This is a genomic window from Microcoleus sp. PH2017_35_SFW_U_B (genome assembly GCF_020737865.1).
Taxonomy (GTDB): domain Bacteria; phylum Cyanobacteriota; class Cyanobacteriia; order Cyanobacteriales; family Microcoleaceae; genus Microcoleus.
The window spans coordinates 1-57,671 of record NZ_JAEQDE010000033.1; the positions used below are offsets into that span (position 1 = coordinate 1).

The window sequence follows — 57,671 nt, forward strand, 5'->3', positions numbered from 1 at the left end:
TGTAATTTGTTATCAGCAATTTATAATTATGAGTTAGCTCTAGGGGGATTAAATTGAAAATCTTTTATTATAGCATAGATTTTTTTTGCAAGAGGTCTAGTGAATGAATGCAATTGCTCGTCTCACCTCTGATTGTACAAATTTTCTGTAATTTACGATCGTTTTTCCTCTTGCACTGATTCCCAGACTATCTAGAAATTCATCTGCGTTAATCTGCGTCAATCTGCTTTAAATCTGCGGTTTTCGTATTACTCAAAAATTTATACAATAAGTCTAAACTACAATTAGTTAGTGCGATCGATCGCTTCTTCTGAAAAATTCGCCCTAAAAAAGAACTATTACCTATTGACTTTGCTCGACTTCCGGGGTATATTTTAGATAATGGAAGTGGTGACTTAAAATTTAATTCTGCCAATATTTCCATTATTTAATTATACTTGATTGAATGCTCGCAGTCAAGGTGTGAACCCTAAAAAAAAAAGGCAATTTTTTTTAATACAATCAATTAAAATTAATCTGACCCACAACTAATTCTCCCTTAGCATGAATAAATTATCAATAAGTCCGATCGCCCGAATATTCTAAAATTCAAACCTACGATCGAATGAGAAGAAAGACCAATGCCTTACACCACCAGCCTTGAGCGCATCGGAATTGCACCCTACAACCACAATGAACAAGTCTCCGATCAGAATTCTGCTAGTAGAAGATGATACATTACTGAGTGCGACACTGGCAAAGGTGTTGGAAGCAAATGACTACACGATCGATCGCGCCAGCGACGGACAAGCGGGCTTAGACTTGGCAACATTGATTGAGTATGACCTGATTTTGCTCGACGTGCAGGTTCCAAAACTAGATGGGATTAGTCTGTGCCGGCAACTGCGATCGCAAAACTACCGCAAACCGATCCTGTTACTGACAGCAAACGATTCAGATGCCGATGTGGTAGCAGGGTTCGACGCCGGAGCCGATGATTACATCAACAAGCCTTGCGGTACGGAAGTATTGCTAGCAAGAATCCGCACATTATTGCGGCGCTCTAAAGCAGTTTCTCCTGGGAGTTTTGCTAAAGACTCATCCACTACATTGACTTGGGGAAATCTTTGTTTAGACATGGATTCAGGGCGAGTAACCTTTGGCGAACAACTTATTTCACTGACAGCCAAAGAATACAACCTGCTGGAATTGTTTATGCGAAATCCCGATCGCATCTTCAGCCGCAGCGCCATTCTCGATCGCCTGTGGGGATTTGACGATGTACCAACCGATCGCGCCATAAACACTCATATTAAGGATATCCGAAAAAAACTCAAAGCAGGCGGCTTGACTGAAGAAATGATCGAAACAGTTTATGGCATGGGCTATCGACTCAAGCGAAGTCCCCAATCCGCACCGCTGCTTTCAAACAATTCTAGCACCAACAGCACCAACAAACAGAAATCTCGCGCTGGAGATCCGTCTGCGATTGACAAAGTGCTAGAGCGGTTTCGAGGAGTATTTCAGCAACAAATTGCCGTCTTGTCGGAAGCAAAAACCGCTATGATTGCCGGAAATTTGGAACTCGAATTATATCGAGCGGCCAAGCATGAAGCGCATAAATTAGCAGGCTCTATGGCATCCTTTGGGTATCCAGAAGGATCGAAATTAGCGCGATCGGCAGAGCATTTACTAATCTCCGTTAGCCCAGTCAACGCCTGTGGTGTTCTTCGCCCTTTCACTGCTGAAGAAATCACACGATTTTCGGAAGTAGTGACAGGATTAGAGCAGGAATTAGCCAAACCAACAGTTACGTCAACCAATTCACCAGTGCCTACCGCGGTATGTCATCGAGTGCTAGTAGTTGACGATGATACTGCTTTGACGGAATCCTTAAAAGCAGAATCCGAAACTTGGAAAATTCGGATGAAAATTGCTCCGAATGTCGCTGCTGCCCGATCGCGCTTGGCTATGTCAATGCCCGATCTGATTTTAATAGATTTAAGCTTTCCCGACACAGAAGAAGATGGATTGACGCTGCTGCGAGAACTCAACGAGCGATCGCCCAACCTGCCCGTAATTGTATTTACAGGGCGCGACAGTTTGGGCGATCGGCTAGCAGTATCTCGCCTAGGTGCCAAACAATTTTTACACAAACCTGCCACCACCGACCAAATTTTTCAAGCCATATCCCGTATCTTAACCAAAACTAAAGCCCCGCAAGCCAAAGTATTAATTGTTGACGACGATCCTGCTATTTTAGCTCACTTATCTGCACTGCTAATACCTTGGGGTTTGCACGTGATAAAATTAACCGATCCTCAAGGATTTTGGGAGGTGCTGGTTACAACTTCGCCCAACTTAGTCATACTCGATTTGGAGATGCCACAAATTAGCGGGCTAGAGTTGTGCCAGGTGGTGCGGCAGGATACGCAGTGGGGAGATTTGCCAATCTTAGTTGTAACTGCTCACACCGATGCAGATTCCCTCAGCCAAGCCTTTGTAGCCGGAGCCGATGACTTCATTACCAAACCAGTTCTAGGGCCAGAACTCGTGACACGGGTACTCAGCCGCATCAAACGCACCGCTCCGAACCTGAAGCCACGAAATACTTAAACTTACTAAAACCATTCATTCTAACATTTTTCGACTTTCTCAGTAATACCAAAATGAAAAAATCATGCAACATTATTAGTAGGGTAAACGAGTGTTGACAATTCACCAGAAATAATTGCTTGAAAGCCTCTGGGTTTGGCGTATAAATTAAAAGAAGAGCATTCATTACTCCAATCCTCGGACTGACCGGAAGAGGTTGCTGTCAACAGTCAACTGTCAACTGAATGAACTAGACTTACCTAGATGCTACAAACAAGGGGCGAATGGTTATATTTTGAAACAAATGGGGATCTCTACTTTGACCGAGACGATACACACTTTATTTCGATATTGGTTTGAATTTTCAATTTTACCAAAATTATCATAATCTGATTTTATTTATCACCACTTTCAAAAACATTAAATAGTATGGAAGACATCGACAAAACTAAAGACAAACTGATTGCTGAATTAGAGTTGTTGCGCTCAGAAGTGGCGGCTCTCCAGCAGGCCCGACGATCGCAATCCGCAACTGGGCTACCACCGACAGCATCGGCAGTGCCAACCTTAACCCTCCCGGACTCTCTGGGTTTGGCCACCCGCCCTGAAGCAACTGGCCAATACACGATTCTGTTCGTAGACGACTCAGAAGTCGATCGCGCTACCTACCGCCGATTTTTGTTGCAAGATAGCGATCGCACCTACAATATTGTCGAATTTGATAACGGTGAAGATGCGCTGCAATGGTGCCAGCACCAGATCCCAGATATTTTGCTACTAGATTACTATTTACCCGATATAGATGGGTTAGAGTTGTTGGAGGAACTGCTGCAACAGACTGGGCGAAATACGCTTCCTGCGATCGTGCTTACAGGGCAGGGAAATCTACAAATGGCCGTTGATTTACTCAAAAGCGGCGCTCAGGATTATTTACAAAAAAGCCAGATTACCCCAGAAGTTTTGCAGCGTTCCATTAGCTATGTTCTGCGACACAGCCAACTGATGAGAGAACGGGAATGGCAGCGACAGCAACAGCAAATCCTGGCTAAAACAGCACTTGCTATCCGCGATTCCCTGAAATTAGAAGATATTCTCAACACCACGGTAACAGAAATTAGAAATATTCTGCTCTGCGATCGCGTAATTATCTTTCAATTAGCCCCAGACTTGAGCGGCAGGGTTGTGGTAGAGTCAGTTGGTTCAGAAGCGAGACCAATCCTATCCACTCAGATACACGATCCTTGCCTTAGTGAAAGCTATTTTGAACGCTTCAGACAAGGCTTAGTCACCGCTAAATCAGATATTTATAGGGCACAAATTGCTCCCTGTCACCTAGAATTTCTGACAAATCTCCAAGTCAGGGCAAATTTAGTCGTGCCGATTCTCCAAGGTGAAAATCTTTGGGGTTTGCTAATTGCTCATCACTGCGTTGCGCCGCGAGAATGGCAAGCTTCAGAAATAGAATTGCTGCGACAGTTGTCTGCACAAGCTAGTATTGCCATCCAACAAGCTGATTTATTGGAACAGCTACAAACCGAACTTAGAGAGCGCAAACAAGCAGAACTAACATTAGAGGAGACTCAGGAAAAACTGCAATTGTTCATCAAATATGCTCCCGCCAGTATTGTGATGTTCGATCGCTCTATGTGTTACCTAGCCGCCAGCCAGCGATGGGTTGATGAATTTGAGATCGATGACCTAGAATCGATAATTGGGCGATCGCACTACGAGCTTTTTCCCGATCTGCCTCTTCATTTGAAACAAAGCCACCAGCGCGGTTTTGCAGGGCTTGTTCAGAAATGCGAAGAAGATAAATTAATCTATCCAGATGGATCGCAGCAATGGTTCCGGTGGGAAGTTCACCCCTGGTATCGCAGCAATGGAGATGTTGGTGGCATCATTGTCTTTTCTGACAATATTACCGATCGCAAACAAGCAGAACTAACATTAGAGGAGACTCAGGAAAAACTGCAATTGTTCATCAAATATGCTCCCGCCAGTATTGTGATGTTCGATCGCTCCATGTGTTACCTAGCCGCCAGCCAGCGATGGGTTGATGAATATCTGCTCAATGACCTAGGATCGATAATTGGGCGATCGCACTACGAGCTTTTTCCGAATATTCCAGAGGAGTGGAAGCAATTCCACCAGCGCGGTTTCGCAGGTTTCATTGAAAAATGCGATGAAGATCGGTTTGTACACTCAGATGGCTCCCTGCAATGGTTGCGGTGGGAAATTCACCCCTGGTATCGCAGCAATGGCGATGTTGGTGGCATCATTCTCTTCACTGAAGATATTACCGATCGCAAACAAGCACAAATTGCCCTCCAACAAATCAATACCGAACTCGAAAAACGGGTAACAGAAAGAACAGCCCAACTCACCGAAGTCAACGATCGTCTGTTAGTTACCTTACTCGAAAAAGACCACGCCTATCAACTCCTCACAGAACAAGCACAACTGCTCGATCTCGCCCACGATAGTATTATCACCTGGGATTTAAACTCAGTCATCACCTTTTGGAATCAGGGAGCCGAGTTGATGTATGGCTGGACAAAAGCCGAGGCCTTCGGACAAGAATCGCACAGTTTGTTCAAAACGCAATTTCCGCAGCCATTGGCAGAAATTCAAGCAGAACTGTTTGAAACAGGTTACTGGGAAGGAGAACTAATTCATTACACTAGGGACGATCGCCAAATTACTGTATCTAGCCGTTGGGTTGTGCAAAAAGATGATGCAGGTAGACCAATTAAAATCCTAGAAATTAACAGTGATGTTACCCAGCGAAAAGCAGCAGAATTAGTCTTGCAGCAATATATCCATGAAGTAGAAGACCTCTACAATAATGCTCCCTGTGGCTATCACTCCCTGGATGCCGAGGGGACAATGGTTCGGATTAATGATACAGAACTAAAGTGGTTAGGCTATACCCGGGATGAACTGCTGTATAAAATTAAGTTTTTGGATCTGCTATCACCAGATGGCAAACAAGTTTTTTATGAAAACTTTCCCAAGTTAAAACAACAAGGCTGGGTCGAAAACCTGGAGTTCGAGATGTCCACTAAAGACGGCTCAAGCCGTTGGTTTAACCTGAATGCTACCGCGATAGAAGATGCAGCAGGCAACTTTATGATGACCCGCTCAACATTGTTTGATATCAGCGATCGCAAACAGAGCCAAAGAGAGCGAGAACAAGCTGAATTAGCCTTGCGAGAGAGCGAAGAACAGCGCCGATTAGCTCTAGAACAGAAATCCCGACAAGAAAGTTTGCTCTGGACTATTACTCAAGCGATTCGCCAATCTTTAGACCTCAAGGACATTCTGAATACTACCGTCACAGAAGTCAAGCAAACATTACAAGTCGATCGCGCTGCGATTTATCGTTTCACTCCCGATTGGAGTGGAGATTTTGTGGTTGAGTCAGTCGATCCGCAGTGGGTAAAACTGGTGGAATGCAATATTCAAAAAGCTTGTGAAGATGTCTACCTGCAAGAAACTAAAGGAGGTCGCTTCCGCAATCACGAAACCTTTGCGATCGCCGATATTGACGAAGCTGGACTTCATCCCTGTCACATCCAACTCTTGCAACAATTTCAAGCCAAAGCATATTTGGCAGTTCCCATATTTTCGGGAGAATTCCTCTGGGGATTGTTAATCATCTACCAAAATACTGCACCTCGCAATTGGCAATCTTGGGAAATTGAATTACTCGAACAGATTAGCAGCCAATTGGCGATCGCCATTCAGCAATCCCAACTCTACACCCAACTTGAACTCGAATTGCAAGAACGCCAGCAAGCCACCGCCGTCATCCGAGAAGCCGAACGTCGTTGGCGATCGCTTTTGGAGAATGTGCAGTTGATTGTTGTCGGACTCGATGCGTCGGGAAATATCAACTATGTCAATCCATTTTTTGTCGGTCTCACAGGGTATACTCACGAAGAAGTTTTAGGCAAAAATTGGTTTGAAAACTTTTTGCCTAGTTCTAGTATAAAATCAACTGAAGCCGACTTCTTGCAACTCTTGACTCACAATGCTCATCCCTATTATCGAAATGTCATCTTGACCAAATCCGGCGAAGAACGATTCATTGCTTGGAACAATACAACGCTGCAAGATTCAGATGGAACCGCGATCGGCAGTATCAGCATTGGCGAAGATATCACCGAACGCAACAAAATCGAACAAATTAAGGATGAATTCATCGGCATTGTCAGCCACGAACTGCGTACTCCTCTGACAGCAATTCAAATGTCCTTAGGACTATTAAAAACTGGAATTTACGATAAAAAACCCGAAAAGTCCCGGCGCATGATCGAAATTGCCCTACTTGATACCAATCGTTTGGTAAACCTGGTGAATGATATTTTAGATTTGGAACGGCTGGAGTCCGGGCGAGCATTTCTCGATAAAACCCTTTGCAAAGCCGCAGATTTGATGCAGCAAGTAGTAGATGCCCTCCAGGCGATCGCCAATCAACACCAGATTTCATTAATTATTATCCCCACCGATGCAGAAGTCTGGGCCGCAGCAGATGCCATCCTCCAAACCTTGACAAATTTACTTAGTAATGCTCTTAAATTTTCGCCTGTCGGTGCCACCATTTACCTGAGTGCGGAAAACCAAACAGACTGCGTGCTGTTCCAAGTTCGCGATCGCGGGCGGGGCATTCCAGCCGATAAATTAGAACTCGTTTTTGGGCGATTTCAACAAGTCGATGCCTCAGATTCCCGCGAAAAAGGAGGAACCGGGTTAGGATTGCCCATCTGTCGCAGTATTATTGAGCAGCACGGTGGAAAAATCTGGGCAGAAAGTATTTTAGGTGAAGGCAGCACATTTTTCTTTACATTGCCCTTACCTGCGATCGAATAACTGTCACCTTCAATAAAGGTATGTTGTTGCGCTTCAGCGCTCTTTCATAATTTAGAGCGCTGAAGCGCAACTACGTACCTAACGCCCAGGACTCTCTAAAATCTAAAATCCCAAATCTAAAATCTCAAATCCCATGACTGACAGATTAATTTTAGTAGTTGACGATCAAGAACACCTCCGAGAATTGGTGCAAGCGTGTTTAGAAGATCTAGGCGGATGGGAAACGCTGGTAGCAGCATCGGGAGAAGAGTGTTTACAAATAGTCCAAACACAACAACCATCAGCCATTTTGCTCGATGTATCTATGCCGGGAATGGATGGATTTGCTGTGTACGATCGCCTTCAATCCGATCCCAAGACGCGATCGATTCCGGTGATTCTGCTGACAGCAAAAGTCCTGCCGAGCGATCGGGCAAAATTTGCCGAAATGGGCGTCACAGGCGTAATTGCCAAACCAATCCAACCCACCAACCTGACAGTAGAAGTGGCAGAGATTTTGGGGTGGGATGAAGAAGTTTAAGATTATTTGTCAAGTTTTGTAACGATAGTAAAATCTTTACCAATTCCTTACCGTGGTTATCTAGGCTTCCGGGATACAGCTAAAAGCTCTTAGCATAAGAGGAGACTACATGAATGCTTTTTCAGTTATTCAATGATGTCACGCAGTATCTCGAATATCAAAATCAAATGAAGGCTTTGGAAGTGGTTGCTATGACCACCAAAACAATTTTACTGATTTACAAAGAACCAAATATGCAGGAAGTAGTAAAAGCTTGTTTAACCGACTTAGGAGGTTGGAACGTGCGAGTTGCCAATTCAACCCTGGAAGGCTTGCGACAAGCAATACTCTATCAGCCCGATAGCATAATTTTGGATATTTCCACTGGCGCCATAGATGAATTCCTATTTCTCAAACAACTAAAAACACTGCCCACAACCCAAGGAATTCCGGTTGTACTGCTAACTCTCAAAGCGAAATGGGTCGATCTACAACAGAGCTTGTTCCCACAAGATAAAATAGCAGCAGTGATTGTAAATCCCCTCGATCCAGCTATGCTGTCCGTTCAGATTGCTCAGGCCTTAGGCTGGGACTTACACTAAAATCTCACATCCCTCAGTCTGAGGATCGCGAAAGAATTTACACATATTTGTGGGACGGGCGGGACGCCCATCCCACAAGAACAATAGACTTCTTGCAAAAATAGTTAGGACGGGCTAGAAGCCCATCCCACAAAAATCTTTTTTCTTGTGGGATGGGCTTCTAGCCCGTCCCAAAATTTGATTTCTAATAAAAATTGTAAGTTATTTAATTCTCATTTTTTACTAGCCGTAGGGTGTGCCGCCACTCAAAATCCCTCGCCAAAAAATCAACAAATTCATAGCGACGCACCTCTGCGCGAGCTGAGTACAAACAACTCGGACATTCACTCCACCCAACAATTAATTAGGTTTTAGCAATACTTGACAGAAAGGGAATGACTTACTGCATAAGAGTTTGGAGCTTCCCTCAACCTGCATTTTTTAACAAGTCTAACTATTTATTGTTGCGAAATATTTCAAGTTAACTCAATTCCTTAACAACCTTATTTTTTTTACCAAATCTTTACTTTTCACTTTTACAGTCATGGTGTTGGTGTTTCAAGCCAGGTTACAGCACTTTCCAACAACAGTGAAATATATCTGAGTTAAAAAAGAGGTTATTATGATAGACGACGCAAGCAGCTCAAATAAAATCCTCGGTCAAGTTAACCAGAATACAGACTGTCCCTGCTGCTCGAATCCGATGCTCCGTCACTTTCGCCAGCAACAAGTTTACTGGTTTTGTCGCGAGTGTTGGCAAGAAATGCCCGTCTACAATCTTAACCAATATTGTTCATTGCCATCTATAGCAACTCTCAATAAAGCATGGGTGCCACAGAATCTGAGTTTTTCAACCAGTTTGAAATTGGCGGCCTGAGATTTGAGATTAAAACTGCCAATCCCAAATCCCAAATCCCAAAGCCAAAAACCAAAAGGGCTGAGCCTAGAAAGTAAACGTAGTTCTCACCACCCCAATTACCAAATCAGAATTACTCTTATTGTGGTCAGGAGCAGTCAGCCAAATCACACCCGGAGTGATCGAAATATTGTCGCTCAACTTAAACTGATAGAACCCTTCAATGTGAAGAGAAGTATCCTTATCTTCCGGCAAAGTCCGATTAGTAGAACTTGTTACTCGCGGCTCCATACCTACCAGAAAGCCCGCCACATTTCCCTCTTTCAACAAATCGGGAAAAGCCACAGTAACAGCCCAGTTCCAGATTTTTTGGTCTCCGCGCTGCACAGAACCGGTAGGAGTAGCCAAGTTAGATAAAATGCGCTGGTTAGTGTAACCAGCCCAACCGCCAATTGCCAATCCAGGCCGCACTCTCCACGAAGCTTGGGCGCCGTAGGAATTGCTAGAAACTGGCAGATTATTGTCGCTGTCGATGCCGAAGGAACCGAGACGTACCGGAAAATTAGAAGCGTTGCTGCCCGTACCAGTGACGAAGTTGTAGGAATTGACGTAAGTTAAACCTAAAGCCATAGTGCTTGTCGGTTTGAAAGTCAACTGAGCCAAAGCGCCGTAAGAACCGTTGAACAAACCGTTACCCTGCGTCGGGCTTGCAGCGTTGCCGGCCAAATATCCCAAACTCAGCTCAAGTTTTTCTCCCAATTGCTGCCGCACAGCGATACCAGTACCCGCAGTCAAATAGTAAATCGGGTTGCGAGTGCCGAAGTTAGAAAGAGCACCGCTACCGCCATCTCCGTCAAAGTAAGGATTGACAGTGTTAGTAAAATCGTCAGCGGCACCGGCATTGGCTTCGAGAATTACAGTAGTGCTTTTGCCGAGGGGAAATTGGTAAAACAGCGCATCTAAACCGACTGTATTGCTAGCTGTTCCAAAAGGCCCGGCGTTAAACCGCAATTCCCCTTCAGCAGTTTTAGTATTATTAGTAGAAAACGAACCCAGATTCAAAACTTGCAGTCGAGTTCTCAGCAAGTCTTTACCAGTGAAACTCGTGTCAAAATTGAGACGAACCCTGCTGCCAAAAGCCGTGCTTCGATCGGCATCGCGGCCGTCAGCATCTTCTCCCCGGGCGATACCTGTCAATGCAAAGATTACTTCGCCGTTGAGTTTAGTCGTAGTCGAAAACTGATTTGCTTCTAATTCAGAGGTGCGCGCTTCCAAGGCATCGACGCGCCCGCGCAAAGTTGCCAATTCCGCTGCAAACTCTTCTTGCAGCTTTTGCACAGCAGCCAAATCTTCTTTTGTGGCTAAACCCCTGGTACCGCCTTTAATCAGCTCGTTGACTTTATCCAAACAGGCATTTAAACCCGCTGCAAACTCGTAGCGAGTCATCGCCCGGTTGCCGCGATAGGTGCCGTCAGGATAGCCGGCAATGCACCCGTAGCGCTCTACTAGGGATTGCAAAGCTTGGAATGCCCAATCGGTGGGCCGCACGTCGGAAAGTTGCGAAACGGAGGTTACTTGGCCGACTGCATCTTCGCTGCTGCCTTCTGCGCTGTATTGGTTGATTTGTTCTAAAACATTTGACTGCGCTGGAGGCTGGGCAATTGGAGCAGTTGATTGGGAAATCTGCTGGGGTTTTGCGGCTGCTTTGTCGGCGCTGACATTAGTTGGTACAGCGGGTTTTTCGCTGGAGTTGGCGGGCGCGACTGCGGGGATTTGCTCTGCGACAGGTTGCTCGGCATTTAAGTTGGCGGGCGCGACTGCGGGTTTGGTTTCGGTTAAGTCTGCTGCTGCAACTGCGTTGTTTTCCGGTGATGCGGCTGGTTCGGCAACTGGGGCTACCTTCGCTGCGAGATTGTTATTTTCAATAGTCTCAACAGTTAAGTTGTTAACTACTGACGCTGGTTCTGCCGTTATTGCTGATATTTCAGGCTGTGCTGCCTCGGTTGCAGCACTTGGTAATTGCAATTGATTAGCTTGAGCTGCGGCAATTTCTACAGGTTGCTCTGCTGCTAGGGCAGTTGAAGATACGACTAAACTTGCTGCTAGTACAGCGGGACTGGTTAAGAGTCCTTTCCACAAAAATTTGGACATTTTTTCCTCACACCACGTTAGTTCGATCGCCCGTTCCACACATTTTGGCGATCGCAAATCACCTACAGTATTCCGCCTAATAGTATTATTTGTCAACAATCGGCGGGAAATTTCCCGCAGAGTGCGGTTTTGCTATTTCCGATTTGACAAAAACCCCGTTGCTCCCAAAAAATATTGGTTTGAAGCACCCAAAAAAATTCTTACAAATACCCGATGCTGGTGAGTTTCGAGTCCAAAATTTTAGACTTCTGTTCAAAATCCCAGATTAATCCGTGGAGTAAATCTAAAATCTAAAATCTAAAATCTAAAATCTACAATCGAGTCGCCTGCGTAGAAACACGGTTGATGGCTTGAGGGTGCGTAAGCGATCCCTCGGTAAGACTAATATTGACAGAACTGGCGCTCACAAATCGTTCGATCGACTACATAAAGTGAAAAAACTCAAATACGCCCTAGTTCATGAATGGTTGACGCCCTTAGCTACCGGCGGTTCAGAACTCGTAGTTGCCGAAATCCTCAAATACATAGACGCTGATATCTATGCCCTGATTGACTTTGAATCGGCGAATCCCGAAAGCTATCTGTTCGGGCGACAGATTGGCACGACATTTTTGCAGAATTTCCCCAAGGCCCGCAGCGGCGTGCAAAAATATTTGCCATTTCTGCCGATCGCGATCGAACAACTAGATCTGCGAGAATACGACATCATCCTCTCATCCTCCCACGCCGTCGCCAAAGGCATCCTCAGCAGTCCAGGGCAAATGCACGTCTGCTACTGCCACACGCCCATGCGCTACGCTTGGGACTTAACTTTTGACTATTTACGCAGCAGCAAAGCCGGACGGGGCATCCCGGGCTTGCTGACGCGATATTTGTTGCACCGACTGCGGCAGTGGGATGTAATTTCTGCCAACCGCGTCGATTATTTCATCGCCAACTCCCAACACACCGCACGCCGAATTTGGCGGTGCTACCGACGGCGCGCCGAGGTGATTTATCCGCCGGTAAATATCGAGAGATTTTCCTTGATGCGGCAAAAACAAGACTTTTACGTGACAGTGTGCCGGTTGGTAAGCTACAAAAACGTAAGTGCGATCGTCCAAGCATTCAATCAACTCGGGCATACTCTCATTGTCATCGGCACCGGGCCAGAATTAGAAATGATTCGGCAAATCGCCAAACCCAACGTGCAACTACTCGGCTGGCAGCCCGCCTCCGTAGTGGAAAAGTACATGGCAGAAGCGAAAGCCTTTGTCTATGCAGCTTGCGAAGATTTTGGCATCGCTTTAGTAGAAGCTCAAGCTTGCGGGACACCAGTAATTGCCTATGCAGCAGGCGGCGCTTTGGAGACAGTGCTCGACATTCGCCAACACCCTGAGACTGGGACAGGCTTATTTTTCCCCTCCCAAACCGCAGCAGCAATAGTCGAAGCTGTCGAAGAATTTGAGCAGTTGCAAGGCAAATTTGGGCCAGAAATGGCACGCTTGCGCGCCTCCCAGTTTGCCCCGGAAGTCTTTGAGCAGCGCTATCTAGCTTTTGTGGAACACTCCTATCAGGAATTTCAATCCGGTGATTTTACTCAGACTTGATATCAATTCCGGTTGCACCGGAATCAACATTGCCCGAAATGAGGAGACGGCAGTGCCGTCTCCCTACATTAATCACCGTAGGGACACGGCACTGCCGTCTCCTCCATCATGTCTGAGTGCAACCGCCAACTGCCAACCGTCAACAGTCAACTGACAACAGTCAACTGCCCCTTTCCGCAAGAAAATTGAGTATTTGAAACATAATTCAGAGAACAAAGCGTCTTGAGGCCTTATGATCGTGACTGTGTGTGGTGTGAAGTGAAGGAGTAAGATGACTGCCGACAGCCAACTAATCTCCGGCAAGGTAATTCGAGCGATCGCAAGACGCGGTTTTGCGCCTGTCCTGCAAGGAGATAGACGCATAAGTCGTTCTCTAGAGAGACTCGACGGAGAATTTTTCAAGCGGTTATTTGACATTCTCTTTTCCTTATCGGTTCTAATCCTGTTTGCTCCGGTTTACCTGCTTTTGGCTCTCTCTATCGCCTTAAGCTCGTCCGGGCCTATCTTTTACGTACAGGAACGAGTAGGCAAAAACCGTAAAATGTTTTATTGCCTTAAATTTAGAACGATGGTGGAAAATGCGGACGACATATTGCTGGAAATCATGGAAAAATCTCCGCATTTGCGTCAAGAGTTTGAGGACAATTTCAAGCTTAAACAAGACCCTCGAATTACCTGGATTGGAAGATTTTTACGAATGACCAGTTTAGACGAGTTCCCCCAGTTTTGGAATGTATTAAAAGGAGATATGAGCGTCGTCGGGCCGAGACCTTTAGTTGAAGAAGAACTGCCGAGATACGGCCGTCACATCAACAAAATTCTCACCATCAGACCTGGAATTACAGGTTTGTGGCAAGTGTCCGGTCGCAACGACATTCCGTATCCCCGAAGAGTCCAAATTGACCTCTATTATGCCAATGACAAAAACCTTTGGATGGATATGTGGATTGTTTTCAAAACAATTGGAGTTGTGATTTTCCCCAAAAATAACGGCGCATATTAATTTTTTGTCCGCAGTCAGCCATCGGTAGTTAGTTTTGTTTGTTACTGACCACTGAGGCTGACTACTGACAGCAAGCGGCAAACTCTTTACTCAAACAAAACACTTCCTTGATGCCGATCGAAGAATTGTGAGTTAAGGTAGAGCTTGAGCATACGACGGGCAGGCAACAACAGCCTCTACCCTGAAAGTCCGAAGTGAATTAACACAGCCTGTCAAAGGAAAATCAGATGACGCAACGCAAGCGAGCGCTAATAACAGGTATTACAGGCCAAGACGGGTCCTACTTGAGCGAATTACTGTTAGAGAAAGGATACGAAGTTCACGGCATTATCCGGCGCAGTTCTAGTTTCAATACCGATCGCATTGACCATATCTATGTCGATCCTCACAGCGAGGATGCAAAGTTGTTTCTGCACTACGGCGACTTGACCGACGGCACTACTCTCCGCCGAATATTGGAACAAGTTCAGCCTGTAGAAGTTTATAACTTAGGCGCTCAATCTCACGTTAGAGTCAGTTTTGACTCACCGGAATATACGGTTGATGCCGTAGGGATGGGGGTATTGCGACTACTAGAAGCAATTCGGGACTACCAGAATCGCACAGGCATAGAAGTGCGGTTTTATCAAGCAGGTTCTTCTGAAATGTTTGGTTTGGTGCAGGAAGTTCCGCAGAAGGAAACAACTCCCTTTTATCCCAGAAGTCCCTACGCTTGTGCCAAAGTTTACGGTCACTGGCAAACAATAAATTATCGCGAATCCTACGGACTTTTTGCTTGTAACGGCATCTTGTTCAATCATGAGTCTCCGCGCCGTGGCGAAACTTTTGTAACTCGCAAAATTACTCGGGCTGTTGCCAGAATTGTCGCAGGCCAGCAGAAAAAACTTTATTTGGGCAACCTCGATTCCAAGCGGGACTGGGGCTTTGCTAAAGACTACGTGCAGGCAATGTGGCTGATGCTGCAACAAGAGAAGCCTGACGATTACGTAATTGCTACTAACGAAACCCATTCCATTAAAGAATTTCTAGATTTGGCATTTACTTACGTCAATTTAGATTGGCAAAAATATGTGGAGTTTGACGAACGTTACTTGCGTCCGGCAGAAGTCGAACTGTTGATTGGTGATTCGACTAAGGCGCGCCAGCAATTAAATTGGGAACCTTCTGTAACATTTGAGCAGTTAGTGCATTTAATGGTAGATGCTGACATGAAATCGCTCAAAAAGCAAGAACGAGGTTCTGGCAACGGATTTGATTGATCCACAAAACTAAACCGTCAGTCGATTTTAGATTTTAGATTTTAGATTTTAGATTTTAGATTTTAGATTTTGGACTTACTCCACAGATGAATCTGAAAGTTGGAACTCTTAGTCTAAAATTTTTGACACTCCCCGAATCCTGTCAGGGACTTGTATTCGTTCCCGGGTGTGGTGACTGCTAACAATTTGTATGGGTAGTGTCCCGTCTGTTACCCGATTCGCGCATCGGGGCATTACCCATACAAACAGTTCACAAGTGATGAGAGGATTGTTGTAGCTATTAGTGCGGGCATTCCAACAACCAGCTTAACCGATCGCCAAATTTTCGGCTGTGCGGGCCAACAAAAACATTAAAACGTTGAGGACTGGAAACCCATAAATCTCACGTTCAGATACAAACGGAGCAATTTTCCCCTATCTGGGACAGCTAAAACTGACTTGTTAGCGCCTGCTGTAGCGGAAAGCTTTTTTGCTAAAGTAACAAATTTAGACTGGAAATTGTCGATCGACCTTTATTGAAAATCCCGAGGATAAAATTATGACAAGCTTGGATTTAAGCAACAAACGCATCCTAGTCACGGGCGGCGCCGGTTTCCTCGGCCGTCAGGTAATCGACCAATTAGTCAAAGCAGGCGCGGATGCTGATAAAATTTCAGTTAGTCGATCGATCGACTGCGATCTTCGCATCATGGAAAACTGCAAGCGCGCCGCCAACCAACAAGACATCATCATACACTTAGCAGCCCACGTCGGTGGCATCGGTTTAAACCTCATCAAACCGGCAGAACTATTTTACGACAATTTGATGATGGGCGCGCAACTAATCCACGCAGCCTACGAAGCAGGAGTCGAAAAATTCGTCTGCGTCGGCACAATTTGCGCCTATCCCAACTTGACTCCAGTTCCTTTCAAAGAAGACGACCTCTGGAACGGCTATCCCGAAGTAACCAACGCACCCTACGGAATAGCAAAGAAAGCCTTATTAGTGCAACTACAATCCTACCGCCAGCAGTACGGATTCAACGGTATCTACTTGCTACCAGTTAATTTGTACGGCCCAGAAGATAACTTCGATCCGAAAAGTTCCCACGTCATCCCAGCATTAATTCGCAAAGTCCACGAAGCCCAAGAAAGAGGAGACAAAACACTACCAGTTTGGGGCGATGGTAGCCCCAGCCGCGAGTTTTTGTATTCCACAGATGCCGCGCGCGGGATTGTGATGGCGGCTCAATCTTACAATGAATCTGACCCGGTTAATTTGGGAACAAATAGCGAAGTTAAAATTCGCGAGTTAGTAGAAACAATTTGCGAATTGATGGGATATGAGGGAGAAATTGTTTGGGAAACAGACAAGCCGAATGGTCAGCCGCGCCGTTGTTTGGATACCCAAAGGGCTAAGGAAAGGTTTGGTTTTGTGGCTGAGGTGGAGTTTAAAGAAGGCTTGAAAAATACGATCGATTGGTATCGCAAACACGCAGTTTGAGTGTAAAACAACCCGGTTTCTTGAAGGAACCGGGTTGTTTTGCATCTTATTTATAAAACTCGGCGGTTGAAACCGCTACTACACAAACAATGTCCGCCTCCGCGGACTAAGAATAAGAAATTATATGAATCGATCGCGTCTCGGGTAGAACTCTCCTACAATAATTACTTGTGGAACACCTCTCTTGTAAAATATATTATTTTTGCAAGATGTTTATTTTGGAATGGAACTGAACCAGCAGAAAGAACTTTTCAGCAAAGCTTATGTACGTGCTGTGGCGGCAGTTGCGGGTTTCTCGATCGATCCGTTAGAGTTAGACTTCGACAGCATCGACTTACAAATCACGGCTGCCAGCGGTGACGGAAGCGTTTATTTTCCTGAGTTGAAGTTACAATTAAAATGTACTTCAAGGGACGTGATAGACGGCGACTACATCCGATATCCGCTCAAAGTCAAAAACTACAATGATTTGAGAAGAAATGCCCTAGTACCTCGAATCTTAGTTGTAGTTTTAGTACCAGAAAATCTAGAAGACTGGTTGCAGCAGTCAGAAGCGGAACTGTGTATGAGAAATTGTGCCTACTGGATGTCATTGCGGGGACAGACAGAAACACAAAATATAGCAAATGTGACTGTTTCTTTACCCCGCAGCAATCAGTTTACAGTAGAAGCTCTTAAGTCAATGATACAGCGCATTAGCGAGGGAAGTTTGCCATGAAAGTAACTGTAAGAGATAGTCACATTCTGAAAACAATTGAGCCAAATGTGTTGGAGAAATACTTACAGATAAATGGCTGGCATAAAGCTCGTCAATTTTTTGAGGGATTCATTTGGATTAAGAAAAATTCTGTGAGTCAGGAGGGGGAAGTATTGGTTTCACCTCACCAAGATTTTGATGATTTTGCAGAGGTGATGTGTCGAAACTTAAAAGCACTAGAAGTTATAGAAAATCGTTCTCAGCTAGATATTCTCAGCGATTTAATCACGGTTTTACCTAATGTTGCAATCTCGGGATGGATTAATAAAGTGTATGGGGCAGAATCTCCAGACCAAATTACTTTAATAGGATTTGTGGTGGGGAAGCTGAGAAAAATTAATCTGGAATTGCCCGAAGCAGATTATCAGTTGGCCCTCAAGGCTTATGAAGCCCGATCGCCTGTCACCTGTTTTGGTGATTTAATTAAAGAAAATGACGGTTTCGTGTTAAACAATCCGCGCGATTTTGCTCTGCTGAGTGAGGCAGAATTAATCTCATAGTTTGGGAGATGCTGGTTGTGGTACAATATCAAGCAAAAATTATTGTGCCGATCGCATTACAGGAAAACAGGTTGTGCAAACTCTAAAATTAGGTGCATCGGGTTCCGATGTTGTGAAACTTCAAAAACGCTTGCTGGAGTTAGGGTTGAATCCAGGCCCTGCTGACGGTAAGTTTGGGCCAAAAACAGAAGCATCCCTCAAACAGTTTCAAACCAATCAAAAATTTTTGGCAAACGGCATAGCGGGCCCGGAAACGCTAGCTGCTTTGTTCCCTGGGGAACCTTTGGGATCGTCACTTTTATCATACAGGGCGATCGAGCTAATCTTAGAATTCGAGGTCGGCGGCGGGCGGCTATATTACGAAAAGCTGTTGCAGCGTCCAACTTGGCCGGAAGGAGCATCGGGAATTACGATCGGCATCGGTTACGATCTAGGTTACAACACAGTAGAAGTTTTCAACCAAGATTGGCAGAAATTAGGGGATGTTGAGCAACAGCGTTTGAGTAAGTGCTGCGGGTTGACAGAGGATGCAGCAAAAGAACGTTTAGCTAGTGTTAGAGACATCATTGTTCCCTGGGAATTAGCATGGGAAGTTTTTAATGTTGTCACAGTGCCTAAATTTTACAATCTGACAAAAGAAGCATTTCCCGGTTTTGAACAATTGCCGGCAGATGTTCAAGGAGGATTGGTAAGTTTGGTGTTCAATCGCGGCACGAGTATGCAGGGAAACCGCCGCGTGGAAATGCGTGTTATTCGCGATTTAATTACGAAAAAAAATGTGAGTAAAATTCCCGAACAAATCCGCAAAATGAAACGAATTTGGCTGGGAACGAGCATTGAAAAAGGGATGAACAGACGACGGGATGCGGAAGCAGATTTAATTCAGGAAAGTGCTTAAACAGTTGACAGTTGACAGTTGACAGTTGACAGTTGACAGTTGACAGTTGACAGTCGATCTGTGGTAGGGGCGATGCCCCTGTGCCCGCCCTCTTAATTGACAGTTGACAGTTGACAGTTGACCATTCAACTACGATCGAGGCACCGCATTTGACAGTTGACACCGAGGTTTTTCAACTGTTTTGATATAATAGAAATACTTTGACTGAAATCATCCAAAATTAACATTCACAGAAAGCCCATGATTGTCGATCGTACCCAAAATTATATCTTACCTGAACAGTCAAAGTAACTGATAATTATCATGTTATCTTCCGCACAAAACCTTGTGGAACAAATCACTGATTGGGAATTTATCGAGTTGTGGGTAGATCCGATTGTTTTCCCGCCTCGGATTCTAATGTTAGTGGGTGGCAAAAATAGTAAGTGTTGTATTTACGATCCATCAGCTAATTATAAACTGCTGTTTTTAGGTTCAAGTTACGATGAGGCTCACTCGTGGCTACTGGAAGATGAATATGAGCGAGTTGATGGTAGGCTTTTAGCCTCGGAAATAGTTTGAGTGAAGAATAATTAGGGCGATCGCATATAAGTTATTAGTTATAATCCCATATTGACTACGGTCATGCTTCGCCCCTACAAACATATTTGCCAAACCCAGATGCACCCAGGACAAAAAAGTGCTTTTGATATAAGGTTATAGTAAACTAAGTCGCAATACCCAAAATCCGATCGACCCAATTGATTAAATCAACCGGGTTTATTAACTAAATTACTGTTCCTGCATCGCGACTAATAATTAAAACTTTGAACTGGCAGCAATTGGCGGTGGTAGCACAACTTTCTTCGCTAAACCCAGCACTTTTAAAATTTTAATTGCCCACCAAGTCATGTCAATTTCCCACCATTTCCATCCGGCTTTTGCTACGTTCGGATAAGCGTGATGGTTGTTGTGCCAGCCTTCTCCGTAAGTAAGAATTGCTGCCCACCAAAGGTTGCGGGAATTGTCTTGGGATTTGAATGTGCGGTAGCCTGTCATGTGGCTGGCAGAGTTGATTAACCAAGTGCTGTGCCACAGCAAAACTGCCCTGAGAAATACGCCGTAAATCACAAATGACCAGCCGCCAATTAGGTACAGCAAGATTCCTACAGGAAGTTGCAATATCAGAAAGTTGCGATCTAACCAGCGGTAAAAAGGATCTTTCGCTAAATCGGGAGCGTACTGTTTGTAAGTTTCGTAATTAAAAAACTCTTGGTGCGGATAAAATATCCACATCATGTGACTCCACCAAAAACCGCGCCGCGCGGAGTAAGGATCTTTATTATTATCTTCTGTGTAGAGGTGATGCTGGCGGTGTCCGGAAACCCAAAAAATCGGCCCGCCTTGTAATGCTAAAGCACCCATTGTGGCGATCGCATATTCTAGCCATTTAGGCACTTGCAAACTGCGGTGAGTTAACATTCGGTGATATCCCAAGCAAATGCCAATGCTGCCAAACAGCCAGTGCAGAAATATCGCTACACCTAAAGCATACCAAGAAAAAAACCAAGGGGCTAATAAAGCTAAGCCGTGTATTGCCCCAAAAAATGCCGCAGTCGTCCAGTTAAACGCGATCGGCTGTTTGCCCTCAAGGGCAGTTTCGACGGAATTACAATTCATGAAAGTCCTTAATTTTAGATAACGGCGATCTGCTGACAAAACATCGATCGGCCTTCCCTGTACACTGGTTAAAACTGACGCTTGTGAAAGCATACGATTACAGGCGGAACAGAAAGTGCAAGTTTCACTTACATCTTCAGCTTAACAGGCGTTTCCTTTTTGTGCAAGTCTTACTTGCAATTTATTATGCCCGCTCAACGGAATCCAACTCGACAGCGTTTAATCGGTGCAGCGCTAGAGTTATTTGCCTCTAGGGGAGTTACCGAAACTACGACCAAGCAAATTGCAGAATTAGCTGAAGTTAATGAGGTAACGCTATTTCGGAATTTTGGTAGCAAGCACGGCTTGCTTTTGGCCGTCATTGAAGAGGCTGCCGTATTTACTAAGTTGGGTGAAAGTTTAGTCGATCGCACAAATCAGACTAGCAGCATCCACCAAGCGCTCAAAGACTACGCTATTGCCTGTTTGGAGGCCCTGGAACGGGTTCCGGAAGTCGTGCGATCGGTGGTGGGCGAAGCGGGACAGTACCCCGCAGAAAACCGTGCGGCGCTCGGTAGAGGCTTTACGGAAGTCAACCGCTACGCAGCGGAATATTTTGCTGCTGCGATCGATCGCGAACAGTTGCACGCCCATGTGACTGCCGAAAAGCTGGCTAGTTTGCTCAACGGAATGTTGCTGGGATACGCGGTGATTGAGTTTACTAGCGAGTTTCACGAACTTTGGCAGGATCGGGAGGATTTTTTGGAGAATTTGCTCGCGCTGTTTTTGCACGGGGCTGTCTCGTCTGCCGATCGCCTCCAGTCTGAAGTTGAGTTCGATCGAGTAACCGCGAAGGCGCAAAGAGAACAACAGGAGAATGTTACTTTTCTGAGTGCGAACCGGCAGGTGGAATCTGAGATTTTGCCCGCATTTGGCGGGTTTGGCGCCAAAATTCGCGACAGCCGGGCCCAAAATCAATTTGCAGTCAAATCGGAGTTAGCAACCAAAAAAACTGCTGGCGAAAATGTGTCGGATTTGCCAGCAAATTTAGTCGCTGCCATTGTGCAGCGGGCTAAAAAGCTGGGAATGCAAGAATATGCTTTAGCATACGTTTTGTTTGGATCGGGATTGAGTGCCAATGAGATTGTTGGCTTGGGGCGATCGCACCACATTAGCGATTCTCGCCAACAACTGCTGCAAGTCACGCAAGGTTTGGGGCGGCAAGTTCCCGTAAATCAGTGGATTTTGGGCAAGCGCTACGGTTCTTATACTAACAATCCGCTAACTCAGTGGTTGAAAAGTCGCAAAGACAGCGAATCAGCTTTGTTTTTAAATCGAACTGGAAAACCGCTGTCGGAAAATGAGTTAGCCAAGTTGTGGGAAGAAATGACTGCGGGATTGGTTGGTGTTGAAGCAGAGGCGATCGCGATCGAACAAACTCAACAAACCTGGTGCGTGGAGATGTTAATGCGGGGGATGAATTTGGAAGATATGCAGATTTTGACTGGCTGGGATGCTGCTAAGTTGCAGCCTTACGCCCGCAGAGCCAGGGAAAAAACTGCTTTAGAACAAGCGATTCGTCTCGATCGCAAAGCCTAGACAAATCAAACTACCATAATAAGATTGGTTCCATCGTTCCGAATGCAAGTCCTTAAAATTCAAGGACTAAAGTCCTCACTACCAACGATTTTTTATGACTGTATGATGAACACTTCTCAACCTTCATTAACTAAAACCGAATTAAGACGATCGCTCCTGAACACCCGCAAATCCCTATCAGCACCAGAATGGAGACAAAAGAGCGAGATCCTCTGCAACCACCTGCAAAACTCGCCCCTGTTTACGGAAGCAAAAACAATCCTCGCCTACTTTAGCTTTCGCCAAGAACCAGATTTAAGTCCCCTATTTACATCTTCTGTGGAGCAGGCAAGATGCCTGCTCAATTCTGGAGACAGGCAAGATGCCTGTCCCACAAATGCGATTCCCACCCCTAAAAAATGGGGATTTCCCCGCTGTGTCGGCAAACAGCTATCCTGGCACATCTGGCAGCCCGGAGATGCTTTACATACTGGAGCTTATGGCATCCTAGAACCGCTGCCTGATGCTCCGAAAATAGACCGCTCAGAAGTAGATTTAATCCTTGTACCCGCTGTAGGTTGCGATGTTCGCGGCTATCGCTTGGGCTACGGCGGCGGCTATTACGATCGAATGCTCAGTTTAGCTGAGTGGGAATCAAAAATTGCGATCGGCACAATCTTTGAATTTGCCTTCCTAGCCCAGCTACCAGTAGACTCCTGGGACAAAGCGCTGCACGGAGTTTGCACCGAAAGCGGGTTAGAAATGATACAGGAAAAATCCCAAAGGTCGATCGAGCAATAAATTTTCAGTAATTATCCCTAGATTCGTGTTTATATGTATCCTACTGAAAGTCCTATTTAATCTAAAATCCAAAATCTAAAATCTAAAATATTATGGCCCAGCGCTACGTTCGAGTTAAAACAACACAAGGACACATCCATTACGGTTTGCTGCAACTTAGCCGCAGCGTTCAAGTATTTGATGCACCTCCCTGGTTAAAAGGACAACCAACTGATTTGGAACTTGCACCAGATAGTTACCAAATTCTCGCCCCGTGCTCTCCCTCAAAAATTGTAGCCGTCGGCAAAAATTATGTCGATCACGCCGCCGAGATGGGAACTCCAGTACCCGAAGAACCGCTGCTGTTTTTCAAGCCTCCCAGCGCTGTCATCGCAGCAGGTGGAGCAATTCGCTATCCGCAGCAGTCGGAAAGGGTAGACTACGAAGGAGAATTGGCCCTGGTAATTGGCGAACATTGTACCAACTGCACTCCCCAACAAGCACATGGCAAAATTTGGGGTTATACCATCGCCAACGACGTAACAGCCAGAGATTTGCAAAAGCGAGACAACCAGTGGGCGAGGGCTAAAGGGTTCGATACGTTTTGTCCTTTGGGGCCTTGGATTGTCCGCGAATTGAGTCCTGCTGCACAGTTACAGACTTTTGTCAATGGGAGCGATCGACCTATACAGTCATCTCAGATCGATCGCATGGTATTTTCCCCAGACTTTCTCGTCTCCTACATCAGTCAAATCATGACCCTAAATCCCGGCGATGTGATACTGACTGGAACGCCCCAAGGAGTTGGGCCGCTGCAAATAGGCGATCGAGTCCGCATTGAAATTGAAGGCATCGGCAGTCTTGAAAATATCGTAGTTATTGGTTATTAGTTATTAGTTATTGGTTATTGGTTATTGGTTATTGGTTATTAGGTTTGATCCGAATAAATAACAAATAACAACCAACAAATAACAACCAACAAATAACAACCAACAAATAACCAATAACTACTTACTAACGTACCTGCATATAAACAGCGTCCGAAATGGGAGGAATCTCTGCATAGCGTCCCAAAGCCGATTGAACCACTGCATAGAAAAATGCAGCTAAAGCGCCTAAAAACACCATATTATACAGAGTCTCTGCAATAAATGCGACTTGGAAGCCTTTTGCAAAAATTGGCAAAACCAAACCGCAGAGCATCAAAACAATGTCTAAAAGAATCGCCTGCATCGCATTAAAACGAATGAAGTGACTGATGTTTTCGTTTCTAACTACTCCTAAATACAGGGCAAAGAAAATAACCAAGCTAGCAAAGGGCAAACTATAAATTTGCATCAATGGAGATAGCGGTATCAACAACAGTTGCAGGACAGGAAACTGTGTAAACAGAAACCTACCAAAGGCAAGCCCGTCAATCAGCGGTAGCAAGTAAGGCAAAGAAGCAAAAATCCGGTCTGGAACAGTCGTAGATCCGCGCCAAGTCATAATGAACTCTCCTGAGTCGATCGATAAACTATCAATTCGCATTAAATTCAGGATAACGCAGCAGCAGGCAAGCGTTCCGACTCGCCCGGAATTTGCCCACACGAGCAAGCCGAGTAGATTCATGGGTACTTATATCAAGTCGGGTTCAATAGTCACCATTCCCGATGCCCCATTCCCGATGCCCCATCCCTCCGCTTCGCTTCGCCAAATTCCCTGTTTGGCCAATTCCCGATGCCCGATGATTATTTAATATTGGCAATGACGAAGCCCATTTGACACTCGTATCGATCGGGCAAATTTTCCGTAGGTTTGGCAACTGGATGACCGCAGCGAAGCTCTCCACCGCTCCAGCGCGGTTGGCCAGTGCGATCGGCGAGCACACAACTTTGGCAAACACACTGAGGGGCAAGCATCTGATTTTCCATTAGAATGACTAACATTTGATACCTCCGGCAGGTTCCACACCAGTAATTTCATTGTATGTCAGGAATTTGGGACAAACGGCTTAACCTGAACACAACGTAATATTTATGTCAATGGTGCGAAATCCGTAGTATGGTACAAGATCCCCAATTCCCAATCCCCAAATTTCTGAAGAGGTTGATTATTGTGACCAAGAATTTCTTGATGGTACAAGCCCCCGGATCGAGCCGTGGAATCAATCCTTGCATCTAAAATCTCAAATCCTCTCTTCCCCCGACTTGAGCCGTGGGGTCAATCCAAAATCCAAAATCTAAAATCTAAAATCGAATGACGGACACTAACTTAGACTTCCTTTCCAAAACCGATCCGCTAATTGCCGATTTAATCGGGCAAGAACTCCAGCGGCAGCGAGATCACCTAGAACTGATCGCCAGCGAAAACTTTACCTCCGCAGCCGTAATGGCAGCTCAAGGCTCTGTTTTGACCAATAAATACGCCGAAGGGCTGCCAGCGAAACGCTATTACGGCGGCTGCGAATTTATTGACGGCATCGAGCAAATCGCGATCGATCGCGCTAAAGAGCTCTTTGGCGCAGCCCACGCCAACGTCCAGCCCCACTCCGGCGCTCAAGCCAACTTTGCAGTATTTTTGAGCTTGCTAGAGCCAGGGGACGGAATTATGGGCATGGATTTGTCCCACGGCGGACACTTGACCCACGGTTCGCCGGTTAATGTATCCGGTAAATGGTTTAAAGCTTTTCACTACGGCGTCAACAAAGAAACTGAACAGCTCGACTACGACGAAATTTTGGCACAGGCTAAAGCAAACCGACCAAAATTGCTGATTTGCGGCTATTCGGCATATTCGCGAATTATCAACTTTGAAAAGTTTAGAGCGATCGCCGACGAAATTGGAGCTTACCTGCTCGCCGACATCGCCCACATTGCCGGATTAGTCGCCACAGGCCATCATCCCAGCCCCCTCGCCCACTGTCACGCAGTCACCACCACCACTCACAAAACCCTGCGCGGCCCCCGTGGCGGCTTGATTTTGACCAATGACCCCGAACTGGGCAAAAAGTTCGACAAATCAGTATTTCCCGGCACTCAAGGCGGCCCCTTAGAGCACGTGATTGCGGGCAAAGCTGTAGCTTTCGGCGAAGCATTAAAACCGGAATTTAAAACTTATTCCGGTCAAGTAATTGAAAATGCGCGGGCTTTAGCTGCACAGTTGCAGCAGCGGGGTTTAAAACTCGTTTCCGGCGGCACCGACAATCACTTAATGCTAGTAGATTTGCGATCGGCAAACATGACAGGCAAGCGAGCCGACCAATTAGTCAGCGGTGTGAATATTACTGCTAATAAAAATACGGTGCCTTTCGATCCAGCATCGCCCTTTGTCACCAGCGGTTTGAGACTCGGTTCGCCCGCGATGACGACAAGAGGAATGGGAACAGCAGAATTTACCGAGATTGGTAATATTATTGCCGATCGACTGCTAAATCCAGATGATGAAAGCGTCGCCGCCGAATGTCGGCGCCGAGTAGCCGCACTGTGCGATCGCTTCCCGTTATACCCGCACTTGTTCTTGAAAGTGCCGGCATTAGCTTAATTTTCCTGATCGGCAATGGGGAATTGGTAGTTGGAAGTGTACGGTTCAGTTGACAGTTGACAGTTGACAGTTGACAGTTGACCGAAGGAGAGCGACCTCTACCTAGAAGGAATAGGATGGGAGTAATGAATAGTCTGATTTTAATTTCTCCCGATCAAGGAGAGGCTTTCAACCAATTCTTTCTGGTAAAAAGGTAAAAGAGCTACAAAAGATTGAGAGTTGTTCCTTGCGATCTTGACAAGCAGTTTTTATCGAAAATCTCGATCGCGAAAGGCAGTTTTTACTAAAAATATTTGTCGAGCGGCGCTGGTTTGATTAACGGTATTTGTCGATCGCGAAAGATACCGCTCAACTCAGCTCGCTTGGCAAGTATGGATATCGAAAAAGTCGATCAACATTGCGATTGAAAGACGATTAATTCGAGAGGAATCATTTAAAAACCTGACAATTCGCATCCTGGCAACTTCCACTCCGGCAAATCTCCGGCTCCCAAACCCCCAGTCGCTCTTAAAAATGTTTCCTGGTTACAAGCCATCTGAAATGTAGTAGACTCTGCCTGACAGTATAATTGCCCGCACTATTTAAAATTAATTTCAGATGCCGCACCAGTATCTGTATCATGTACTCGCTTTTCTGGTTTCTGCGAGCGTCGTCCTCTGGAGTACGCCAATAGTCAAAACCATTGGTCTCAAAAGCGGGCGAGTCGATCGGCCAGGCGAGCGAAAAGTCCACCAGCGCCCCATGGTACGCTTGGGAGGAGTCTCTATCTTTCTCGGCACTCTGATTGCCCTGTTATTTGTCTGGCTCTGTGGAGGCTTCATCGATGCTAGCGGACAAGTTCTCAATCCCAAAGACGAATACCAAGTTTGGGGAGTCACCCTCGGCGGCATCGGATTCTTCCTCATCGGTTTAGCAGACGACTTGTTTTCGCTCTCAGCCATCAAACGCTTGCTCATGCAAATTGGCGTATCCAGCATCGCTTGGTACGCGGGCGTACAAATTGAGTTTCTCACAGTTCCCTCCCTGGGACTGACGGATCTTGGCTGGCTGAGCTTGCCCATTACCGTGATTTGGCTCGTCGGTATGGCCAACGCCATTAACTGGATTGATGGTTTGGACGGTTTAGCAGCCGGAGTTTCGGGGATTGCAGCAGTTGTGATGCTGATTGTCAGTCTGTCGATGCACCAACCGGCGGCGGCCCTAATTGCAGCGGCTTTAGCTGGTGGCACCTTGGGATTTCTACGCTACAACTTCAATCCGGCTCAAATCTTTATGGGAGATGGCGGGGCTTATTTTATCGGGTTTACTCTCGCTGGAGTGGGAGTAATTGGGTTAGTTAAAACTACGGCTGTTACTTCTGTGTTACTGCCATATTTAATTTTAGCTGTACCGATTTTAGATATGTCGGCGGTGATTCTCGATCGGCTCCGTAACGGCAAATCGCCCTTTATTGCTGACAAACGCCACCTGCACCACCGACTCCTAGAAGCCGGACTATCCCATAGATTTGCGGTTTTATTTATTTACTCGCTGACACTTTGGGTAGGAAGTTTAGCCCTAGCTTTTTCAGTTCCAAGTGGCATAGTTTACGCTATGGGAGCTACAAGTTTGCTGGGATACGCTAGCTGGAAAGTTTGGAGGCACGCAAGATAGACAGTTGACAGTTGACAGTTGACAGTTGACAGTTGACAGTTGTTAGTTGTTACTTGTTAGTAAGAATCACCAATCACCAATCATTAATGCCCAATGCCCAATGCCCTGCGCGGGCCTTCTTCCCAATGCCCAATGCCCAATGCCCAATGCCCAATAACCAATCTAAAATCCAAAATCTAAAATCTAAAATAGAATAATGGTTGCTGAAATTATTTGTGTTGGCACTGAATTGCTGTTAGGCGATATTCTTAATAGCAATGCCCAGTTTTTAGCGAAAGAATTAGCGAGTTTGGGCATCCCTCACTACTATCAAACAGTTGTGGGAGACAATCCAGAACGCATTAAACAGGTGATAGAAATAGCTATAGGTCGATCGCAACTTTTGGTCTTCACCGGAGGCCTCGGCCCCACACCAGACGACCTCACAGTCGAAACAATCGCCGATTATTTTGGTGTTCCCCTCATCGAAAGGCCGGAAATTATCGCCGATATCGAACAAAAATTTGCTCAGCGGGGACGCACCATGAGCAAGAGCAACCGCAAACAAGCTTTAATTCCCGAAGGTGCGGACATTCTATCAAACCGGACAGGTTCTGCACCGGGGATTATTTGGCAGCCGGTTCCCAATGTCACAGTGATGACATTTCCCGGGGTACCGGCGGAAATGCACTTGATGTGGCAAGAAATCGCCGTTCCTTACTTGAAAAATAACGGCTGGTGCAGTGCAACTATTTGCAGTCGCACGTTGAAATTTTGGGGAATTGCTGAGTCGGCACTCGCGGAAAAAGTAGATAATTTTCTGAGTTTAACTAATCCTACTGTTGCTCCCTACGCCAATCACGGCGAAGTCAAACTGCGGATTTCGGCCCGCGCCCAGTCGGAAGCTGATGCTAAAAAGTTAATTGAGCCGATCGAACAACAGTTGCTACTGATTACTGACTTAGACTGTTACGGTGCCGATACCGATACCCTCGCCTCGACTGTCGGTAAATTGTTGCTGTTGGCTGGCGAAACTCTTAGTGTGGCTGAATCCTGCACGGGAGGAGGGTTGGGAGCGATGTTGACCAGTGTTGCCGGCAGTTCGAGGTACTTTTTGGGTGGAATTATTTCCTATGACGATCGGGTTAAGGAAGGATTATTAGGTGTTAATCCCCAAGATTTAGCCGAATTTGGCGCAGTCAGCCAGCAAGTCGCAAAACAAATGGCTGCGGGAGTGCGCGCCAGTCTCAACACCACTTGGGGATTGAGCATTACAGGCATCGCGGGCCCAGGAGGCGGCACGGATGCTAAACCTGTCGGACTGGTTTATATCGGTTTAGCGGGCCCCGAGGGCGAGACTGAAAGTTTTGAATACCGTTTCGGCTATGCCCGCACTCGCGATTGGATTAGAAATCTGAGTAGTTGTACGGCGCTCGATCGGCTCCGGCGTAAATTATTATTGGCAAAAGCGTAGAAAACCTCTAACACTTTGTCAATTGTCAATACTCATCCTTAAGCTTAAGCTTTATTTAATAATTGCAGTCCGAGATATTTCAGTAATTTTCCCCTTGCCTATTGATTATCTGTAAAGATTCGTTATGATAATAAGACAGGGCTGATTGGCAAATACACTGATTCTCTCCTTTGCTTAAAAGCGTTGCTCCCAACAACCAGCAAGCGAGAAAGCAAGTTTGACCTTTGGTTTCAAAGTCGTGCTTGCTTATTTTCAGGGATTTAGCCGTCGGTTTAGCTAGCTCGGCGGGAATCCCCACGACCTAATCTTTGATTTGGGGTGGGATGAAAGCCAGGTTTGTGAAGGATAGAAGGTTAACCGATTCCGTAGGACTCTTAAATCTTCACAGCCTGAACAAACAATCCTTGATCTAGTGCAAAAACAGTGGGGCTGGACGTGTTCCTCACTATAAAACGCCGAGCGAGAGAAACATTTTGGAGTACCTCGAAGGAAGATCTCGATATCCTTAACAGGACTCAGATGCCTACGCTGTAATCTTTGATTCAGAGTAGGAGCGTCACCAATCTAGACTATAAAAAAAGGAGCTATCCGTTCAATGGAAGACATTGAAAAGGTGCTGGAACAAATTAAAGAATGGGTTCGCAAGCTGATAGAAGGACTGCTGAGTCCAGAAGCTCAACCGGAACTCGAACCGATTCCTATTCCAGTCAACCAACCCAGGCATCGCCGGTAGTCGGGACTAGATGTGAAATCTGAGGTTTGAGGTTTGAGGTTGAAGACTGGTTCTAAATCCCAAGTCAAAACTCTCAAAAATCTCATAAATTTTGTTGCGCTGGAATTTTTAAAATTGTTAAATATCCTGGTACTTCACGGCCCTAATCTGAATCTATTGGGTCAGCGAGAACCTGGAGTTTATGGTTCTGCGACTTTAAATGATATCAACAAGTTGCTAGAACGAGAAGCGCAAGCCCTCCAGGTGCAAGTCTCTATTCAGCAGTCGAATCATGAAGGGGTTTTGGTGGATGCAATTCACTCAATGTTAGGGCAGCACCAAGGCTTGTTGATTAATGCTGGAGCTTATACTCATACGAGTGTGGCAATTAGAGACGCGATCGCCGCTGTGAATATCCCTGCGGTGGAAGTTCATTTGAGCAATATTTACCGACGGGAAGCTTTTCGGCACCACTCGTATATCGCGGCGGTGGCGATCGGGCAAATCAGCGGTTTTGGCTCAGAAAGTTATCGGCTGGGGCTACAAGCTCTAGTTAGTTATGTGATTAAAAATTAAAATTTCACCGATTTTCGAGATCGGATGAGGGCCGGTTTTAGATGGAAAACCAGCCCTTATATGTTTGGCTTGAATTCAAATTAATCAGAAGAATGGGTAATGGGTAATGGGTAATGGGTAATGGGTAATGGGTAATGGGTAATGGGTAATGGGTAATGGGTAATGGGTAATGGGTAATGGGTAATGGGTAATGGGGAATCGGTAATGGGTAATGGGGAATCGGTAATGGGTAATGGGGAATCGGTAATGGGTAATGGGTAATGGGTAATGGGGAATCGGTAATGGGTAATGGGTAATGGGGAATCGGTAATGGGGAATCGGTAATGGGTAATGGGTAATGGGGAATCGGTAATGGGTAATGGGGAATCGGTAATGGGTAATGGGGAATCGGTAATGGGTAATGGGGAATCGGTAATGGGTAATGGGTAATAATAATAATGACGAAGCAAAAAATAACCAATAACCAATAACTAATAACTAATAACTAATAACCAATAACTAATAACTAATAACTAATAACCAATAACCAATAACCAATAACCAATAACCAATAACCAATAACCAATAACCAATAACCAATAACCAATAACCAATAACCAATAACCAATAACCATAATAACCACTGACCACTGACCACTGACCACTGACCACTGACCAATGACCACTGACCAATGACCACTGACAACTGACCAATTAGTAGCAACTTGAGTTAAATTCAAATGCGGCATTCCCTGTTGAGCAAGTTTCAAGGAACCATCCTGGGGGCAGTTTTAGGAGACTCTATAGGCCTGCAATACCAGAGGCAACTAGCGGGTATCCTCCCCCAAACCGAAGACTTGCAGCCGATTTTACAACTGACAAAACACCAACAATTTACCCTGAATGGCGCAATATTAGCCTTGAATTCTCCCAACACCAAAATACTCAGGGGCAAATATTCCGAATGCGGGAGACTTGCAGTAGCGTGCGCTCAAAGTTTAATTCGGTGTAACGGTTTAGATTTAAAAGATTGGCGCGATACTTGGGAAGTATTGGCAAAGTCGGAAATATACCATTCTCCAAACACAGAGTTTCAAAGCCTGCTTAACCCTTGTGAAGCTGCGGTTGCTGCGCTGCCATGCGTGATGTTTTTTCACGAAAATAAGGCCAAGCTGCGAGAAAAAATCATGCTGGCGACAGATGTTTTGCCCAACGAAAATAAGGCACAGTTGCAGACAGCAGTGTTAGCTATAGGATATGCGATCGCCCGATCGCTCAAACAAAGACTTGACCCCGGGACAGCGATCGAACAAACCATTGCCTACCTAAACATAGATACTGCCTTAACCGAGTTGCTGCGGCAAGTGCAAATACTACTAGAACAGGGAGCCGATTTAGAAACAGCCACCACTCACCTGTGCAAAAGCGCCACAGCTTTGCGAGGAAAACCAGAAGAGGGCGAGAAACAATCAGAAACTCACTCAAATGTCAATCCAGGAAATTTTATTCCCATTGCCCTAGCTTTCTACTGCTTCTTGAGCACCCCAGAAGACTTACGCTTGTCAGTAGTGCGGGCCGCCCGTAGCGGGATAGCCGGACAACTCACCTGCGCTTTGACGGGAGCTTTGTCAGGAGCCTACAATGGCGCTGCTGCGATTCCTGTAGAATGGCGACAAGTATTGTCGGCGGTTGAATCGCAGCCGCTAGTCGAGGGCCGAGAACCCTCCCTGTGGGGAACGGGCAGCGATGCAAAAATTTTGGAGTTAGCAAGTAACCTGTTTGCAGTTTGGGCTGGAGTTTACAACCCTTCGGCGGGGCCCGATTCCGCAGCCCTAGCCCGCGCAGTGGCTGCACCTTATGTCATTAGACCTCGAAAAATATAAAGTTGGGAGCTTTGAACAGGAGGGGAAAGCAGAAATTAGAAATTAAGAATTAGCAGTTAACAATTAGCAATTAGCAAGTGACAAGTGACAGCCAAAGGAGAGCGACAATTAAAAATTAACAAGTAACAACTTAAATCGGAGGTGCTTGCTTCCTCAAACCAGATTTCTAGGAAAATATAGGATTGGGAAACTAGGAATCGACCGAGAAAGCGGGTTTTTAGCCACACCGCACGAGAGCTGTTTGAGATAGACAAGGGCAGGAAATAAGCAGCAGAAGCTTGAGGACACTGCTGGCGTTGTTGGCGACACTTAGGAAATCGAACGGCTGTCGAGAGTCCGGTAAGTTAGCCTGCTAGTTTTGAATATTCAGGTACGGTAGTTCGGATAAACTCAATCAAGATGCACAGTCAGAATTTCTGACAAAGCTGCTGAGTAACAGTGATATATCTTCGACACAAATGAATACGCTCTCCTCATTAATGCGACAGATTGAGCAGCTAGGGGCTACGCGCTCGCTGCGCCAACACATTGCTCAAGTGCAAAATGGTGACAGTAAAACAGATGCCGATCGCCCTGGCGGGCCTCTCCTGAGCCGTTTTTTGCCCCAGAAATGGCCTGGGCCCGAGACTTTCATTAGATTGACAAGTAAAACCTCAAAATCTAGCCTCAAAAATCAGGCTCGTTCCCCGATGTTGGCCCTGGTAGCAGTAGTTTCGCTCAGCAGCACTCTTGGCCACCGCTTCTACAACCAGCCGAAATTGGATGTGGGGACGAAAGCTCCTCAGACGATTAAGGCTCCTGCTAGTGTTAGCATCCCCGATCACAAAACTACTGAAGAACACCGTTCATCAGCACGAATCGGGGCTGTACCGATATTAATGCTCGATCGCGCGGTCGATCGACAAATCGAGCGAGAATTGCAACAATTTTGGCAACAGGGGAGCCAACTCCGGCGGGCGGTAAGCCCGTTTCCATTTGCGCCGCCCTCGGCGCTCTCAAATGCGGCTCAGGTTTACTTGAGGGGGTGTCCGGAGTGGGAGTGGCGATCGATTTTGGCGCAAGCAGGGGACAACAGTGCAAATTTTGAGCGGTTGAATTTGAATTCCCCGGCAATTGCTGCACCGACGGATAACAAGTCTCAGCAAGATGCGATTGCTCAACTGCAAGCTTACAGCCGATCGGTCGGAGCAGCAGATTTTCAAAGCCTGACAGATAGTATTTCCGAGGCTCGCGGGCGCTATGCCAATGCTGTGGAGGCGCTTGAAAAACCGTCGGTTTCCGCGCTCCGAAAGATTTATGATACTTCCCTGTTTGATTTGTCGGATGCAGCTTGGGAGAAAACCCAAACGGGTATGAGTCGGGTGGCAAAAATGATGCTGGCTCAAGGTATCCCGCAGGGGTTACCAAAAGAGATTTTGAAAGAAGCTGTGAAGCTGCAAGTCGCAGACGAAGTGCCGTTAGAGTCCCAAGCTTTGGCGGTTGAGGCTTTAAGTGCGATTTTGCAGCCAAATCTGGTGAGAGATCCCGAGGAAACCAAACAGCTAGCGGAATTGGCCGCGCAAAAGGTGAAACCGGTGACGATCGCCGTAGAGAAGGGCGATATTATTGTTGCAGAAGGAAAACTTATCGCGCAGCAAGATTTTGTATTGCTGGACTATTTTGGTTTGAGCCGGCGGGGTGTAAATTGGTTGGGGCTGGCGGGTTTTGTTTGTTTAGTCGCGGGGGCTATTGCGATCGTGTTGCTGGTAGAAAGGCACTACCGCTTGCGCCGGAGAGATCATTTGCTGTTGCTGCTGCTGACTTTGAGCGCGCCGGTGCTGGTGAGTTTGGGGCTGCCTTGGACGACTTTACCCGCGATCGGGATTTTAGCAGGCGGCTTCTACGGTTCGGCGGTGGGAGTGACTGTGGTGGGGCTGCTGTCGGCGCTGCTACCCATTGGCTTGGATGTAGAGTTGATTCATTTGGTGGCTAGCGCGGCGGGGGGATTGCTGGGCGCTTTTATGGCCGGGCGGTTGCGATCGCGCGAGGAATTGGCTCTTCTGGGCGTGGCTGTCGGCTTGACTCAGGGCAGCGTCTATCTGGTGGGGACTTTGATTGCTAGCGCTGCTGCCGGTGCGATTTGGTACGTCGTACTCGGTACGGTGGGTTGCCAAAGTTTGGCTGGTTTGGCTTGGAGCGTGGTGGCGATCGGCATCAGCCCTTATTTAGAACACGTTTTCGACTTGATTACCCCGATCCGGCTAGCGGAACTTGCCAATCCCAACCGCCCGCTGTTAAAGAGGTTGGCTGCCGAAGCTCCGGGGACTTTTCAGCACACGCTATTTGTGGCTAGTTTGGCGGAGGCTGCGGCGAGGGAACTCGGCTGCAATGTTGAGTTAGTTAGAGCTGGTACGCTATACCACGATATTGGAAAAATGCACGACCCAAGCGGATTTTGCGAAAATCAAATGGGCGGGGGCAACAAACACGATGAAATTAATAACCCTTGGGCGAGCGCCGAAATTATTAAAAAGCACGTTACTGAGGGGATGGTGATGGCGCGCAAGCATCGATTGCCGAAGGCGATTCAGGCGTTTATTCCTGAACATCAAGGCACAATGTTAATTGCTTATTTCTACCATCAAGCGCAGCAAATTGCTGCAAAAGAACCTGAAAATTTAAATATTACTTTGGCTGCTGCGGACAATTCAAAGTTAGCAATCGAAAACCGGGAAGTGAGGGAGCAGGATTTTCGCTACGACGGGCCGATTCCGCAGTCGCGGGAAACTGGAATTTTGATGTTGGCGGATTCTTGTGAGGCTGCTTTGCGATCGCTCAAGGATGCCACTCATGAGGAAGCTTTGAATATGGTTAATCGGATTTTGCGGGCGCGCTGGCAGGATAATCAGTTACTGGATTCGGGTTTGACTCGGGAGAATATGTCTTTAATTGCGGAGATTTTTGTGCGGGTTTGGGAACAGTTCAATCACAAGCGGATTGCTTATCCTAGTGCAGTTTTTACTCCGAGGTAGAGACTTGCAAGTTAGATTTTTGGAGAGATTTACTATAGTAAAAATACCGTTATTAGGTTCGTAGTGAGGACTTCAGTCCTCTGATTTTATGCGGACTGAAGTCCTCACTACGAACCTATTTAAGGTTAAATCATCCCCAAATCTAAAATCTAAAATGGTTTAATATGTAGCGCGAAGAGCACCGTGAACCTGAGGATTGCCGCTGACAATTACTACAGTTTGCTTGATTCCGTCAATCAGCCAATGTCCGTCTGTTGTTTGAATCAAAGAGTGAAAATAGTTTCCTGCTGTATCCAGCCGATTCTCTCCAGCTTGGCGACTGGGGTCAAGTCGATAAATTTGGTATGCAGACTGACATTTGGCTGTATTGTGATGAATAGTTACTTCATGATTCGTGCTGACGTGCAGCGTTAGCAAACCTGCAAGTCCCTCTACCCGCTGTTTTATATATTCTTCTGCGGTTATTCGTCTGGGATTTTCACCCCGAAAGTCAGAATAGTCGATATCTATTTCGTCCGCTAGGTGCGATCGCAATTTCTCCCAGTCTTTGGCGTCGATCGCATTTGCAAAGCCTACGATCGTATCTACGATCGCAGCGCGGTCAACAATCCCCCGGATCTCTGGCAGTTCGTACATAAAAAATAAATTTTGTGAGTTGTATGAAGAAGGAAGAAGGAAGAAGGAAGAATTTTAGACTAACAATGCCCAATGCCCAATGCCCAATGCCCAATGCCCAATTCCGTAATTCTATCCCTTGACTCCGGCGGCAGTTTCTGTCGGCACAATGTATTTTTGCAACAGCAAAAACAGTCCTAAAACTGGAATAATGGAAATAATCGAACCCGCCGCCACCAAACGCCAATCCAAAGAAAATGTTCCAGCTAAATTCGCTACACCTAAAGGTAACGTGTAATATTCGGGTCTGTCTAAAACTAGCAGCGGCCACAAAAAGTCGCTCCAAGAACCGATAAATACAAAAATTCCTAAAGTAACTAAAGCCGGCTTAATTGCCGGAATCATCACGTGCCACCAAATGCCTAATTCGGTGCAGCCGTCGATGCGGGCGGCTTCTTCTAATTCCTTGGGAACTGCTAGGAATGCTTGCCGCAATAAAAATATGCCGAAGGCTGAGGCTAGTCCGGGAAATATTACGCCTAAATAGCTATTTTTTAATCCGAGTTGTACTGTCAAAATGTACAGCGGAATCATGACTATTTGGAAGGGTATCATGATTGTGGAAATAATTGTAATTAAAATGGCTTCGCGGCCGCGAAAGTTAAGTCTGGCTAAGGGGTAAGCCGCAAGCGCGCAAAACAAAACATTGATGCTGACTGTGAGGCCTGCAATCAGGGTGCTGTTGAACAGGTAGCGCCCGAAGGGGTTGGTTTGCCACACTTTGATGAAGTTTTCGAGGGTTGGCTGTTGCGGCCACAGTTGCGGGGGATATTGAAAGATGTTTTCGCTGGGGGACTTGAGGGATGTACTGAGCAGCCACAGCAAGGGGAAGAGCATTAAAAGTGCGATCGCGCTCATCATCCCATAGATCCACAGCGTACTCCACGACGATCGACTGCGGTTTGGGGAATTTGATTTTTTAGTTTTGAGATTGTTCATAGTTGGTATATGATGATAAGTCCTTGCTTCATGAGAAGCCTTGTTGTCCATAAGGGAATTATTGCCATGAAACCGTTTATTTACGAAACAATGTACATTCTGCGCCCTGACTTGGGTGAAGAAATGACTGACCAGGCGATCGCGAAATATCAAACAATTTTGCGCGATCAAGGTGCTGAAAATATCGAAACTCAGCACCGCGGCAAGCGTCGCTTGGCTTACGAAATCGGCAAGCACCGCGACGGGGTATACGTTCAAATGAACTATACAGCTCCGGGCGCTGCAATTTTTCCTATGGAACGCGCGATGCGTCTGAGCGAAGAGGTGATTCGCTATTTGACGATCAAGCAAGATGTCCCAGATGCACCTGAAGCTGAAGCTGAAGAGGAAGCTGCTGCCTAGCATTCGTGTCTAAGGTATGTTGTTGGGCTTCAGCCCTCTTTAGACATATATATAAAGAGGGCTAAAGCCCAACAACGTACCTTTGGGCTAAAGCCCAACAACGTACCTTTGGGCTAAAGCCCAACAACGTAACTTCTATAAAACCGCCCTGCTTTTTAAGCGAGATTTAGGGATATCTGGCTTCGGATCGAAACCAGATTTATCAAGTTCACGCAATTGTTAATCTGAGTTTAAAAACTCCAAATAATTGTTAGTCAATTCTTTGACTGCTAAATCGTGAAATTGTTGGCCATGTTCGGGAGTTGCTAAGGCAGGATTTGAACCCATTCTCCCGTCGGGAAATCGGCGGCGGAAGTCAGCAGCACTATAAATTTTGTGCCCAGATCCAACTTCTTCCGAAAGCGGTGCTTGCTTGATTGCTTCTGGATAAAGGTACTGGGTTACAGCAACTTCGCTGGGGGTGGCGTGGGAACCTTCTTGGTTTCCGTACAATTCTTTGGCGAGTTTGTAGACTGAACCGCACATGAACCAGTTGCCGATTTGACACTGGATTCGATCGGCATTTGCTAGATTCAAATCAGACAAATGCGCGTATGTCTCGGAAAATGCTGCTTTCATCGTGGCAATATTGCCGCCGTGACCGTTAATAAAGAAATATTTCTCAAATCCAGCTTTTGCTAAAGATGTGATATAATCTCTGATTACGAGAATTAGGGTCTGCGGTCGGAGGCTGATGCTACCGGGAAAGCTGGTGTGGTGCAAAGCCATGCCGACATTAATTGTCGGGCCGACTAAGGCATTGGCTGCTTCTCCGACACTCTGGGCGATCGCACCAGCAGTAATCGCGTCAGTTCCGATTAAACCGGTGGGCCCGTGTTGTTCGGTGGAGCCGATCGGGATAATTATGCCTCGGGAGCTCTCAAGATAAGCTTCAACCTCGGGCCAGGTACTCAAATGCAGCAACATTATAGGCAATCTACAGAATTTTTACTTCGTATTGTCGATCGTAGCGGGCCTGGGTCAGTTGTAGGGCGATCTGCTTTTAGTGCGAGCGTCCCCGCTCGCGTCCAACCCACCAAGCTCGCGTCCAACCCACCAAGCTCGCGTCCAACCCACCAAGCTCGCGTCCAACCCACAAAACACTATTCCTCAAAAACCCGTCAGATTGCCAGATTAATCGTTAATTTAGCCCAATATTTTTCCAGTTACCAAGTTTTCGAGCGTAAATCCGATCGAGATTGTATCTTCAACCAAAGCTGTAGGGTTCGGTTAAACTTTAAGAACAACATTACTCATCTTTAATAAATTAACCATTTATTTACTAAAACTTTACCTTTTGATAACCTTTTGCCTGTACGATAAAGCCATCTCCCTATAGATTGGGTGTAACCTGGTCAATTAAAAGCGGGCAATGTTTTACCAAGTAATACCGACCCCGAACAATGACCAGGCTTCTAACGCCTGGACGGAGGCAGACAGCGCAGCTATCGCAACTGCTCAACGGCTATATTTCTTGCACGAGCAAGTAGAAATAGTCGAGCGTATGTCTGTCGGATGGACTGGCGAAAGATTATAAGTGATTGAATAGTCGATCGTTCATAAAAAGCGATCGCAGCGCTAGAGTGCCTCAGCTACTGAAGAAGGCACCTCCCGCTAGCCACATACAAACACAACTCCCACTGATATTTATGTCTTCTGCTGAATTAAGCGAAAGTCCTTCAAGGCTGGCTGTTGGACAAGCCGGCCGCATTTTGTTACTCGAAGGTGAAGACCTGTTGCGGGAAATGCTAGCTTTAGCTCTGAAAGAACAGGGCTATGAGGTGGTGGTTACTAGCGACGGGCGCAACGCTCTGCCTTCTGTGCAAGCTTCCTCGTCATACCACGGTGAATTCGGTTTCAACCTATTAATTATGGACTCAATTAATGGTTTAGATCTGTGTCGAATGTTACGACATCAAGGAAATCCCGTTCCTATTTTGATTATCGGTGCTAGAGGAAGTGCAAACAACTGCGCTTTTTATCTAGAAGCCGGATCGGATGATTATCTCACCAAGCCTTTTGGAATGCGGGAGTTTATCGCCCGGTGTCGGGCACTGATGCGGCGCCAGCGCCTCGGTCAGTTGCCACAACCGATGATGCTGCAATATAAGAACATAACTCTGTATCCTGAAGAGTGCCGCGTCTTGGTTCACGGTATTGAAGTAAAATTTTCTCCTAAACAGTTTCGCTTACTAGAACTATTTATGAGTAATCCCCGGCGAGTTTGGTCTCGCGATCAGTTGCTGGAAAAAATTTGGGGTCAAGATTTTATCGGAGACAGCAAAACAGTAGATGTTCACATCCGCTGGCTGCGCGAAAAGTTGGAAATCGATCCGGGTCAACCGGAATATATCATTACAGTACGGGGGTTCGGCTATCGATTTGGTTGATTGTTTTAATCTGTTGTATGGTTACAAGTTCGAGTTAAATATGACGTAGGTAGGGATACAACAATGTTGTGTCCTTATTTGTATGTATGGGGCAATTATTGATGAGGTACGTTGTTGGGCTTCAGCCCTCTTGAGACGTATAGATAAACGGGGCTAAAGCCCAACTACATACCTTTATTAAATTGGAATATATTCTTAAGTCCAGCAAATTGTGTTACAAAAAGCTAGAGATTAGTGTTCGAGTGCATAGGTACGTTGTTGGGCTTCAGCCCTCTTGAGACGTATAGATAAACGGGGCTAAAGCCCAACAACATACCTTTCAAAAAAATGACCGTCAATTGAGTTTATAGTCTGCGGATAATTAGTCCTTAACCATTTTTTTACCTATGACTATCAAGCGTCGATAATTCCTACTTTTCTTGGGTGCAACGGGCGGTAGTGTTGCACTCAATTCTTGCCAACAAAAATTTGCCATGCCCTTCTCACCGCCAGTTAACTCTGCCAAGAGTGTGGATAATATGGCACGAGGCATAAACTTCCAACCAGTCAAAGGGCCGATGCCTTTACTAACCAGCAGCACCTTAACAGAAACTGGACAATTCATCCCCATTAGCAGTGCGTCCACCCAGCAGCAAATGCAAGCTTACAGCGCTTACGAAGTAGCCGACGACCTCCTGCTTCCAGAAGGCTTTACCTACGATATCGTAGCTGCTTGGGGAGACAAAGTGGGCGATTCTCACTTCGGCTACAACAATGACTATCTCTCCTTTGTAGAAACTGGCAAAAATCAGGGATTGCTAACTGTTAATTTCGAGTACATCAGTGCCAAGCCCTGGATACAAACTTATCAAAAAGTTATTGGGAAATCTCTGCCTTTTGCTAAGTTAGAAGCGGCAGCTACCTCCGCCGGAAAAGTGGGAGTCAATGCCTTTTCTGCGTCGGAAAAAGACCAGACAAAAAAAATGGTTGCGGAAGTGTCAAAAGCAGCTTTAATTGAGGTGGGAATCGGGGTAATTTCTATCAAAATAAATGATGATGGCAAATGGGTAAGAACGCATTCTCCAGCCGATCGCCGAATTACGGGTATTTCCGGCCTAGAAGACGGGCGCTACCTCAAATCCACCGGCCCGGCGGTAGCCGTGTTCAACAAAAAAGGTAAAGGCTACTCGGACAAGTTGGGCGCAAAAATCATCGGCACTTTTAATAACTGTGCGGGCGGGACTACGCCTTGGGGAACGGTTTTTAGTGCGGAAGAAAACATCCAGAATTTCGTACCGGAACCTGTGTTTGCAGACGGTACATCCTTCGATCCAAGCAATAAAAATTTCTACATAGATAAGGAAGAAATTGGCGGTTTAGGGAATGTCTTCGGCTTGGCGGGTAATAAATACGGCTGGATGGTAGAAGTAGATCCGGCTAACCCCAAGGACTACGGCACCAAACACACTTGGCTGGGACGCTGCCGCCACGAAGCTGTAGGCATTCGCGTAGTAGCCGGAAAACCATTAGCATTTTACTCGGGGTGCGATCGGCGCAGCGGACATATTTACAAATTCGTCAGCAAAAACGCAGTTAAAAACCCCAAAGATAAAGCTAATTCCCAGCTATTGACAGACGGAATGCTTTATGCTGCCAAGTTTAACGCTGACGGCACCGGTAGGTGGATTCCATTAAAAACTGACACGCCTGTCAATCCAGATTTGCCTAGCCTTCATGGAGGCGGAATGATTAATTTGCCGCTGCGTCCCGCAGGCGGTTTTGTCAAAGTCGAAAAAGATGCAGAAGCAGTTGCTTTTAAACAAAAATTCAAGACTTTAAATGACCTCTACGAAGGCACAGCTAAGGAAAAACAAGGTGCAATTTTAATTGATGCTCATTATGCCGCAAGTGCGGCAGGAGCTACTTGCACTGCTCGTCCCGAAGACACTGAAATTGCTCCTGATGGTTCTCTCTACATTACCTTTACTTCCGGTTCTGCCAGCGATAGCGACGGCGGGCCGGATTTGCGAATTTTTCAAGGGAAGGACGGCAAATCTTACGAATACGGCTGGATTATGCGCTTAGTTGAAGAGGGTAACGAGCCATCTGCAATGACTTTTCAGTGGAAAATGTTTGCGACGGGTGGCGAACCGGCTTCGGGCGGATTGGGTTTTTCTAATCCAGATAATTTACTGATTGACAAGGGTGGCAATGTTTGGATGGTAAATGATATGTCTTCTGACAAACTGAATGCACCTGTTGCTGCGGGCCGAGTTGATAAAGATGGGAAACCGATTAGCCAATCTAATTTGCGCGGTTTGTATGGTAACAATGCAATTTGGTTTTTGCCGGCTTCTGGCCCCAATGCTGGGGAGGCTTTTTTGTTTGGAATTGGGCCGATGGAGTGCGAAACTACTGGGCCGTTTTTTACTGAGGATGAAAAGACTTTGTTTTTGTCAATTCAGCATCCAGGAGAAATTAACGGAATGCGGCAGGATATGGCGGCAGACGATCGCAATTTTGCCATGAAGACTATTGATGGTAAGGAATTTTTGCAGACTCGAAAAGTGCCCGTAGGATCGAATTGGCCTCTTAAAACAGTTAATAATCCACCTAAACCTGCGGTGGTGGCAATTCGGCGGGTGAATTCGCAGCCGTTGACTTAGTTTCAATTTGAGCGCAAAGGGCGATCGTCCTTTGCGCTCAAATCCGTCAATCGAAAACCTAAGTATGTCGGGTGCTTGTGTCTGCACCTTACTGCTATTGGGCATCTTGCAGGCGATCGCTTATGGCTTATGGCTTATGGCTTCTGCTATGAATTTGTACGATCGATAAATTACCACCACAGCCCAAAGCTTGCACTCCCGGCACTTTGACTTAAAAAGTGCAACAAATGACCCAGCGCTCGCAATATTACCTCTATTTATTGTAGAATCGAAAGCAGGCGTTTGTATTTATTCATTCATGCACTAAAAAATGTTGTAGAGTCGAGCGGTGCACGCTTCTGTTCAAAAGTTGCACCTCAAAAATCAGCAGACTCTGGCAAGACGGAATAACCAGAATAAAACTTACGAAAAGAAACCGGGTTTTTACAACAAATCTTGGTTTGACAGCGACGAATCTGGTTGCTAAATCGGTTTCTCAACTCCTGTGCATCCCAAAGAGAGCGAAATACGGCATGGCGATTTGGGCGGGCCGTCAATTTTTTGCAGGTGGATGTCGCCCGCCTGCAAGTATTTCTGAACTCAAAACAATCCCGATCCTAATTAGATCCAGCACTAACGTTGTGAACAAAACCCCATCTACTGCCACCGAAGCCGCAAAAACTGCTCGCTCCCGAACCCTGCGAACAGTTCTGATAGTTCCCTTCGTCTTGCAACTGTTCGCGGCGGTGGGACTGGTAGGATATCTCTCATTTAAAAACGGACAGAAGGCAGTCAACGAAATTGCCGATCGACTAATGACAGAAGTAGGCAGCCGCGTCCAACAGAATCTCGGTGCTTACCTGACTGTACCCCATCAGGTCAACCAGATCAATGCTGTTGCGATCGAACTCGGCACCCTCAACCTGGAAGATGTACCTGTTTTACAGCGTCATTTTTGGCGGCAGCTTCAGATATTTGACACCCTCACTTTTACCGGTTTAGGATTAGAACAAAGAGACAACTTGGGGGCAGAAAGGCTCGACAACGGATCGCTGACTTGGAGAGTATCGACAGCAGCAAGTAACTATGATTTCCGCACCTATGCCACCAATGAATCCGGCGAAATCGGCGCAGTATTAAACAACAAAATTAATTTTGACCCGCGCACTCGCCCCTGGTACAAAGCTGCGGTAGCTGCTGGTAAACCCACCTGGAGTCAGATTTATCCCAATACGGCTGGCATTACTGCCTATCTCGGCGCATCTATGCCTTTCTACGACAAACAAGGCAAATTGCAAGGGGTATTGCTAACTAATATTAATTTGTCCACCATTGGTAAGTTTTTGCAAAGCTTAAAAATCGGCGAAACTGGACAGGTTTTTATTGTCGAGCGATCCGGAATGTTAGTCGCAACTTCGACAGGAGAAAGACCGTTTCATACCATCAACAAAGAATACGGAGCCGAACGAGTTAAAGCAATTGACAGTAAAAATACTTTCACTCAAACCACGGCTAAATATTTACGAGCTAATTTTAACGAGTTTCAATCTCTGAAAACGGCGCAGTCACTAGAATTTGATGTTGAGGGGAAAAAACAATTTTTACAAGTTCTGCCTTGGCAAGATGACAAAGGATTGGATTGGTTAATTGTGGTGGTGGTTCCCGAAGCGGATTTTATGGCACAAATTAATGCCAACAATACTGCGACTATTTTGTTGTGCGCTGCTGCTTTTGTCATCGCGATAATTGTTGGCGTTGTTACGGCTAGATGGGTGACAAAACCAATTTTATCTTTGAACGAGGCTGCCAAAAATATTGCTAAAGGTGAATGGGGCAAAAGTGTAACGCTCAACCGATCCGATGAAGTCGGGGAACTTGCCAATTCATTTAATAGTATGGCGGCGCAACTTCAAGTATCTTTCACAGAAATGCAAGCTTTGAATGCCGAATTGTCTGAGAGTGAAAGTCGATTAAACCAAATTTTGGAAGCAGTGCCGGTGGGTATATTTGTCGCCGAGTCTAGTGGCAAACCTTACTATGTTAATTCTCGCGCTCAGGATTTATTAGGTACAGGCATCATCGCTAATACTGAGTCAGAACTTCGAGAGATTTATCAAGCTTATCTGGCAGGTACCAACGAACTTTATCCAGCAGACAAAGAACCCCTTGCTAATGCTTTTAAGGGAGCCAGCGTTAACGTTGATGATATGGAAATTCGCCAGTCTGACAGGATTATTCCGATCGAGGTTTGGGGAACGCCCATTTATGATGATAAAGGAAAGGTGAGTTATGCGATCGCAGCTTTTGCCGATATCACCCAGCGCAAACAAGCCGAGAAATTGGTAGCGGAATACAACCGCACTCTCGAAGTCCAAGTCACCGAAAGAACCCAAGAGCTCAAAACAGCCTTAGACAACCTGCAAACCACTCAAGAAGAGCTGATTCAATCGGAAAAAATGGCAGCTTTAGGTCAATTAGTCGCCGGAGTTGCCCACGAATTGAATACTCCTCTGGGCGCAATTCGATCGAGTGCCGGAAGTATGACTACTTTTTTAGAGCAAACCATCACCAATTTGCCCTCACTGTTTCAGTCGCTTTCCCCCGCAGAATCTGAAAGTTTTAACACACTACTGTATCGCTCGCTACAAAAAGATCTGACTTTAACAGCTAAAGAAGAAAGGAAGTTAAAGCGGGCTTTGATTAGTCAACTCGAAGACGAAAATATTGACGAAGCGAATGCGATCGCCGACACTTTGGTAGATATGGGGATTTACGAGGCTGACGACTTTCTGTCTCTGCTGCAAAAGGTCGATCGCGATCGCATCTTAGAAATGGCTTACAAACTCTCCGAAATCCAGCGAGGAACCCAAACAATCAATACCGCAGCCGATCGCGCTTCTAAAGTCGTATTCGCCTTGAAAACCTATGGCCGTTACGACTCATCAGAAACGATGGCTGCATCTAATATAACCGAAGGCATAGAAACCGTACTCACCCTGTATCAAAATAACCTCAAACACAACGTCGAAGTCATCCGCAATTTCCAAACAATACCGCCCGTAATGTGCTATGCAGACCAACTCAATCAAGTATGGACAAATCTGATTCACAACGCCCTGCAAGCGATGGACAATCAAGGCACATTAACTCTGGATATCCTTCAGGAAGGCAACAATATCAAAGTCGGTGTTACAGATAGCGGCGCCGGAATTCCATCCGAAGTAATGCCCAAAATATTCGCTCCATTCTTCACCACAAAACCCCCCGGAGAAGGCAGCGGTCTGGGTCTCGATATAGTCAGAAAAATTATTGACAAACATCGCGGTAAAATAGAAGTTGAATCTGTTCCAGGCCAAACTACTTTTACAGTTGTTCTACCTGTCAATCTCTCCTAAAACTTAGTTAATTAGCAAAAATGTCTAAACCAATTATCCTGTGTGTTGATGACGAAAAAGTAGTTTTAAAAAGTCTGAAAACGCAACTAAAATCTGCCTTTGGGAATGCTTATCTTTACGAGATAGCAGAAAGTCCCGCCGATGCTCTAGAGTTAATTGATGAATTCACTGACGACGAAATCTCAGTTATCTTGATTGTATCGGATTGGTTAATGCCAGGAATGAAAGGAGATGAATTTCTGATTCGAGTTCATCAAAAATTTCCAAAAACAGTAAAAATTATGCTGACCGGTCAAGCCGATGAAGAGGCAGTCAAGAGGGCTTTTGACGAAGCCAACCTCCATCGGTGTTTGCAGAAACCTTGGTCGGAATCAGAGTTGATCGAAACCATTAAAACAGCCTTATCATTATGACCAAACAAGTCATTATTTGCGTTGACGATGAAAAAACAATTCTGAAAAGTCTTAAAACAGAATTAAAAGAAGCTTTAGGCAATACTTATGAGATTGAAATTGCCGAAGGAGGTAAAGATGCCCTAGAGTTAATTGCTGAATTGCTCGAAGACGGCTATGAAATCCCTTTGATTATCTCGGACTACGTGATGCCTGACATGAAAGGCGATGAATTGTTGCGGCTAGTTCACGAAATTTCCCCCAAAACTCTCAAGGTGATGCTGACCGGTCAGGCGACTATTGAAGCGGTAGGAAATGCCATCAAACAGGCAAAACTCTACCGCTACATCGGCAAACCTTGGCAAACTGAAGACTTAAGATTGACTGTGACAGAAGCCGTCCACAGCTACAGTCAGGATAAAAAACTAGCAGAACAAAATGCCGAACTTCGGAAAATCAATCAGGAGTTAGAAGTTGCTCTGTCACAGCAATTAAAATTAACAGAAGCTGCTAAACGCTTTGTGCCGAATGAATTTGTCTCGCTGCTAAGCCACGATAGCTTGAGCGACGTTCGACTCGGCGACAGCGTGGAAAAGGAAATGTCAATATTGTTTTCCGATATTCGGGATTTTACGGCTCTTTCTGAGAGCCTGACACCTCAAGAAAATTTCAATTTTATTAATTCCTATTTGAGTCGAATGGAGCCAAACATTATTAAAAATCACGGCTTTATTGATAAATATATTGGCGATGCAATTATGGCTTTATTCGGTCAGAGTGCCAGCGATGCCGTGAATGCTGCAATTTCTATGTTGCACAGTCTCGCTGAATACAATCAACATCGCATGAGTTGCAGTTACGCACCTATTAAAATTGGGATTGGCATCAATACGGGTTCATTGATGTTAGGAACAGTTGGGTCAACTAACAGGATGGACAGTACGGTGATTGGCGACGCTGTGAATTTAGCCTCGCGGCTGGAAACTATGACGAAAAGTTACGGGGTGTCGATGTTGATCGCTCAAAATACTTTTTTGCAGTTGACCGATCCCAAAAGTTACTCAATCCGAAATATCGGCTGTGTTCGAGTAAAAGGTAAATCGGATTTGATGACAATTTACGAAGTTTTTGATGCCGATCCACCTGAATTGAAAGAGCGTAAGTTAGCAACTTTACCCGTATTTGTCGAAGCACTGTATAATTACGCTGCTGCTAAACATCAAGAAGCGGCAGAACTGTTTGCGGATTGTGTACGCAAGAATCCCCTAGATAGGGTGGCGCAAAATTATCTGCAACGCTGTCACGAAATGCACGCAATATTGCCCCAAAGTAATTCTGACTTTATTTAATATAATAAATTGAATACATTCCGGTCATTACCAACTATAAATGAACCGGAAATAGGAAAGAAAGCTTTGGGTTTGAGTCCATAATCTTATCTCAAGAACCCGGTTTTTTTACTCTCAGAGCGAGAAACCAGGTTCCTTTCAAAAATCCTGGGTTGAGCAACAAAAAATACAGTCATACAGCGGGTTGATGAGCGTCTAGTGCCTAGCAGCGTCCTCTCTTCAGAGAACAGTCTCATACGATTTTCCATTTTCCGATTTGAGATTTGAGATTCGTAATGACTGGCATGAGGGTTGGGATCCTGCATAGAGTCGCATTCTTTTTTTGAACTGGTATCAGTTGAGTGAAAGTCGCGACTATCTTGGCAAATCAGTTGAACTGCGGTAAAATAGTGATTTTAATTGACAGCTCTAAAAAATAACACAAGAGAGTTTAAGCGATCGTGAGCAGCCAGCAAATAGTCCCACCAACGGCGAATATTCTTGTAGTTGACGACACTCCAGCTAATTTGCGCCTTCTCGCTGGGATTTTGACAGAACAAGGGTACAATGTTAGACCCGCACGGGATGGAAACCAAGCTATATCAATTGCCCAAACCATTGCTTTGGATTTGATTTTGCTGGATATTAATATGCCGGTGATCGACGGCTATCAAGTATGCGAAAAGCTCAAAGCGGACGATCGCACTCGCGGCATACCCGTGATCTTCATCAGTGCCTTGAGCGATGTACTGGATAAAATCAAAGCTTTTGGCGTCGGCGGAGTAGACTACATTACCAAACCTTTTCAAGTAGAAGAAGTTTTGGCTCGTGTCGCAACTCACTTGAGTTTACAAAATCTGCAAAACAATTTGCAATCTAAAAATGATGAGCTAGCGGAAACTAATGAGAGATTGAATGCTACTTTGCTAGAATTAAAGTCTACTCAAAACGAACTAATTAATTCAGAAAAAATGGCTGCGTTGGGACAATTAATCGCAGGAATTGCTCACGAAATCAATACTCCATTGGGAGCAATTCGCTCTTCGGCGGGGAACATTTTTAAGTTTTTAGAGCAATCTCTACAGCAGTTGCCTGCACTATTTCAGTCTTTATCTATAGAAGAAGCGGAAATTTTTTTAGCATTAATCAATAGGTCGCTCCAAGAAAAACCCAGTTTCTCTGCCAAAGAAGACCGCAAAGTGAAAAGGCTTTTTATCAGTCAATTTAACTCCGAACAAGTTGCAAAACCCGAGGATTTGGCTGATACGATTGTGGACATGAGAATTTATGACAAAATAGAGCCTTTTTTGCCACTGTTAAAAAGATCTGATAGTTTGTATATCTTAGATAGTGCTTATAAAATATCCGGTATGCAAAGAGGTATGCAAACCATAGCAATAGCAGCAGATAGAGCGGCAAAAATAATATTTGCTCTCAAAGAATACACAGGAGGTCAACCGTCGAGCGATAAGAGTTTAGCCAAGATAGGTGATGGTATCGAAACGGTGTTGACTCTCTATCACAATCAAATCAAAAATCGAGTGAATATAGTGCTGAACCTTCCAGAACTACCCCCTGTACTTTGCTATCCTGACGAACTCAATCAGGTGTGGACAAATATCGTCCACAATGCTTTACAAGCTATGGACTATCAAGGTACTTTAACTATTGACGCGATTGAGGCAGGTGAGCAGATAAAGATTACTATTGCCGATACAGGCAAAGGTATACCGTTGGATATTCAAGAGAAAATATTTGAGCCTTTTTTTACAACAAAATCCTTAGGGGAAGGTAGTGGTTTAGGGTTGCATATTGTTAAACAAATAATTGACAAACATCAAGGTAAAATAGAAGTAAAATCACTTCCCAGACAAACCACGTTTACAGTTTATTTACCGAGGAATTAGTAGCACAAAACTGAAGTCATACCATTTGAGATTTGAGATTTGAGATTTGAGATTGGGAATGACTGATGACTATCAGGGTTTGAATCGCGGGCTTACATTTGCATTCTTTCTTGAAACTGGTATTACGGATCGACGGGTAGCTGTTTCTGCTTTCTTTTTCTCCCAATTCCCAATTCCCAATTTCCAATCTCCAATTCCCAAGTCACAATTTTTAGTGTAAAGAGTAAAATGCCTAAACCAGTAATTTTATGTGTTGATGATGAAATCGCTGTATTGGAGAGTCTCAAAGTGCAACTCAAGTCAGCTTTTGGTACTGAATATTCTTATGAACTGGCCGAAAATGCGATGGATGCTCTAGAAATGCTAGAGGAGCTTACTGAAGAGGAGTCTCAAGTTCTGGTGATTGTATCAGATTGGTTAATGCCCGGGATGAAGGGGGACGATCTGCTGATTTGCATCCACCAAAAATTCCCAAAAATCGTGAAAGTTATGCTAACAGGTCAAGCTGATGAAGCTGCTATTGCCAGGGTAAAAAAGGAAGCAAACCTTCATTCGTGCTTGTATAAGCCTTGGTTGGAATCGGAGTTAATTGAGATCATTAAATCTGGGCTTAAAAAAACTTGAACCCACAAGTAATTATAGGAGGTGATGGTGAGCAAACTACGATCGCAAGTCTGAATTAATATTCCGGGGAAGTATTACTACTTTGCGATCGCACGTCACATCCAAGTCTGGGTCAAACATTTAGGTATTGCACTAAATAACTGTTCGATCCTTCGGACTTCAGTCCTCTCTTTGAAGGTGAAGAAGGACTAAAGTCCTCACTGCGAACCTTTTTAGAAGGACTCGCATTGTTCACTACGAATCATAGCTCAAAACTTCGCTGTCCATTGCCAACAATGAAGTTTCGAGCAATCTCCTGCAACCGCAACAGCCCCGACGATATCTGAACAGGGAATTAATTCAATTAAAGACCATTTCGATGATTCTTCGGGGTTTTGTTCAACATTTAATAGTGCTGCGGGTTCTCCTGGTGTGAGGGTCACATCAAACTCATTCAGGGGAATAGATAATCCTTTTCCGACTGCTTTGATGTAGGCTTCTTTCCGAGTCCAGCAGGCAAAAAAAGCGTGGTTTTGGAGATTTTTGGATAGAGAACGCAGCACGGTGTTTTCTAATGGTGAAAAAAACTTTTCAGCAATCTCTAGACAGGGAAAGTTGGGATTTATTCGTTCAATATCGACGCCAATATCTCGATTTTTGGTAATGGCAATTAGCCCAAGTTCGTGAGAGTGAGACAAATTGAAACGCAGGGTATCTCCACTTTGGGCGACGATGAGAGAGGGTTTGCCGTAGGGGTTGTATTCAAAGCTTAGATGGCTGGGATTTATGTGCAGGTAGCGACTCAGAATTTCTCTCAGCGCACCGCGAGTCACAATAAATTGCGATCGATCTTTTGGAAAGTGAAAACGCTCTGCTTTTGTCTGTTCGTCGGTAGAGAGAGTCTCTGCTAAAGTCCGCACGCAAGATGCCGCTTGAGCCAGAGAGACGCGCCAAACATGAATTTCGTTGATGTCTAATGTCAGGTTTTCTGGTGGGGAATTCCACGAAGGAACAACAGCAGTCATGTATTTGCCCTTTTTTTGGGCTTGGTGGGTCAAAATATCGTCTCTGGCGATGAGACTATCGATCGAACTATGGGGGCTTTGGGCGGTGGAAGTTGTTTGCTTGGCGGATGTGTTTCCCGACGTGAAATCGCCAATTACAAAGGATTCTACCATGAGATGTGCTAATTTTTTGCTTGAGTCTGGCGATCGCACTTGCACGCATCGCACGAGTCTCGATATTATTTTGTATTAGGTAGATTTCACGCCCAGAGCGATCGATCGCACTTTTTTGTTGTCAGCGACCTGAAGAAGGAAAATTTAAGCCAATTGGCTTAAACAATTAAGACAAATTGCTAATGTATGTGTTCCGAAAGACGAATATCTTTATTTCAGCTATCAGGTAAAAAATCCGGAATATTTAGTGTTTGTTTTGCACTCAAAATCCGGATATCCGCTCCCAAGTTCCCTTTTACATAATTACGTTTTTCTGGTTTTTATAGCAAAAATTGTAGCTTTAGGGGGGGGCAAGGATATATTTATTTTTCCTGCGAGCCATCGGGGGCAAAGCTGCCGATCAGCTCGTATTTACAATTTAATAACTTAGGACTCAGCCTAAAAAGTGATTTTACACGCTACTCATAGCCACAAGTAAGGTGATGCACGCCACACCCTACATCTAGAAGTTCTGCGTCGAGGACTGGAACTGCAACAAATTCCCAAATAATCCGGATATTCACTCTATTTGGTTGTAAAATTAATTACAGTTGTTTTCCTTTGATTCGTTTTGTCAAATAAACTGCGATCGTGATAGCAAATCTAAAGGATGTCTGCTTTTTTCTGTATGCGCGATCGCCAGGATAACTGCCTGCGTATTTACAGCATCATTTTTTTGACAGCACTGAGGAAACAGGAAATACTGTCTGGCGATGCTTGCGAGTAGGCATCCAAATTTTTAAGGTGGATGTCGGCCACCTACAGTAGTACCTGTAACTAAAGTCAATCAAGAAGTATTAGATGGGGCGATCGCTGTTGCCGGACGATTTGCTTGCTATAATACAGCAAAAATCGCTTGCGTGCACTACAGCAAGGCCAAATTCACAATCAGGGTGCTGGGATAACAAATCATAACTTGTTGGGTGCAACTAATTAAATCCAGAAAGTGTTTTCTAAGCAACAAGTTTTTCCAAGCATGACTACTCCTTCAAACATCAAATTTTTACAACCAACCAAATCTGCTGGCAGATTAGTGGTAAAAGCAGTTCGCTCCCTCCCTTTGCGAACAGTTCTGGTAGTTCCATTCGTGGTGCAAATATTCGCAGCAGTCGGAGTTGTGGGGTATTTGTCATTTCGCAATGGACAGCAAGCTGTTAACGAAGTTGCTACCAAATTGCAGGAAGAAATTAGCGATCGCATCTCCGAAAGAATCCAAGCATACATGGCATTTCCCCACCAACTAAATCAATTCAAAGCCAATGCTTTTGAGCTGGGGGATCTCAACTTGCAAAACATTCCGCAAATACAGCGCCACTTCTGGAAGCAACTGCAAACTTTTGACACAGTAAGCGTTACGTATATTGCCACTCCAGGCGGAGATTTTATTGCCGCGAGGCGCACTAATGAGGGAAATTTTTTATTGCAAGAACGCACCGAGCTTACAGACGGCAACATGAATTATTATGCTGCTAACAACCGCGGCGAACCAACGAACTTAGTTAAAGTAAAACCTAAATTTGACCCGCGAGTTCGTCCCTGGTACACAGCAGCAACCGAAGCACAAACGGCAACTTGGAGCAAAATTTACGCCGACTTTACCAGCAAAGGATTGGGAATTACAGCGGCGCAACCGTTATACGACGAATCGGGGCAGTTGCAGGCAATTTTAGGCACTGACTTACTATTTTCGCGAGTTAACGAGTTCCTCCAAAAGTTAAAAATTGGCAAATCTGGTCAAACGTTTATTATTGAGCGATCGGGTGAATTAATTACAACATCAACGCAAGATCCAGTATATTTAATCAAAGGTGAAGAGACAGAAAGAATTCAGGCAACTGCCAGCCAAAACGCCACCATCAGCCTCACTACTAAATACCTGCAAGAGCATTTTGGTAACCTCAACAACATTCAGCAAAACCAACAGCTTAGGTTAAAGATTAAAGACCAGCTACAATTCATGCAAGTTACGCCCATAAAAGATGACAAAGGTTTGAACTGGCTGATTGTAGTAATTATTCCCGAATCAGATTTCTTGGAACAAATTAATACCAACAACAAAACTACTGTTTTGCTGTGTATTGCAGCTTTGGCGGCAGCTATAATTGTCGGTATACTAACAGCTAGATGGGTGACAAAACCAATTTTACACTTAAATGAAGCAGCAAAAAATATTACCAAAGGTCAGTGGGGGAAAACTGTAGAAATAAACCGGAATGATGAAGTTGGCGAACTTGCTAACTCATTTCAAACTATGGCACAACAACTGCAATTTTCTTTTGAGGAAATGCAAAGTTTGAATGCTGAATTATCCGAGAGTAAAAGCCGACTCAACCAAATTTTAGAAGCCGTGCCGGTGGGGATATTTGTAGCAGAACCCAGCGGTAAACCCTACTACGTTAATTCTCGGGCTCAATCCTTGCTTGGTAAAGACATGGTTGACGATATTAAATCTGCTGAAATTGGAGAGGTATATCAAATTTATCTCGCCGATAGCGGGGAAATATACCCTCAAGAAAAAGACCCGATAGTGTGTGCTTTTCGAGGGGCAAGTGTCAATGCTGACGATATAGAAATTCACCAGCCAAACAGGACTATTCCGCTCGAAGTTTGGGGAACGCCAATTTATGATGACAAAGGAAAGGTGAATTATGCAATCGCAGCTTTTACCGACATTACCCAACGCAAAGAATCCGAAAAATTAGTAGCCGAATACAACCGCACTCTCGAAGTTCAAGTTACCGAAAGAACCCAAGAACTTAGAACAGCATTAGAAGACCTACAAACCACCCAACAAGAGTTAGTTCATTCAGAAAAAATGGCTGCTTTAGGACAATTAGTAGCGGGAGTTGCCCACGAACTAAATACTCCGCTGGGTGCGATCCGTTCGAGTGCCGGAAATATGAGCAAATTCTTGGGACAAACCCTCTCCAACTTGCCCGAACTTTTTCAATCGTTTTCTCCCGAAGAAGCCGATAACTTCTTCATGTTATTAAATCAATCGCTGCAAAAAGATATAACTTTGACAGCCAAAGAAGAAAGGAAATTAAAGCGAACTTTGGTAGGTCAACTAGAAGATGAAAATATTGACGAAGCCGATGATATCGCGGACACCTTAGTAGATATGGGGATTTATGAAGCGGATGACTTTATGTCTCTGTTGCAAAAACCCGATCGCGAGCTAATCTTAGACATGGCTTACAAACTCACAGAAATCCAGCGAGGCACCCAAACAATTAATACCGCAACGGATCGAGCATCAAAAGTCGTCTTTGCTCTGAAAAATTATGCCCGACACGACTCTTCAGAAGTGATGATTCAATCGGATTTAGTTGACGGCATAGAAACCGTACTTACCCTTTATCAAAACAACTTGAAACACGGGGTAGAAGTATTGCGAAACTTCCAAGAAATTGAACCTGTACTCTGCTACCCCGATCAACTAAATCAGGTGTGGACAAATCTCATCCACAATGCCCTGCAAGCGATGGATAATAAAGGTACATTAACTCTGGATGTTTTTCAAGAAAGCAATCGTGTCAAAGTGGCTGTCACGGATAGCGGTAAGGGAATTCCTGAAGAAGTTATCTCGAAAATATTCCAGCCTTTCTTCACAACTAAGCCACCGGGAGAAGGCACAGGTTTAGGGCTTGATATTGTCAGAAAAATCATTGAAAAACATCGCGGTACAATCGAAGTTGCATCGGTTCCTGGCAAAACGACTTTTACCGTTTCTATACCCGTCAATCCCGGATAACCTCTTTGAGGGTAGGCATTGCTCTTATCGCTTCTGCAACTTGCGTTATGCGTTTTTTTGGGGACAGTGCCTGCCCAACAAACTAGAGGATACACTCAATGGCAAACAAAGAACGGCTGAGAATAAAAAAGTATGTCTAAACCTGTTATCCTGTGCGTTGACGACGAAAAAGTAGTTTTGAAAAGTCTCAAAACTCAACTCAAATCAGCCTTTGGCAATACCTACGTTTATGAATTAGCGGAAAATCCCGCCGATGCTTTAGAATTGATAGATGAATTTAATGATGATGATACAGCGATCATCTTGATTGTTTCTGATTGGTTGATGCCGGGAATGAAAGGAGATGAATTCCTAATTCGCGTTCATCAAAAATTTCCGAATATAGTTAAAGTGATGCTGACAGGTCAAGCAGATGAAGATGCTGTTCAAAGAGCATTTGACGAAGCTGATTTGCACCGTTGCTTGCACAAACCTTGGTCGGAAGAAGAGTTAATTGAAACCATTAAAACGGCTTTATCGCTATGAGCAAACAAGTGATTATTTGCGTCGATGACGAAACTACGGTTCTGAAAAGCCTCAAAGCTGAATTAAAAGATGCTTTAGGCAATACTTACCGGATTGAAATTGCGGAAGGAGGTGAGGATGCTCTAGAGTTAGTTGCCGAACTTATGGAAGACGGAGAAGAGATTCCTTTAATTATCTCCGACTACGTGATGCCTGATATGAAAGGAGATGAATTATTGAGGCGGGTTCATGAAATTTCTCCCAAAACTCTCAAGGTGATGCTAACAGGGCAGGCGACAATTGAAGCTGTGGGAAGTGCGATCAAGCACGCGAAACTCTACCGCTATATCGGCAAGCCTTGGCAAACTGAAGACTTGAAATTGACCGTGACAGAAGCCGTTCACAGCTACAGTCAGGATAAAAAACTAGCAGCACAAAATGCCGAACTGCGAAAAGTGAATGAGAGGTTAGAAATAGCCTTGGAACTGCAATCACAATTAACTAAGGCTGCCAGACGGTTTGTGCCGAATGAATTTGTCTCGCTACTAAGCCGTGAAAGCTTGGTTGATATCAAACTCGGCGACAGCGTGGAAAAGGAAATGTCTGTCTTGTTTTCTGATATTCGGGATTTTACGACTCTTTCTGAGGGAATGACTCCTCAGGAAAATTTCAAGTTTATTAATTCTTATTTGAGCCGCATGGAGCCAACGATTATTGAAAATAACGGTTTTATTGATAAATACATTGGCGATGCAATTATGGCTTTGTTCGGTCACAGTGCCAGCGATGCTGTGAATGCTGGAATTTCTATGCTACACCGTCTCGACGATTACAATCAACACCGCGTTAATGAGGGCTTTGCACCGATTAAAATTGGGATCGGTATCAATACGGGCAACCTGATGCTGGGAACTGTTGGGGGAACAACGAGGATGGATAGTACGGTGATTAGCGATGCGGTGAATTTAGCTTCCCGCGTGGAAACGATGACGAAAAGTTACGGGGTATCGATGTTAATTACTAACAATACTTTTTTACAGTTAAATGTAAGTGAATACCAAAAATATGCAATCAGAAATATTGGTCGAGTTAGAGTTAAAGGCAAATCTGAGTTGGTGACGATTCATGAAGTATTTGATGCCGATCCGCCGGAAGTTAAAGATGGCAAGTTAGCAACTTTTAATATATTTATAGAGGCTTTGTGGAACTATAGTGCGAGCAAACATAAGGAAGCGGCACAACTGTTTGCTGAGTGCGTTCGCAAAAATCCGCTCGATCGCGTAGCACAGAATTACCTGAAACGTTCTCAGGAAATGCAGTCACTATTAACTGAGGGTAAGTCGGATTTTTTTTGATTGTTTATTAGTCCTATCAAATGCGGTTTGATCGTTCGGAGTTTAGTCTTTAAATCCCAATACGCTTGGGATTATAAAGTCCGATCGGCAAAATGAGAGTGAAAAACAGATACGCTCGATTGCTTCGTTCCTCTCGAAGGACAAATCCTAAGCCAAGCGTATTGCCCTTAAACCCAAGTTTGTAGAACTTTTCCGGCTATTTGCTGTCCCAACCAAGGTGTGTTTGCCGATCGCGATTTCAGACTGCGCCCTTCAACCGTCCAAGTCATGAGCGGGTCGAACAAAATCAGCTCAGCAGAGGCTCCCAGCGCCACCTTCGCGGGGGTTTGACCGAGACAAA

At 45.2% G+C, this 57,671-nt stretch carries 46 protein-coding genes (1 of these 46 running past the window's edge); 35 read left to right on the forward strand and 11 right to left on the reverse strand.

Going from position 1 to position 57,671, the window contains the following annotated elements:
* Window positions 1-672: 672 nt before the first annotated feature.
* From JGK36_RS07995 to JGK36_RS08015, 5 genes are all read left to right on the forward strand, one after another.
* Complete coding sequence (locus JGK36_RS07995; protein WP_293193126.1) at window positions 673-2,595, forward strand: response regulator; 1,923 nt, start codon at window positions 673-675, stop codon at window positions 2,593-2,595.
* Window positions 2,596-3,003: 408 nt separating this feature from the next.
* Window positions 3,004-7,446, forward strand: a complete 4,443-nt coding sequence (locus JGK36_RS08000) for a PAS domain S-box protein (protein WP_293196665.1) — start codon at window positions 3,004-3,006, stop codon at window positions 7,444-7,446.
* Window positions 7,447-7,579: 133 nt separating this feature from the next.
* Entirely contained in the window at window positions 7,580-7,966 is a 387-nt protein-coding gene (locus JGK36_RS08005; RefSeq protein WP_293196666.1) for a response regulator, read from the forward strand.
* Window positions 7,967-8,079: 113 nt separating this feature from the next.
* The gene (locus tag JGK36_RS08010) at window positions 8,080-8,547 is read left to right on the forward strand and encodes a response regulator (RefSeq protein ID WP_293196667.1); all 468 of its coding nucleotides are present in this window, start codon (window positions 8,080-8,082) and stop codon (window positions 8,545-8,547) included.
* A gap of 601 nt (window positions 8,548-9,148) precedes the next feature.
* Entirely contained in the window at window positions 9,149-9,403 is a 255-nt protein-coding gene (locus JGK36_RS08015) for a hypothetical protein (protein ID WP_293193123.1), read from the forward strand.
* Window positions 9,404-9,469: 66 nt separating this feature from the next.
* Here JGK36_RS08015 and JGK36_RS08020 read toward each other — a convergent pair whose 3' ends face one another.
* Window positions 9,470-11,629: an iron uptake porin gene (locus JGK36_RS08020; RefSeq protein WP_366516544.1), complete on the reverse strand. Its 2,160-nt coding sequence runs from the start codon at window positions 11,627-11,629 to the stop codon at window positions 9,470-9,472.
* 335 nt (window positions 11,630-11,964) lie between these two features.
* Between JGK36_RS08020 and JGK36_RS08025 the strand changes: the two genes are divergently transcribed.
* The 8 genes from JGK36_RS08025 (at window position 11,965) to JGK36_RS08060 (ending at window position 19,583) form a co-directional block, all read left to right on the forward strand.
* A complete protein-coding gene (locus JGK36_RS08025) occupies window positions 11,965-13,122 on the forward strand; it encodes a glycosyltransferase (protein ID WP_293196716.1) in 1,158 nt (385 codons plus the stop codon).
* 271 nt (window positions 13,123-13,393) lie between these two features.
* Complete coding sequence (locus tag JGK36_RS08030) at window positions 13,394-14,125, forward strand: sugar transferase (protein WP_293177969.1); 732 nt, start codon at window positions 13,394-13,396, stop codon at window positions 14,123-14,125.
* 227 nt (window positions 14,126-14,352) lie between these two features.
* Entirely contained in the window at window positions 14,353-15,384 is a 1,032-nt protein-coding gene (gmd, locus tag JGK36_RS08035; RefSeq protein WP_293177972.1) for a GDP-mannose 4,6-dehydratase, read from the forward strand.
* A 538-nt stretch (window positions 15,385-15,922) separates the two neighbouring features.
* Window positions 15,923-16,867, forward strand: coding sequence for a GDP-L-fucose synthase (locus tag JGK36_RS08040; protein WP_293196668.1), 945 nt, complete (start codon window positions 15,923-15,925; stop codon window positions 16,865-16,867).
* Window positions 16,868-17,090: 223 nt separating this feature from the next.
* Entirely contained in the window at window positions 17,091-17,585 is a 495-nt protein-coding gene (locus JGK36_RS08045) for a DUF4365 domain-containing protein (RefSeq protein WP_293196669.1), read from the forward strand.
* Window positions 17,582-18,124, forward strand: a complete 543-nt coding sequence (locus JGK36_RS08050) for a hypothetical protein (RefSeq protein ID WP_293196670.1) — start codon at window positions 17,582-17,584, stop codon at window positions 18,122-18,124. The genes JGK36_RS08045 and JGK36_RS08050 overlap by 4 nt, the downstream gene beginning before the upstream one ends.
* A gap of 73 nt (window positions 18,125-18,197) precedes the next feature.
* Window positions 18,198-19,022, forward strand: coding sequence for a peptidoglycan-binding protein (locus tag JGK36_RS08055; protein ID WP_293177984.1), 825 nt, complete (start codon window positions 18,198-18,200; stop codon window positions 19,020-19,022).
* Window positions 19,023-19,349: 327 nt separating this feature from the next.
* A complete protein-coding gene (locus JGK36_RS08060; protein ID WP_293177987.1) occupies window positions 19,350-19,583 on the forward strand; it encodes a hypothetical protein in 234 nt (77 codons plus the stop codon).
* A gap of 237 nt (window positions 19,584-19,820) precedes the next feature.
* Here JGK36_RS08060 and JGK36_RS08065 read toward each other — a convergent pair whose 3' ends face one another.
* The gene (locus tag JGK36_RS08065; protein ID WP_293196671.1) at window positions 19,821-20,681 is read right to left on the reverse strand and encodes a fatty acid desaturase; all 861 of its coding nucleotides are present in this window, start codon (window positions 20,679-20,681) and stop codon (window positions 19,821-19,823) included.
* Window positions 20,682-20,867: 186 nt separating this feature from the next.
* Between JGK36_RS08065 and JGK36_RS08070 the strand changes: the two genes are divergently transcribed.
* The 3 genes from JGK36_RS08070 to JGK36_RS08080 all read left to right on the forward strand — a co-directional run bounded on the left by JGK36_RS08070 (window position 20,868) and on the right by JGK36_RS08080 (window position 23,908).
* A complete protein-coding gene (locus JGK36_RS08070) occupies window positions 20,868-22,259 on the forward strand; it encodes a TetR family transcriptional regulator (RefSeq protein ID WP_293196672.1) in 1,392 nt (463 codons plus the stop codon).
* 105 nt (window positions 22,260-22,364) lie between these two features.
* Window positions 22,365-23,039: a 5-formyltetrahydrofolate cyclo-ligase gene (locus tag JGK36_RS08075; RefSeq protein WP_293178221.1), complete on the forward strand. Its 675-nt coding sequence runs from the start codon at window positions 22,365-22,367 to the stop codon at window positions 23,037-23,039.
* Between the two features lie 92 nt (window positions 23,040-23,131).
* Complete coding sequence (locus tag JGK36_RS08080; RefSeq protein ID WP_293177996.1) at window positions 23,132-23,908, forward strand: fumarylacetoacetate hydrolase family protein; 777 nt, start codon at window positions 23,132-23,134, stop codon at window positions 23,906-23,908.
* Between the two features lie 124 nt (window positions 23,909-24,032).
* On the opposite strand, the gene JGK36_RS08085 is transcribed toward JGK36_RS08080, so the two are convergent.
* Entirely contained in the window at window positions 24,033-24,506 is a 474-nt protein-coding gene (locus JGK36_RS08085) for a Tic20 family protein (protein ID WP_293177999.1), read from the reverse strand.
* A gap of 1 nt (window position 24,507) precedes the next feature.
* Here JGK36_RS08085 and JGK36_RS08090 point away from each other — a divergent pair, with 1 nt between their 5' ends.
* Window positions 24,508-24,756 (forward strand): hypothetical protein, encoded by a 249-nt coding sequence (locus JGK36_RS08090; RefSeq protein ID WP_293178002.1) that lies wholly within the window; start codon window positions 24,508-24,510, stop codon window positions 24,754-24,756.
* Here the strand turns inward: JGK36_RS08090 and JGK36_RS08095 are convergent.
* A complete protein-coding gene (locus JGK36_RS08095; protein WP_293133771.1) occupies window positions 24,749-24,946 on the reverse strand; it encodes a hypothetical protein in 198 nt (65 codons plus the stop codon). The two genes, JGK36_RS08090 and JGK36_RS08095, sit on opposite strands and share 8 nt — an antisense overlap.
* A 310-nt stretch (window positions 24,947-25,256) precedes the next feature.
* On the opposite strand from JGK36_RS08095, the gene glyA reads away from it, so the two are divergent.
* The 5 genes from glyA (at window position 25,257) to aroQ (ending at window position 30,934) form a co-directional block, all read left to right on the forward strand.
* The gene (glyA, locus tag JGK36_RS08100; RefSeq protein ID WP_293178005.1) at window positions 25,257-26,540 is read left to right on the forward strand and encodes a serine hydroxymethyltransferase; all 1,284 of its coding nucleotides are present in this window, start codon (window positions 25,257-25,259) and stop codon (window positions 26,538-26,540) included.
* Between the two features lie 597 nt (window positions 26,541-27,137).
* A complete protein-coding gene (locus JGK36_RS08105; RefSeq protein ID WP_293178008.1) occupies window positions 27,138-28,193 on the forward strand; it encodes a glycosyltransferase family 4 protein in 1,056 nt (351 codons plus the stop codon).
* A 196-nt stretch (window positions 28,194-28,389) separates the two neighbouring features.
* Window positions 28,390-29,646, forward strand: coding sequence for a competence/damage-inducible protein A (locus tag JGK36_RS08110; RefSeq protein WP_293196673.1), 1,257 nt, complete (start codon window positions 28,390-28,392; stop codon window positions 29,644-29,646).
* Window positions 29,647-30,241: 595 nt separating this feature from the next.
* Complete coding sequence (locus JGK36_RS08115; RefSeq protein ID WP_293178014.1) at window positions 30,242-30,379, forward strand: hypothetical protein; 138 nt, start codon at window positions 30,242-30,244, stop codon at window positions 30,377-30,379.
* A gap of 114 nt (window positions 30,380-30,493) precedes the next feature.
* Window positions 30,494-30,934, forward strand: coding sequence for a type II 3-dehydroquinate dehydratase (gene aroQ, locus JGK36_RS08120; RefSeq protein ID WP_293178224.1), 441 nt, complete (start codon window positions 30,494-30,496; stop codon window positions 30,932-30,934).
* A gap of 80 nt (window positions 30,935-31,014) precedes the next feature.
* On the opposite strand, the gene JGK36_RS08125 is transcribed toward aroQ, so the two are convergent.
* On the reverse strand, window positions 31,015-31,383 hold the full coding sequence (locus JGK36_RS08125; protein WP_293196674.1) for a hypothetical protein: 369 nt from the start codon (window positions 31,381-31,383) through the stop codon (window positions 31,015-31,017).
* Between the two features lie 63 nt (window positions 31,384-31,446).
* On the reverse strand, window positions 31,447-31,653 hold the full coding sequence (locus JGK36_RS08130) for a hypothetical protein (protein WP_367120246.1): 207 nt from the start codon (window positions 31,651-31,653) through the stop codon (window positions 31,447-31,449).
* Between JGK36_RS08130 and JGK36_RS08135 the strand changes: the two genes are divergently transcribed.
* Both JGK36_RS08135 and JGK36_RS08140 read left to right on the forward strand, forming a co-directional pair.
* Window positions 31,654-32,796 (forward strand): ADP-ribosylglycohydrolase family protein, encoded by a 1,143-nt coding sequence (locus JGK36_RS08135; protein ID WP_293191011.1) that lies wholly within the window; start codon window positions 31,654-31,656, stop codon window positions 32,794-32,796. It abuts the gene before it with no gap.
* 458 nt (window positions 32,797-33,254) lie between these two features.
* Window positions 33,255-35,807 carry an HDIG domain-containing metalloprotein gene (locus tag JGK36_RS08140; protein ID WP_293178026.1) on the forward strand — a complete coding sequence of 851 codons (2,553 nt, stop codon included), beginning with the start codon at window positions 33,255-33,257 and terminating at the stop codon, window positions 35,805-35,807.
* A gap of 159 nt (window positions 35,808-35,966) precedes the next feature.
* On the opposite strand, the gene JGK36_RS08145 is transcribed toward JGK36_RS08140, so the two are convergent.
* Window positions 35,967-36,443 (reverse strand): nuclear transport factor 2 family protein, encoded by a 477-nt coding sequence (locus tag JGK36_RS08145; protein ID WP_293196676.1) that lies wholly within the window; start codon window positions 36,441-36,443, stop codon window positions 35,967-35,969.
* Between the two features lie 111 nt (window positions 36,444-36,554).
* On the reverse strand, window positions 36,555-37,421 hold the full coding sequence (locus tag JGK36_RS08150; RefSeq protein WP_293196677.1) for a carbohydrate ABC transporter permease: 867 nt from the start codon (window positions 37,419-37,421) through the stop codon (window positions 36,555-36,557).
* 66 nt (window positions 37,422-37,487) lie between these two features.
* Here JGK36_RS08150 and rpsF point away from each other — a divergent pair, with 66 nt between their 5' ends.
* Window positions 37,488-37,823, forward strand: coding sequence for a 30S ribosomal protein S6 (rpsF, locus tag JGK36_RS08155; RefSeq protein ID WP_293146945.1), 336 nt, complete (start codon window positions 37,488-37,490; stop codon window positions 37,821-37,823).
* 219 nt (window positions 37,824-38,042) lie between these two features.
* Here the strand turns inward: rpsF and JGK36_RS08160 are convergent, their stop codons facing one another.
* Window positions 38,043-38,789, reverse strand: a complete 747-nt coding sequence (locus JGK36_RS08160) for a creatininase family protein (protein WP_293178029.1) — start codon at window positions 38,787-38,789, stop codon at window positions 38,043-38,045.
* Between the two features lie 722 nt (window positions 38,790-39,511).
* Between JGK36_RS08160 and JGK36_RS08165 the strand changes: the two genes are divergently transcribed.
* The 7 genes from JGK36_RS08165 (at window position 39,512) to JGK36_RS08195 (ending at window position 50,522) form a co-directional block, all read left to right on the forward strand.
* On the forward strand, window positions 39,512-40,252 hold the full coding sequence (locus JGK36_RS08165; protein ID WP_293178035.1) for a response regulator transcription factor: 741 nt from the start codon (window positions 39,512-39,514) through the stop codon (window positions 40,250-40,252).
* 473 nt (window positions 40,253-40,725) lie between these two features.
* Window positions 40,726-42,897, forward strand: a complete 2,172-nt coding sequence (locus JGK36_RS08170) for an alkaline phosphatase PhoX (protein ID WP_366516545.1) — start codon at window positions 40,726-40,728, stop codon at window positions 42,895-42,897.
* A 440-nt stretch (window positions 42,898-43,337) separates the two neighbouring features.
* Window positions 43,338-46,271 carry an ATP-binding protein gene (locus JGK36_RS08175; protein ID WP_293196680.1) on the forward strand — a complete coding sequence of 978 codons (2,934 nt, stop codon included), beginning with the start codon at window positions 43,338-43,340 and terminating at the stop codon, window positions 46,269-46,271.
* 20 nt (window positions 46,272-46,291) lie between these two features.
* Window positions 46,292-46,684 carry a response regulator gene (locus tag JGK36_RS08180; RefSeq protein ID WP_293146959.1) on the forward strand — a complete coding sequence of 131 codons (393 nt, stop codon included), beginning with the start codon at window positions 46,292-46,294 and terminating at the stop codon, window positions 46,682-46,684.
* Window positions 46,681-48,012 carry an adenylate/guanylate cyclase domain-containing protein gene (locus JGK36_RS08185; RefSeq protein WP_293178044.1) on the forward strand — a complete coding sequence of 444 codons (1,332 nt, stop codon included), beginning with the start codon at window positions 46,681-46,683 and terminating at the stop codon, window positions 48,010-48,012. Before JGK36_RS08180 ends, JGK36_RS08185 begins: the two co-directional genes overlap by 4 nt.
* A 440-nt stretch (window positions 48,013-48,452) precedes the next feature.
* Window positions 48,453-49,898, forward strand: coding sequence for a response regulator (locus JGK36_RS08190; RefSeq protein ID WP_293178047.1), 1,446 nt, complete (start codon window positions 48,453-48,455; stop codon window positions 49,896-49,898).
* 228 nt (window positions 49,899-50,126) lie between these two features.
* Complete coding sequence (locus JGK36_RS08195) at window positions 50,127-50,522, forward strand: response regulator (protein WP_293178050.1); 396 nt, start codon at window positions 50,127-50,129, stop codon at window positions 50,520-50,522.
* Window positions 50,523-50,770: 248 nt separating this feature from the next.
* Here JGK36_RS08195 and JGK36_RS08200 read toward each other — a convergent pair whose 3' ends face one another.
* Complete coding sequence (locus tag JGK36_RS08200) at window positions 50,771-51,679, reverse strand: 4'-phosphopantetheinyl transferase superfamily protein (RefSeq protein WP_293196681.1); 909 nt, start codon at window positions 51,677-51,679, stop codon at window positions 50,771-50,773.
* Between the two features lie 1,015 nt (window positions 51,680-52,694).
* On the opposite strand from JGK36_RS08200, the gene JGK36_RS08205 reads away from it, so the two are divergent.
* From JGK36_RS08205 to JGK36_RS08215, 3 genes are all read left to right on the forward strand, one after another.
* Window positions 52,695-55,472 (forward strand): ATP-binding protein, encoded by a 2,778-nt coding sequence (locus JGK36_RS08205; RefSeq protein WP_293196682.1) that lies wholly within the window; start codon window positions 52,695-52,697, stop codon window positions 55,470-55,472.
* Between the two features lie 132 nt (window positions 55,473-55,604).
* Window positions 55,605-55,997 (forward strand): response regulator, encoded by a 393-nt coding sequence (locus JGK36_RS08210; RefSeq protein WP_293178059.1) that lies wholly within the window; start codon window positions 55,605-55,607, stop codon window positions 55,995-55,997.
* A complete protein-coding gene (locus JGK36_RS08215) occupies window positions 55,994-57,331 on the forward strand; it encodes an adenylate/guanylate cyclase domain-containing protein (protein WP_293178061.1) in 1,338 nt (445 codons plus the stop codon). The genes JGK36_RS08210 and JGK36_RS08215 overlap by 4 nt, the downstream gene beginning before the upstream one ends.
* Before the next feature lie 167 nt (window positions 57,332-57,498).
* On the opposite strand, the gene JGK36_RS08220 is transcribed toward JGK36_RS08215, so the two are convergent.
* A protein-coding gene (locus tag JGK36_RS08220; RefSeq protein WP_293196683.1) for a dihydroorotase crosses the window boundary here: on the reverse strand, window positions 57,499-57,671 show its 3' portion. The gene runs 1,138 nt beyond the window's last position; 173 of the gene's 1,311 nt are visible here — the last part of the coding sequence; its start codon lies off the right edge, out of view — the gene reads right to left on this strand; its stop codon occupies window positions 57,499-57,501.

Coding starts and splice junctions, on each gene's coding strand:
- JGK36_RS07995 (WP_293193126.1), top strand. CDS start 673: ATGAACAAGTCTCCGATCAGAATTCTGCTAGTAGAAGATGATACATTA.
- JGK36_RS08000 (WP_293196665.1), top strand. CDS start 3,004: ATGGAAGACATCGACAAAACTAAAGACAAACTGATTGCTGAATTAGAG.
- JGK36_RS08005 (WP_293196666.1), top strand. CDS start 7,580: ATGACTGACAGATTAATTTTAGTAGTTGACGATCAAGAACACCTCCGA.
- JGK36_RS08010 (WP_293196667.1), top strand. CDS start 8,080: ATGCTTTTTCAGTTATTCAATGATGTCACGCAGTATCTCGAATATCAA.
- JGK36_RS08015 (WP_293193123.1), top strand. CDS start 9,149: ATGATAGACGACGCAAGCAGCTCAAATAAAATCCTCGGTCAAGTTAAC.
- JGK36_RS08030 (WP_293177969.1), top strand. CDS start 13,394: ATGACTGCCGACAGCCAACTAATCTCCGGCAAGGTAATTCGAGCGATC.
- gmd (WP_293177972.1), top strand. CDS start 14,353: ATGACGCAACGCAAGCGAGCGCTAATAACAGGTATTACAGGCCAAGAC.
- JGK36_RS08040 (WP_293196668.1), top strand. CDS start 15,923: ATGACAAGCTTGGATTTAAGCAACAAACGCATCCTAGTCACGGGCGGC.
- JGK36_RS08045 (WP_293196669.1), top strand. CDS start 17,091: ATGGAACTGAACCAGCAGAAAGAACTTTTCAGCAAAGCTTATGTACGT.
- JGK36_RS08050 (WP_293196670.1), top strand. CDS start 17,582: ATGAAAGTAACTGTAAGAGATAGTCACATTCTGAAAACAATTGAGCCA.
- JGK36_RS08065 (WP_293196671.1), bottom strand. CDS start 20,681: ATGAATTGTAATTCCGTCGAAACTGCCCTTGAGGGCAAACAGCCGATC.
- JGK36_RS08070 (WP_293196672.1), top strand. CDS start 20,868: ATGCCCGCTCAACGGAATCCAACTCGACAGCGTTTAATCGGTGCAGCG.
- JGK36_RS08075 (WP_293178221.1), top strand. CDS start 22,365: ATGAACACTTCTCAACCTTCATTAACTAAAACCGAATTAAGACGATCG.
- JGK36_RS08080 (WP_293177996.1), top strand. CDS start 23,132: ATGGCCCAGCGCTACGTTCGAGTTAAAACAACACAAGGACACATCCAT.
- JGK36_RS08085 (WP_293177999.1), bottom strand. CDS start 24,506: ATGACTTGGCGCGGATCTACGACTGTTCCAGACCGGATTTTTGCTTCT.
- JGK36_RS08090 (WP_293178002.1), top strand. CDS start 24,508: ATGAACTCTCCTGAGTCGATCGATAAACTATCAATTCGCATTAAATTC.
- JGK36_RS08095 (WP_293133771.1), bottom strand. CDS start 24,946: ATGTTAGTCATTCTAATGGAAAATCAGATGCTTGCCCCTCAGTGTGTT.
- glyA (WP_293178005.1), top strand. CDS start 25,257: ATGACGGACACTAACTTAGACTTCCTTTCCAAAACCGATCCGCTAATT.
- JGK36_RS08105 (WP_293178008.1), top strand. CDS start 27,138: ATGCCGCACCAGTATCTGTATCATGTACTCGCTTTTCTGGTTTCTGCG.
- JGK36_RS08110 (WP_293196673.1), top strand. CDS start 28,390: ATGGTTGCTGAAATTATTTGTGTTGGCACTGAATTGCTGTTAGGCGAT.
- JGK36_RS08115 (WP_293178014.1), top strand. CDS start 30,242: ATGGAAGACATTGAAAAGGTGCTGGAACAAATTAAAGAATGGGTTCGC.
- JGK36_RS08135 (WP_293191011.1), top strand. CDS start 31,654: ATGCGGCATTCCCTGTTGAGCAAGTTTCAAGGAACCATCCTGGGGGCA.
- JGK36_RS08140 (WP_293178026.1), top strand. CDS start 33,255: ATGAATACGCTCTCCTCATTAATGCGACAGATTGAGCAGCTAGGGGCT.
- JGK36_RS08145 (WP_293196676.1), bottom strand. CDS start 36,443: ATGTACGAACTGCCAGAGATCCGGGGGATTGTTGACCGCGCTGCGATC.
- JGK36_RS08150 (WP_293196677.1), bottom strand. CDS start 37,421: ATGAACAATCTCAAAACTAAAAAATCAAATTCCCCAAACCGCAGTCGA.
- rpsF (WP_293146945.1), top strand. CDS start 37,488: ATGAAACCGTTTATTTACGAAACAATGTACATTCTGCGCCCTGACTTG.
- JGK36_RS08160 (WP_293178029.1), bottom strand. CDS start 38,789: ATGTTGCTGCATTTGAGTACCTGGCCCGAGGTTGAAGCTTATCTTGAG.
- JGK36_RS08165 (WP_293178035.1), top strand. CDS start 39,512: ATGTCTTCTGCTGAATTAAGCGAAAGTCCTTCAAGGCTGGCTGTTGGA.
- JGK36_RS08170 (WP_366516545.1), top strand. CDS start 40,726: ATGCCCTTCTCACCGCCAGTTAACTCTGCCAAGAGTGTGGATAATATG.
- JGK36_RS08180 (WP_293146959.1), top strand. CDS start 46,292: ATGTCTAAACCAATTATCCTGTGTGTTGATGACGAAAAAGTAGTTTTA.
- JGK36_RS08185 (WP_293178044.1), top strand. CDS start 46,681: ATGACCAAACAAGTCATTATTTGCGTTGACGATGAAAAAACAATTCTG.
- JGK36_RS08195 (WP_293178050.1), top strand. CDS start 50,127: ATGCCTAAACCAGTAATTTTATGTGTTGATGATGAAATCGCTGTATTG.
- JGK36_RS08200 (WP_293196681.1), bottom strand. CDS start 51,679: ATGGTAGAATCCTTTGTAATTGGCGATTTCACGTCGGGAAACACATCC.
- JGK36_RS08205 (WP_293196682.1), top strand. CDS start 52,695: ATGACTACTCCTTCAAACATCAAATTTTTACAACCAACCAAATCTGCT.
- JGK36_RS08210 (WP_293178059.1), top strand. CDS start 55,605: ATGTCTAAACCTGTTATCCTGTGCGTTGACGACGAAAAAGTAGTTTTG.
- JGK36_RS08215 (WP_293178061.1), top strand. CDS start 55,994: ATGAGCAAACAAGTGATTATTTGCGTCGATGACGAAACTACGGTTCTG.